Origin of the sequence: Bacillus cereus group sp. BfR-BA-01453 (assembly GCF_022662915.1) — a bacterium.
GTDB lineage: Bacteria > Bacillota > Bacilli > Bacillales > Bacillaceae_G > Bacillus_A > Bacillus_A paranthracis.
Genome location: NZ_JAKUEN010000022.1, coordinates 1 through 54,740, shown reverse-complemented (window position 1 = coordinate 54,740; position 54,740 = coordinate 1). Strand labels below are relative to the sequence as shown.

The window sequence follows — 54,740 nt, the reverse complement described above, 5'->3', positions numbered from 1 at the left end:
TGCCAACAATAACCTCAGCTACCGCTTTAGCTGCCTTGTAGAAGTTATCACGGTATTTTTGCATATCTGTTTCATTATCGATAAAGCAAATTTCAGGGAGTAATCCAGTCTTAGTCTTATTAATCCATCCTAAATCTGTTGTTAATTTAATACCTCGGTCTCTCAATCCAAATGCATCAGCCATTGCCTTTGAAATCTTTGCTGCTAATTCTCTATTTCCGTATGAAGGGTGCAACCAAACTTCACAGCCTGTACCACCTGGAGAAGCATTTAAATGAAACTGTAAATCTACATCACTGTCTTTCACTCTCAAATGATTATTTGCTGCATTGCTCCAAACTGCGGTTTGTGTCGTTCCAACTTCATCAGAACAATTCACATACTTCCATCCAGCTGCTTGTACATATTTAGCAACCGCGTCAAGAAACTTTCTATCCTCCACATGTTCTTTTCCATAAATGCTATTTGCACCTTGTACGATACTATTGTGACCACCTGATCCTGCGAAACAAGCCATTATTCAACATCTCCTTTTTTTATTTCTTGTTTTTGTTTACCACCTAAAACTTCAATTGCATTCATAAATACTGAAGGTAGCTTGATACCCATTGAACCTGCATTTTCTAATAGTGATAACAACTCATTACCGATAAATAAAAATAGTGTCGCTTCACGAACTGAATTTTTAGTTCCCATAACAATATCTACTTGTGTAGCTGCTGCTACCAAAAGAAAAAGCATTACCTTTTTGGCAATGCCTTTGAATCCTATTTTGCTTTTTAATGTACCGTTAACACCTGCAGCAAGTACTCCTGTTAGATAGTCAATTACTGTCATGATTACTAAGACTTTCAATGTTGCATCCCATCCTCCCAAAAAGTACCCGCAAAAAGCTCCGAAGGTAGCTATAAATGTTTTCATTAATACATCAATACGATCCATCTTTTCACTCCTTTTCTAAAAATAAAAAAGCCTGCTATAAGCACGCTTTGGTTTGTTGTAAAAGCCGTATTTTGTTCAAAATAAAAAGACCAGTTAATTAAACCTGCTCTTTGTTTTCTAAATCAGCTATTCTATTATTTAAATCAACAATTTGTTCTCCCAAATTCGGAATGACTTGCTTTATTTTATTAATTTCGTGTTCATAATCTGGTGTATCTTGTATAGGTGCTGCGAATGCTATTGGCACTTCTGTTTCATCAATAGTTGGTGGCTTCTGATTTTTGATATCTTCGAGTTCTTTCTGAATATCAGCTAATTGCTGTTTGATTTTTTCTAACTCTGAAGGTTCTTCAGGCTTGGGTTCTTCGGGTTTCGGTTCGACTGTTTTTATCCATTTATCGTCTTTAAATACTGGATAGTAAATACCATCAGGTGGAATATCTAAAGTGCAATTTGTAGGAATGTCCGGTTCATAACCTATAACAACATCTTCTTCGTATGGTACTTTAATAGTTTCATACTCTATATGCTCCATTACACAATCAGGGCATTCTTCCTTACTAATCGGTTCTTCCACATTCTCTTGATCCGGCTCATAAGTACCGTCCACAATTGATTGATGAAGCTCACAAAGCTTTTCTTCCGTTACAACTTCTTTTGTTTCTTCTCGGTAAAATGTTTTCTTCTCATAGATCGCTTTTTCTTCTAAAGGAATCATCTCAGTAAATTTACCTTCCTCGTCATAGCAATAACCGTAATATTTAGCCATGTGGTTACCTCCTTAATCGACTACATAAGAGATAGTTACATAATAATCCTTACCTTGTGCGTTGTTTGACCCAACATTCTGGATAGAAAATTCACCGTTAGTCTGTATAGTTATCAAACATGGTGTTCCATCCGTTGATATTGTGTTCTGTTGAACTGTTAATAGTGGTCTCATATCTACAGGTAAAGTAAAAATAGCATTCGTATGCGGAATACCTACTTTTCTTCTTACCCCTGCTCTCAGTGTTACAGTATTACCTCTTCTGTCCGCGATAACGCCGTTGCCAGATATTAATTCTCCATCTGCTGTGATTGATATATTAGCACGGCCGTCTTTCTTTGTACCGAGTGAGGGGACAGTTACCTTTCCAGTATTTAAATCCATAGCAAACTCGTTAGCCCATACTGGGTTTCCGTCCATCTTAGGTGCAACAGACCATTTATTAACTGAAGAGTTGACTACCATATTTACACCTTTTAATCCGTCAGCTGTTTCTTGGTTGATGTTATGCCTGAAAATCATGTGACCTGTGGCTGTGTCTCCTGTTTTCTTCATGAGGTTAGTGTTAGGTGCGACCATATTAAAAGACTTTTGGTCAGAGTTGTATTCCCAAATGAAAACACCTGAAGTTTGGTCTGATAATACTAGTTTATTTTGATTCGCTTGTCCTCGTAGAACATACTTATTAGCTGTTGAACCTCCAGAATTAAACAATAGGGCTTTACCTATATCCAACTCGGTATCACCTGTAAATACCCCACCTTTAGAGTCTATCATTTTCTCCCAAGCGTTCCAAACAGAGCCTGTCTTCCGTCGCACCCAAACACTTCCAGTACTTCCAACCAAGGTAGTAGCTCTTTGCATCGTATAGTTTGCATCTGCGTATCGGATAACTTCAACGTATAGATAATCCTGAGTAGGTGCATTAACAAGCTTTGGTCCTGCGAATAAGCCTGTATCTAAAAAGTTATTAAGGTCGTCTCCTTCTCGTAACTGGAATGTTCTACCGTTAGGTTGTGCATAAGTGTAAAACGCTTCAGATTTCTTTAGAAGGTTAGTATTTTGAGCATGTAAAGTAAAGACATTATCCTTCCAAGACCATATATCCATCCCTAAACGGTAATCTCTTAGAGAAAACGTGTTGGTAGCTAGTACGTTTCTCATAGCGATTAAGTCACTGGCTCCTGTGCCCACTTTAAATGACAAAGCTCTCTCGCCTGTAGAACCATCTAAAGTTAGATTACCTGTCATCGTACCGCCTGTTTTTGGTAATGCTCCCTTTGCTAATTCACCTGCTGCAATAATCCCGTCAATATCTACACCTTCAAGCTTCTTACCTGCTTCAATGGCTTTTTGGATTACTGGAAATTCATTTGTAGATTTCATTGCATCATCAGACATTATTGATTCATCTACTGTAAATGCGAATTTACAAGTTTCAATTACTTTGTTATTCGGGAAAGTGAACCTCAATTGTGCAATGACATTACCATAGGCAATCAGAGTTTGTGTACTTAAAACAACGTAGTACTTACCCTGCATTTGATTCACATTCTGTACATCTTGGAATACTCGTTTACAATCTGGCTTTAAAAATGCAATTTGCACGCTTGTCGCTGATGAAAAATCTGTTACTACTTTGTCGTGAGTAACATTGATTAATAGTTTGGCAGAGTTTAAATCATTCTGATAAAACCGGATGAGTTTTAGTTCCTCTTCTTTTGTATTGAAATCCTTGTGTTGCATAGTATCAATTGTTATTTCTCTTATTTTAAGTATTTCTGCCAATTGATTTCACCTCTTTTATTGTTGCGATACTTGTGCTGCTTGTTGCTGCAAGTTAGTTAAACAATCAGAGCACACATTTAACGTTCCTAACTTATGCAAATGAGCATTCTTTTTGCACATATCACAAAATGTATCTGTTTTACGTAAATATACAAAATCAAAATCTGCAAATACTTCAATTTTATCCCCTGGCTTCACACCCACACCTTCATACATATCTAACGGTATTTGTACTGAACCATCTTCTTGAATTTCTATTAATCTTCCTAAGTATCTTGAACCTTCCATTTTTGTTTCACTCCTTTTGTTATTAAGTAGTCCAGTTAAATACAACCCAACGTCCATCACCAATGTTCCCATAATAGTTCCAACCTTTATAACCATTCATGTATTTTATTGTTCCGGAACTATCAGGTAGGAATCCACCTACGTTCACTCCACTTGTACTCACTTGAGAATTAAATAATACGTAACCCTTTGTATTGAATTCTATTGCATTCGTTGCCCTTATAAATAAACGATCTCCAGACAGAATATCCATATTAGCGGAAGCATCTAAACGGATAAGGTTTGCAAAAGTACTTGCTTGTCGAAATGAACGAAAATCTATTCCCATTTCACCTGTAATTGTTGTTTTGTTGTCTCCATATAGAAGGGTATCTCCATTTGAATAAAGATTTATTTTGCTTGGATAGTACGGGTCATCCGTAGATGTTACTCCTTTAACTACCCCCATACTTGCCGCATATGAAGTTCCTAGATTTTGTTGCGAAATTGCAAATGTTCCATCAGAAAATCTACTAGTATTAACATTCTCATGAAGCAGAATTGTAGGTTGCATTCTTCCATCTTTATTCCAGTAGTACCCGAAATACATTCGTGTTAAATTCGATTCCATCAAGCGGATGAATTGTTTTTCTATGTGAACATAGTTAGAACCACTATCAGTGCGTAGTGTAGAACCTTTAATTTCTCCTGCTAATATACGCTCCGCAACAATTCCTCGGCCAGTGATTGCGTTCCTAAAGGTCATTCCTCCGTCAGTACTTACACCTAATCCGGCACTATTCAAGACTACAACATAATTGGGATTATTCTTATCCTTCGCAATTAACCCTTGTGGTGTGATATCTAATTCACTAGTTACACCTAAAATCATGCTCGTGACATTCGCAACTTCCGCTGCCATCGCATTGATTGGGAGCTTTTCTCGCCCCTCTATCAAATCATTAATTGTTTTAGCGGCATGATCTAAATTAGACTGATACCTTTTGGTAATGTCTTGATTCCCAAAGGTCAATTGAACATCCAGTATATTCCCGCGCCAATCACGTAATACACTCCGATTTACAACACGTACTTCTGCATCCAATCCAATTCTTTCATCAATAAGAAATACCCGATCACCAAGTCCACTCTGAGCAATCGGGTATTTCTGTTTCGTTAAATCATGTATATCAGCAGTAACACTAATTTTTAAACTTTCATTAACAATCTTTTTTAAACCGCTATCCATTGTGGCAGATAATTTTATGCGGCCGTCTTTTAAAGGTGGAGCGTGACGCACTCCGATTCCAGGAATACTTGCAAGTGGTGATGTAAATTCACGAATCAATTTAGCACCTTGCCATCCATCTTCTTCAGTGAAATCGCCATAACCTTTAGCGTATGTCCAAAATCCTGACGCATCAACTTCTTGAACTATATTAGAAGCATTCAATCTATGGCGGTACATGACGTTTAAGTCAGATCCAATTTGAGGTTCAATCGTTACAACCTTTCCCAGAATCCTGAACTCTGCTCCATAACGATTCAATGCATCTTTAAACATTTCAAGTCGGGTAGATCCACCACCGAATCCTTCCCATTGTAACGAGTTGTAACTACCATTCAATTGATAAACATAGCCACTCCCATTAAAAATGGTTGCAAAACAAGCATTCGCAGTAAAGGATTGATTATATTCTTCATACACGCGGCCACTATCGAAGTCATCATAAAATTTTGGTACTGCTTTAATCTCTGCAGTTAATGTTTTCCCTTCACCCTGTTTTTTCAGATAAACGACTTTGTATTCCGTTTCATTATCATCGACTAAAGTCCACATTTCTGAGAGTCTATTAAGAAATGTTAAATTCACTTTATTGGGAGGTATCTTTGCAGAAAACACACAATTTCCATTTAATTCTTCTTCAATTAAATAAGTTGTTTGTGTGACATACTCTATATTTTCTAAATCACGTACATACATATCAATTCACCTCACTTGTAGTAAAACCTAAAATCAAATTCTATTGTTGCTGAGGTGCAATTAAACACTTCTAAGGTATTCCACCCTGGTACAAGTTCGATGAAATCCTTCTTTGTATTCCTTAAAAAAGATAACCCGTTCCTACCTATATTTGGACCTGAGTAAATAATAGTGTCTGTAATATATAAAGGAGAAGTTATCGTCGCTGTGCTAAAATTGGTATAGTTTTTAAGCATAAAACCTGCCGTACTACCAGCTACGTCACTAATTGTTATTTTTAATTCTTGTTCAAATGGATGGACTGGAACATTACCAGGATTATAAATAAAAAATTGTTGTCCTGCTACGGCCTTGTGCTTATATATCTTTGAAGCAGGATCACTGATAATTCCCATACCAGCTCCCCATAATCCACTCCCTGGATTAACTCCATCACGTTGAATATCTGATGACTTACCAATCGATTCAGCAAATGGCAAGTCTGCTGTTTCAAATTCCAATTCACCAAATCCATATTTGAGTTGCTGATCTATATCGAATGTAGAGGACATATTTACTTTATAACGTTTGCCACTAACAATTAGATTATCTCCATTTTGATATTCTAATCGTCGTAATTCGCGAATATAGAAAGGTTCTGTACTTAATATCATTTCAAATAATTTATCTCTCGTTATCGCTACATCTAATAAATCCTGCGCTTTAAAATAAAAAGGTACGGTTATAGTCCGTACCCCATAAGTAGATCCTGTGCTAATTCTTCCGCTTGCTCCCTCTACATCTATAAAGGTAGGACGTATTTCAATCGATCCCACACGGAAGTCCTGTACCTGAACGTTTATGTCAGATAATTTCATAGTTTGTCCATTCATTCTTGTGATTTGCACGTCCATTAGAAATACCTCCTTACTGTGTTTTCGATTGCATTCCCTTCATTTACATGAGGTCGTACAATACGTCCTACTGTTTCGCCTTCCATAACAACTTGTAAATTATCTAATTTGTCACCTAGATTTTTAACTGCAGCTGCCACTAATCTATTATCATTTTGACTTGCAACATTAGCTGATTGAGAGTTAATCATCGCTTGTTGCCCGAAATCTGATGATGAGTTAACACCCGATGTGTAAGAAGGTGTAGTGTAGCTTCCTGATATTGCTCCTATACTAATGCCTGGAGTGAGAATATCCGGAACTTCCAATACAGATGCAAATACTCTTTTGACTGCACTTCTTGATTTTTTAATACTATCAGTGATTGGTCCTCCAAAATCTAAATGATCTAAATCAGATAATGGTCCTGTCTTTGCAGGAGAGAATGGAAGGAAATCACGAATTTGTTGAGCGAGCCAGCCCATAGTTCTTAAAACAGGATTAACCATAGACATAATCCCTTTGACAATCATTTCTACGAGACCAACTCCAGCTTTGTAGAATGTTGATCCCAAGTTAGTTATATATCGTACTATGTTAGTAAAAGTTAGCTGTATACCAAACACTAGATTATCAAGTTTCCTAGAAACCCCACCTATAACTGCATCCCAAATTCCAAGGAAGAAATTTTTGAACATGCCGCCCCAACTTTGCACTAGACGAGTTATGTTTTCTAATTTTGAACCAAAGAATACATATAAATCAGCGAGGGCGTCATTCCAAACTTTTTTAATGTCTCCCCAATATTTCACAAACGGCCTTATTAAATCATCAGCAAATTTACCAAGCCACTTCAGAATTTTTCCTGCACCCCATAATTGTAAATAACCCCAAATCGCTTGAAGTGCTCCGAACCAAATTTCCTTAACTCCTTCCCAAACACCAGCCCAATCGCCAGTAAAGAGAGAAGAGAAAACTTTTACAATTCCAAGTATAACTTTTAGGATTCCTTGTATAAAATCACGTATCGCTTCTAGCGTCCCAATCACGATTTCCTTAATGATAGGCCACGCAAATTGGAAAACAGCAACTATAATTGGCATCACTGTCTTTATGATTTCAACTATCAGACCCCATGCATTAGAAAATGCCTGCTTTATCTGATCACCGTTTTCTAGCCAAAATTGAGCTATTTGAGAGCCGATTTCTGTCATGAATGCCCAAATTCCAGTTAAAAATTCACTTATTGTCTGCTTGATAGTTGCCACTGTATTAACAATTGTTGTTATTGTTTTAGAATTCATTCCTAAAGATTTCAACAATGCTGTTCCGTTTTCTTCGTCGCCCGCAAACAACGCAAAAATACCTTGCATGAATACTGCAAAGTCAGAAAAAATTTGTTTAATTGAACCTATGACACCTCGAACGGTTTCACCAAATGAAATAATTGCTCTTACGTTTTCAGGAGACATACCTAGAGAAGTTAGCATACTCGCCGCTCCGCCACTATTCCCTTGTATAACTTGCCAAAACGCCTTAAAAACAGTTATTACATTATCAACTGCGTTTCGGAATGGTTCTATACGTTCATAAGCCAATTTAAAACCTAATACAAGGGCAGTTATAGCTGCCGCCAACCCAAGGGCAACTGGCATAGTTAATGCCATCCCTTCCATAAGCGGCCCAATTACCATCCATACCGCAAATGCAGCTGCTCGATATCCTTTAAATAAACCTATGCCTACTGCGAGCGGTGTTAATATGACAGCTAGTGCAGTAGCTAAATATAAAATCATCCCTATTACTTTCGTTATATTAGGGTTTATTTCATTTATCTTTTGGATAAACTCGCCCACTTTAGTAAGTGCATTGACGAATCCCGCTGCGAACTCTCCCCAAATTTCAACGAATGGTTTTAAAGCTTCAGCCCAAACTTCCTTGAACTTCTCAATTGCTATCCCAAGAGGTTTAAGTGAATCCTGCAACTCTTTTATCTTTTGTTCGGCTGCTTTTCTAGTTCGAGTTAACTCATCAGCTACCGCTTCATTAGTTAAACTTATCTTTTCTCTCCAAAGAGCAACGTATTGATCTAATTCGGGTTTTGACATTTGAGCTAAGGCTCTAATTTGTCCAGCAGCTTCAGGTCCCATTTTATACAATTCTTCCCTCAAGTCTTCTGGGATTCTTCCACTTAACGATTTCATATCTTTAACCCAATCTCGCATTAATGCTACTTGTCCAGCTAGGTTCTTTGCCAATTCTTTACCACTAAAAGTTTCCCTAGTGACCTTATCAAATAATCCAGCAAAATTATAAACTTCATCAATTCGTTTTTGATACGCTTTGATATATTCCGCTGTTATAGCATCCTGTTGTTTTCGTATATCAGAAGGATCGGGTCCTTTTGCCGCGTTCCACATTGCTGCTGTAAATATCCCGAATGTCGCAACAGTAGCCATGGATGTCATTTGTAAACGCATAAGACCCATATTAATAATTCTTATCTGATCATTTAACTGTTTCATCGATGCATTAGGACCAACAAATTCTAACGCTAACCTAGCCGCATTACCTGAGTTGGCAAATCTGTTAAAAGCACCTACTGCAGTTAGTGCGCCACGAGACAAGTTATAAAATGGATTACCCATAGCGGTTAAATTACCTTTCAATCTATCCGCCATAAGGGTCATATTCTGCATATAACCAATTGTTTGAAGAATTGATGCCATTTTCATCCGATTAAGATTTATCATTGCATCATTAGCCTTTTTCTCCGCCGCTCCTAATGCTGTAACTTCACGAATTAAATCTTTCGTTGAACCTTGATAGTTACCCAAGCTCATACCTAATTCTGTATAAGCTAGTTTTGTACGCTTTAACTCTTCTATATGAGGAGCCATAGCGGCTCTTTGTTCAGCTTTCATTTGTCTTAATCTACGACTATACTCACTGTTAGCATTCCCCATATTTTCGATACTTCGGCGATATTCCCGAGAACTTCGACTTGTTGTTGTTACAAAGTCATCCATTTGTCGGCGCATTTGTTGTATTTCGCGCCGCATTTGGTCAGTTTCAGCCCTAAACTGAACTATTAATTCTTCTGTTGTTGCCAAAATCTCACCTACCTTTCCTTAATTTAAGTCGAGATTTTGCAATAACTTCATGTCATCTTCTGCTTTTTTAAGTTTTTCTTCTATTGATAATTCTTTGTTGTTTGTATCATTTAACTTGTCACGGTTAAATAAATCAGTTGGTTTTAATTTCTTTTTAGGGTCGTGGTGATAAGCGACACGCATCATAATGGTATAAATACTATACATCTGCAGTTGGTCAAGGTATTGTTCATTACGACCGATCATCATATTTTGGTACTCACGCGGGGATAGGTTCATAGCTTTATCGGCTGTTAAACCTAAATATCTGAACCCATCCTGCTGCACCTTATCAAAATCTTCTTGCGTGTATTCTTTTACGCTAGAAGATCCTCCATCATTTCCTTGCTGTCCGGATTCTCCTTCTCTACTTTCTGCAACATTTTCGCCTTCATCTTCTGAGCTGTCGCTTGGTAGAAAAAATGATCTGTAATTACTTCTTGGATAACCTTTTTAATGTATTCTTGAGTAAGTACTTGCTTCTCCATTAACTTTTCTAATGCGTCCTGAATCTTTTCACGTGTAAAACCTTGTTCTGTATGAAGTAAACCGTAATAAATTGCATCTTCAAAGATTTCTAGGTCGCCTAGCATTGCGACAGATACAATCTCTTGCGCTCCACCTTTATACTTCTTGTTAATTTCAGAAATAGCCTTATAAGTTAACTTTAGTTCGTATTCTTTTCCTTCGATTTCAAAAAACATATATATCAATCTCCTTTTAATTGGATGTTATTTTCAAATTTAAAAGAGTAGGTATAAAACCTACTCTTAAGATCCTGATGGCGGTGTAGTAACTGTTCCTCCAGCGCCAGGTGGCAATGTAGTTAATGTTTCCTTAGTTGTTGTACCAGAAAGTTTCGCTTCTGCTGACCAAGTTGATGTTTCCCCTTGTGAAGCTGTTTGTTCAAAAGAAGATAACATATAAGTTCCTTTCTCAGCTTCTAATGTGCGTTTATTAATTTTATAAATCTCGATATACTCTTTATTACGAATTTTATTAATAGCTGCATCTATAAACGGATCACCTTGGGATAAAATACCCTCAAAAGAAATACTTTCAGTTACTTTTCCATAATCAGAAACAGTTCGGTCCTTTGACTCAGCCTCAATTTCATCTGCTTCAATGCTGTGAGACAAATCGGTTTGATCAAAAGGTCTTACAAGAATTTCTTGATTAGTTTGGTCTTTAATTTTAACCGCAACAAGAAACTCGTCTCCGCGATACATCTTGTTTTTTACTTCAGCCATATATTTCACGCTCCTTAATTTACATAAGCTTGTTGGTATTCGAAAATCATTGTTAACTGTGCAGAACCAACTCCACTTGGAGCGGTTGTTACTCTTCGAAAATAAACTGTGTCAATCGATTCACTTCCATCTTCATTCCGAAGATGTACTGTGTAACCGTTACTTCTGATTTTATTAGCAACCTTTTCTGCTGCTTGCATTGCCTTATCTGTCGTTGCATTAAAAAACCTTACTACCATTGTGTATAGTAAGGTGTAATGATCTTTTGAAGTTTTATCATCATTTATAGATAAAATCGGATAATATACCGATGGAATAACTAATTCTTCTGGAACTTGATCATGATAAGCAAATGTATTAGCAGATAAACTGTCGTATACAAAAGCTTTCATGGAACCATGTATTTGCTCATACATAATTATCTCGCTCCATTCTGTACCCATTGCTTAAATTGGCGGTCAAATGAACGTTGAAACATGCGCTCATAAATGGCAACTGCATTATCCCAATACGGACGGCCCTCTATGAATTTTGCAGTTAGCATCATTCCAGTAGGTGCATGTGGATCATACTCAAAATTATGACCTTCCCATCTACCAGGAACGAATCTTCTTACCTGCTGCCATCCGTCATTTTGAAGTTTAGCGTATTCTACATTTGTACCAACTTCCAAAACTAAACCACCATCAGAGGAGCGCCATACGTTTCCAACTCCGCCTTTATCAAACGAATTGAGCAGCCTTCTCGTATCGACAACTGCTAGTGAAATGATTTGGTTCTGAACTTCCTCTAAAAATTGAAATCCACTAGCTTCAAGCCATAAGGTAACATTCTGATCTAATCCGTTTGCCATACGGTTCAACTTAGCGCTGAACTCGCGGAATCCTCTAGTCGTTATTTCGCTAGCCACGGCTCACTCTTCCTCTCTGCTATGGCTTTTATATGATTAACCTCACCAGTAAGTGGGTGCACTACTGGAAAAGGATTACGTATATAATAAGTGACATTTGTATTCTTCTTAATCACTTTGTCATTGTGTCTCACATCTGTACCAGGCATGAATAACACTTTCATTTGCTCCATATTTAATTGGTTTGGTGACGACTGTATCGTATCAGGAGCAGCAGTTGCTACATTCTCGGCAAAATAGCAACTTTGTTCTGCTATATCAGGAGTTTCATTGTAAGAATATACGGTCTCTCCTGGTTGCCCATACTTACCTGGTTGCTCTTTCTTCTGCAAATGGTAAATATCACATTCATGGATAAACATTCCTTGCAGAGACATTAAATCGCCCTCATTTTGAACGTAACTTTATTCTTACCTTTATGATCCATAAACTTCTGCAAGAGATATAACACTGAAGGTTTTGTTACACTCGCACTATCCTTTGTATAGGAATAATCACCGCCACCAATACTTTCAGACTTAATCCCCTTCATAGCAGTTGTATCAGCATTTGTATACGCATAATACTGAGCTAACTTTTTGCAAGCTAACTTCACTTCTGCTGGAACCTCAGGATATTTCGTATTATCACCAAAATCTATTTTTGATAGATTATAAATCTCTGTTTCTGCCTCAAGTATGTCCTGCTCCAATAGGGGAACAGGACGATTCTTTACTTCAGGCAGTACAGTGTAATCTATTAATTCTTGAGTAGTAATAAGCGCCATACTTATCACTTCCTTATTTAGTTGTAGTAATTGTAGAGTTAACTGTCGAGTTAGGAGCAGCTGCATCTACAACAGTAGCAACACGATGTTTACCATCGTTAATATGCTGGTTGTATTTCGCTTTTAAATCATCTGCTTGTTTTTTTACAGAATTCAAATCATCTACAATAGAATTGAGCAGGACCGCTAAATCAGTATTTAAATGTGCGCCACCTTTTCCAATATCCTTAGGAATCTTAGGCATTTACATCACCTTTTTCTGAGTTCTTTGTTTTAGAAGATTCCTTTACTTCTTCTAGATCTTCATAAACTTCTAATAACTCATCTCGTTCTTTTACTGTCACCTTTTGTGGTTCTCCTGCATGAAAAAAGCGCCCTTCACCAATATGAAGAACGCCTGTTTTTTGTTTATATTGAACTAAGGGCATTATAACGCTCCTTTCTTACAGTTTTTCACCTGTCATCCAAGCTACAGCATCAACTTCACGAATAACCGCATCTAAGTAAGCGAATAAGATATGGTATGTTGCATCTTTTGCAGCTGCAGTTGCACCTTGAGCAGTACGGTTATAGCGTAAATCACGAGTAAATACAGGTTTTAAGTTTTCACGCGGCGTTAACATAGCAAAACCTGATTGCATTTCTTGTACAACCTCAACTTCATAACCTGCTAATTTTGTAACTTTACCATCAACTAATACAGCATCACCTAAATTAGTTTGACGAGTAGTTAATAAGGACATTAACTTATCATGTGTTTTCTGCGTGATAAACCAAGCAATATCTTTGCGAGTTTTAAATCGTTCAGGCAGAAGTGCTACATGGTCCACAAACGCTTGAATAGTTAGTTCGTTTGTAGCTAAATCTGTTTTGTTTGTAGAAACTTTAGCCTTTTTAACAAATCCGTCGATGATTTTAACGAATGGATCAGCAGAAGTAGTGTCACCGTTGAAGATTAAATCTTGTAAATCAGTACCAAATTGGTCTTGAATCATACTAATGATTACATCTTCAACATTTTGACCACGTGCTGCCAATGCATACCATACATCATCATTTTGAATCCATTCATCCCATTTTACTTTCTTAACAGCGTAAGGGATTTGTCCAGGTGCGATAGAACCAACACCAGTTGGAGTATCGTTTTTAGAAGCTTCACGTAATTTACGCTTACCTACGCTTAATGTATCAATATTCCCAGCAGGAGCTTTCTTGTAGTATGGGTTTAACTTAGGTAATACTGTAGCTTTATTGATTGTATCGCGTAAAAACGCTTCTGCTGCTGCCTGTGGTAATGGTACATTTACATCCTTTAAAACGATATCTGTAGAACCACCTGCAATAATTTGTCCGTTATTCATATATGTGTTTCCTCCTTAGTTACCAAAGTATCCAGCGTAACCGCCAGCAGATTTTTGTACGTTTGTATGCCCATCTGTATCTTGTTGGTTGCTGATACCTTGGGATTTTTTTAGTTCTTCTAACTCTTTGATGATTGGAGCAGTAGCTGCTTCAACCGCTTTAGCGACTGCAAGTTCCTCAGGTGTCTTTTCTGGTTCTATATTTAGATGTTTCTTAACTGTTTCTAGCTCCTTTTTAATCGGTGCTACTACAGCTTCTAACGCTTTTGTTAATTGTTCTTGATTCATATCATCTTCCTCACTTCCTGCGCCTTCCGGTGAAGGTGTGACGCGTGTTTTTAGATTTGTTAATGATTCAATGGCCGCATCAATATCAGCCATGTTTACATTACTAATTTTCTTACCTGCTTTTTCTACTTCTTCAGCAAGAGAGGTAGCTGGTTTGTTTTCCCATGCCTTTACAACCGCTTCTGTACCCTTCAACTCATTGATAATCTCAACGAATTCGAGTGCAGCCGCTTCTATACGATCTAAGTCGATTGCATCAGCAGTAGGGGCGTTCCATAATGATTGATAGAAAGTATCTTCTAAAGCAGAGAAAGAGGCATTAACGTCACGGCGATGTTTGTTTTGGTTAAACTTATCCCTAACCTCGCCTTTTTCAACTTTTTCCCCACTAAAAAAGCCCTTCATCAATTGGAAGAAGGACTTAAATTGTTTCTCTTCAGTTTTCGTTACTTCTTCCTCAATCACTTCTGTTTCAGCGACTCCTGCAAGGGAATACCCTTGGAATTCACCTTTCTTAACAGCTTCCCATGTGTCTTCATCTGCTTTTGTAGTAAGGATCCATGTACCTTTCTTTACAGGTTCACCATTAAGCTCCATATCAGCAGGTGCAATATATGATTCAACAACTTCTCCTACACCTGCTACAAAGTCATGATTTTTATCGATTTGGCGGTACTTAAGCATAAACTCATGCGCTGCCTTTTCGATAGTCTCAGCATCCGTAAAATCGCCATGAGCATCTAATGTGTCAGGCTCGTATACAACACCATATACAAGACGTTTCTCTTCATCATCAGATTTAATAACTTTTACAGCCTTCTCGAAGTTCGGTTGTTCTTCTGATTTCGTCAAAAAGAACTTGCGTTGGTTTGCTCCATTCTCTACAAAAGAAACGTGTGAAACCTGTAAGTTCTTCAGCTTACGTTTTTTCATTTATTCACCTCCTTTCAAATACGATACAATTTCTTATGAGTAGCTTCCATCACTTACTCAACTCCTTCAAAGTCTCTTCCCTAATCTTCTGTTTCTCTTCTTCAGATAGACCTAATATATTGTTATCTACTGCAGGAGACATAACACAATGACACTCGACTCTCTCTTTAGCTGATAAAGAACTATCACGAGGAAACATGCAACGTTCCCCAGAATCGGGGAGTTCAAACTCTTCTTCGACTGGTACAACAGTTCCATCGTATTCAACGTGATTTTCTCTAGGTGTTATGCCTTTACTACCACTATGACGCCACTTCTTACCAGTAACAGCAGGACTCTGCCTATATGACTCGAGTTGGCTCGCGCTACAGGCCGCAAGTGTTTCTGTTTGCGCAGTTCTTCTTGCTCTTTTTCGGTCAAATTCAGGGAGCTTTTGCAATTCCCTAGTAATCTCACGAATACCTTTCCCTTTCTCCAAACCTTCATTTAACACACGCTTTACCGCTTTATGTGAGTTAATCTGCATCAGCTTACCTAATTCATCAGACCAACTATCAATCCACTTTGTAGTGCGTTTTGAAAAGATATTAAACTGGATATCCGGGTCGATTGCATTCATAAAAGCAGTAGTCATATCCTTCATCGAATAATCGAGAAATTTCCTCGCTGCTTTGCTCAAACTTTTAGCAAATGTATCTGCTCCAAATAGGCTTCCAGTAACGAAATTAACTATGTCTCGTATTTTAAATGCCTTTTCGATTGCATCCTTTTTCGTGTAGTTCTTAATACCATTTACAAAGTATCTCCGTTGCTTCCGGAGTAGTTTAGCGATTTCCTTTTCGAAATCCTCAACATATCCTGGTAGCATGTCCAGTACTTCTAAATCAGCAGGTAATGAGTCTGTGAAATCGTCTGTATCAGCTTTTTCAATCCACTCATTCAATGAAATTAGCAGTTTATCAATCTTCTGCATCTTGCATCGACTCCAATAAGTCCCTTAAATCCTTCATAATCATGACTAGATCAGTAGGAGTATCGGATTTTTGAACTGATTCTGTTGTTTTCTGTTCGGAAGCCTTCTTGATCGCTTGTAATACCAGCGCAATAGGCTGACCTGCTTCTTCTGTTTCAAACGGTTCTAAGTCTTTATTAAGCACTTTCGCTGCTACTTCGCGCAGATCATCGAATGTTGTACCACCGTATTTACTTAGCACATCTAACATCTTAACTAAGTCTTCGGTATTACTTATTTCAGGCTTACGTAGGTTCACATATACATGTTTTAACTCATATGGAAGCAGAAGAATGTTATTTATGATGAACTCAAGTGAGTTTCTTTCTGGTTCAAATACTTGTTCTTCTGTAATTTCTCTTGCTGCATCAGCAGTAGCACGGTTAAAATCTCTGCTATACCCTACGTAAATGTCTGGTAAACGGAATGCTGACTGTACCTTTTGACGTGATTTATCATCGTATTTAAGGAATAGAGCATCGTTTTGCAGGATATCTGCTAATGATTTAAGTTCAATATCTACATTAGGTCTAGGCTCACCAACCACTTCTTCTTCAGTACTTTCAATTTCAAGGACTAAATATTTATGTTGATTTTCCTCCCCTTCTACAGTAGATACATAATCAGAAAGTGCATCTTCACTTTCTTCTGAAAGAACGCCATTCTTTAATAGAATAGCCATCGGTATATGTCTACCTTGTTTGAAATAACGTAGGTTTAGCTCTTCTGCCTTTCTAGCACCAACCATATGAACTACATGTGATACCCAACGTGGAATGCCATAAGGACCATTTCCTATTTTCAAATGAATTACCTCAGTTGCGTCTTTAGGACCAAGTGATTTATCGCTAAATTCACCAGTTTCTTTATTCAAGAACCGCGGATCGCCAAATTCTTTAAAATAAGTAACGCTTGCCCCGACCTGCTGGACATAACGACGGAATATTTTTTTTCGTTTAATAGTTTTTCCATTTATGAAATAGGTTACTTCTTGCGGTTTATCATCTTTACGTGTCACCCTCATGTATTGTGGTAACATATTGATTAATTCAACAGGTTTACCCTCTAAATTACGAATCACTTCAATATATCCATTTCCGGTTGTTTCCCTATCATCAATTCCAGTTTCAAGAATTTCTTTGAATGGCTTTTCAAAACTAAAAAAAGGAATGACTTCTGTATCTACATACGCCCATTCCGATTTCATTTCGTCCGTTTCTTCAATATCATTCTGTTTGTACTGCATTTCATGACCAAACCCAGCAATATTTCTCTTATAAGCATCAATACACTGACCTAGAATTGTACTATTTTCTCTAATCTGCTGTAGGTCTTCTATTCTATAAGGTGGTGTAATGATGCCATTAACCGCATTCTTTTCTTTTTCATCTTCTTGTTGGCGTGACAACACTTGAGTACTTGTTCCAGATGCTTTGATTACTCTGGCACTAACTTGTCTTTTCTTCGTCATTAAGCTTCTTCACCTCTTCTCTTTTTCTTCTTTTTACGCAATCCAAATACGATTGTATTAATGAAGTATCTTGTTTCGTCCATGTGATGGTCATTTTCTTTTAGAGGTTTATCCTCACCACGTTGTATTGCTTTTTCATCCCATATATAAGAAGCAAACTCTTTGAAAGTCTCAACACAACAATCATTAAAGTATGCTCTGCCAGTATTCAGTGCTATACCAACGTTACCTATGCCTTCTTTTACGTTGTTACGTGCTTTGTATACTTTCCGCTTGTTACGAACTAACACAGCGATAAATGAAGCAGCAGAGGGATCAACTACAGTTCCTTTGATTGGTAAATCACCAACGAATTCCTCATAGTCTTCATAATACTCTTGGTCTGTTTTCTGCTTCTCTGTATCACGACCGCTATAATGGTACTCCTTGATTTTGTACCATACTTCTTTGTCACCGTCTTCAATGCATTTACCCCATAATCCATACGCCATAGCGTTCTGCGTACCGTAGTCACATGACACATAATACTCAACATAATTACGTTCAATAGACTCGACTTTGTGTACTTTCTCATCAAACATATCAAAGATAAGTCCAGAAGCAGCTGCCCATTCGCCTTTGATATATCTGCGATAGAAAACGCCACTATACATACGGTGATATCTTCTTTTTGTCTTCTCATCTAATGACAAATTGTCATCCATAGAGAATTTAAGGTGTAAAAGATTCTTTTCTTTCTTTTGATCCAACCACTTCTCTTTAAACCAGTGATACGGTCCTGCTGGATTACAATTAAACCACATTTTTGAACCGGTAACGGATAAACGACCTGTTGCTTGGTTAACAAAACTTTGTACCATAAGTGCCACTTCATCAAAAAACATGCCAGCGGCAGTAATTCCTTGAATCAAATCCTGCGACGCTTCATCTTTCCCACCAAAGATATAAAAGAAGTTTGTCACGCCATCTTTAGTAATCGTAAGCATATTCTCACTTCTATGATCCTTAACCTTATAACCACGAGACTTCAGCATCTTTTTAAGTGGCGTTATAACGTTACGACGGTGTGAACCAATCGTTTTACCACACATACCAAAGTTCTCGCCCTCAAATGATTCCATTGCCCACATTACATAGGAAAGCGCCATCGAAACTGTTTTACCTGCACGAATAGAACCATCGCAAATAATCCCGTCATAATCTTTAACGGGACTGTTAGGCTTCCACCAGGTTAATACTTTCAGCTGCTTCTTGGAAAATGGCTTAAATTTAAATGGAGCAGGTTTCTTTTTACGCTTCGGAATCGTCGTCATGGTCATCCCACACTTCCTCTACCTTACCTTCTAGCGCCTCTTTGAAACCGTCATCTTCGTACTCATCACCATCTTCACCTTTAATACGAGCTGTATCGGCTTTTGTTTTTTCAATGTTAGCTTTCATCTGCTCTAGCTTCAATCTTCTTTCATCATCAGCATTTGCTAACTTATCAAATCGTTCAATCATAGAGGATAACGCTGTCATAGCGCGCGAATAAGCTGTAAGTAAATTGGCTTGTTTATCCCATGCAAACTGCACTGTATACGCGTCTCCATTCAGTGATTCACTAATCATCTCTTTTGACATATCGTTTTGAGTACGAACATGCATAATACGTTGTGAATTAAGGATGTTGAAGTATTGCAGTTGAATAGAATGGAATAGCATATCTAATTCAGTATGGTTTTGTATTTCATCCAGCAATTCCATTGCACGCGGATCGTCACTCGGGATTATCTTCCTAAATAATCCATGCGTCATAGCGTTATGGTTACCTTTTGGCGGGCCATGCCCTACAGCATTCTTGTTCCCCCATTTAGGGTTCTTGTTTCCCGAATTACCAACTGCATTCTTATTACCAATGGGTGCACCTGTTTTCTTTTGTGTGCGCACTTTTTCATCTTTTGTATGCACACTTTTTCTATCCCATTTATATCTGGTCTTCCATGACTTTACGGTATTTACACTGACCTCATATTTCTCAGCCAGTTCCTTATACTTCATACCTTGCATGTAATCTTCTTGAGCTAACTCGTGTTTTTGTTTCACTTCATATCACCCACCACCCTCTATATTAATAGGAAGAAACTTGTTCATTTCTCCCTTCGAATAAGTTTTTTACAAAGAAAAAAGACCTTGTAAATATTACAAAGTCTTTTTTCTTCTATATAAACTTACAACTTTCATATTAGAATTAGTTAAATCCCTCCACCAGGCTCTGTGTTAGCAGGTGCTCCTCCATAATCTCCATGTGATTCTAACTTTGGTGCAGGGTAATGTCCATGAGTATAAGATGGTGCTCCTGTATTTCCATGTGCGAAACTCGGAGACCATGTATCTCCCTTATTGTAAGCAGGCGCCCCTCCTGTATGCCCATGTGCATAACTTGGAGACCATCCCTCTCCATGTGTATAAGATGGCGCTCCTCCATGGTCTCCATCAGCTTCTAACTTAGGCGCCGGAGTATCTCCTCCATTAAAAGAAGGTGTTGGATAGTCTCCATATCCATAAACTGGTGCTCCCGTATGCCCATGAGTATAGGACGGTGCTCCACCATGATTTCCATGTGCATATACTGGCGCTCCTCCATGATCTCCTACAGAGTTAGCTTTAACAATTCCTCCGCCATTTCCATAAGTAACACCAAAAATTCCAAATCCTAAAACAGATAAACTTACAACTGCTGTGCTAATTTTCCTTTTCATAATCGCTCTCCTCTATGTGTATTTCATGTAAATTGAAATGAACATATTCTGGATATCCGTCATGATGAAAATTCGACTTATTTCATTACCATATATTTATACTTCTATGTATTTTTTTGTAAAACCTTCTTGTAATCTGAAAGAAATAGTTATTTTTTGTAAACTTTTAAATATGGTAACAAATTGTCTGTTTCACGATCTGGGCTTCGTTGCCTAGCCATATTCACCACCTCGCGGTAATCCCTAATTTAATCTTGAAATTCTCTAAAACTCGTATTATTATATTTTTGTGTTTTTCTCAGTTCCCAAACGGAGAATACATCATCACTTGTAAAAAGAACCCAAACTCCAGCGGGTTCTTTTTATTTACTTGAACTCATTTTCGAATTATTGTATTATATTTTCGGGTCTTGCTCCATAAATCATTATCAGGAGAATCTGCAAGTTTGCAGGTTCTCTTTATCAAATAAAAACATCCATTATATGAACACTTCATGTTATTATGGTAAAGCTGTATTAATTCAGATTGATATGTAGGTGAGACTAATGGAAAAGAAAGAACCTGAACAAAAGTACGATCTAAGCAAGATATATACATACACAGAGCATCCTGACAAAATCAGTGGTCGCTGTGATAATTGCGGAAATACCGCATTCAAAAGTTCCGTTAAAAATTTCATCTATATAAGAGAATGCCGTAAATGCAGCATGAAGAAAAGTATCTAGCCCCATATGGGCTTTTTTCTTTATAAAATAAAAAAGCAGCTGTTAGGCTACTTAAAGTTTGGTTTATCACCAAATAAAATGATATATATATTCTCCCATTATACTTTCATCAACTCCTGCAACTCGAGCAAATCTCACTATATCCGCTCCCTGAACAAAATACATCGTTAGCATGACTGGCACCCGTGACCACATAAACCGATAAAGCTCATCTACTCTTTGCTTAGTCGTAACAATTAAATCATTCGCAGGTCCATTTATCCACGCAGTAGTCCGAACTGAAGTAAACGGAAGATCTTTCCCATTAACCACTATTCTCGCCATAGCATATGTTATATCCACATCGATCCCCTCATTCCAAGAATCAAATCTGCTTCCCATATTTACATAAGTATTCTTAGTTATAAGAAATGTTTATGGCGAGTTTCTATTTTATTTATATGAACTCCCACAAAACCATCTCAAAAGAATCATATTTTAAAAAATCCATAACGAAAACTAATTTATGCAGGGAAATGAATAATATACACAAAATGACTGCCGATAACTTGCATTATGTTAATAAGGTAAACGGGAAATACCTTGGTATCAGCGTTTTCTTAATTTCCGATGAATAAGAGGTATTCATAATTTTATACATCGGCTTAAAAACGCCATTTTTAGCACCTAATCACCGTTATTTCCTGCATAAACTTCACCTTGTTAACTATCCACATTTTTGTTCAATTAGGTCATGGGATAGCTACTTTATATATGAGACTATTTTAAAGGAGAGGTTACTATGAAAATAGAAATCAAAAATAAACTAAGCATTACTGTTTCGCCTGAATTCATAGCATCTACTGGCGAATTAATCACAGCTATCAGTCGATTAATCGCCGCGCTCCACCTAGCAGGAATCATTTGATTCTTGCTTTTCTTTTTCTTTCGTTGTGTTCGTTTGTTTTGTTACTTATTATTGAATACAACCGAGACTACATACTTAGCGTTTAACATCGCCATAATATTCCCATCGTCATCTTTGATGTCTAAAATAATATCTGTTGTAAATAACTTATTACCATGTTTCTTATACAAAGCTAACAATGCTGGTCCATTCATAATATGAACATCACCGTTAACGCTTTTTAAAATAGCTTTTTTCATTCCTTCTCACCCCTAACAAGTAGTCCTAGCTCTAATAAGCATCAGTTTACGATTCAATACCTGCGATTTCATTGATGAAACGACCTCTTCAAAGATTGGACGCAATATAAACTCAACATATATCAACATTCCTTCACCCCTTCTCACTAAATGCAACACGTTTGCGCTTATCTTTCCTTAACAACAAACAAGACGCCACCCAAATCACGGCAGCGCCTACGATAATTGCTATTGGTTTAATCATTAACAAGTATATCTGGCCCTTTCTTCAACATGTACGCGAAACCCGAAATGAATACGACACTAAATATAATAATAGAAGACCACATATTAAAATGATATTCTTTACCTGCAACTAAATTATATATGTTATGAACCAAGAAATTAGCACCTATGATAATTCCACCTAAAAATGCACTAATTAAGATGCTCATTAAATAAAATTTAACCTTCTGAAACATTTTTCCTCTACCCCTTTTCTAAAATAAACTTAATTTGAACTTCTTAGAAAATTATACCATTTATTTTTTAGGTATTATTAAATCCATAGTTAAATTAAGGTTATTTTAAGGATGATAGTTTTCTATTTAAATGTCCATTTTGTTCAAATCTACGTTTAATGTGTAATTTCTATATAACAAAGAAAAAAGCACCCGTTATGGATGCTTAATCTTAAATATTCGTATTCAACCACCTGGTTTAATTGTCATCATATTAAACCCCTCCCAATTATTATCTATTCGACAGAATCTAAACAAATCCTATAATAGATAAAAAGCCATCACCGAAGTGACAGCTTTCAAGGGGATGGGAGAAAAGAGAGAAAACAAATGGCAAAGTTTCTCTTAGATCAAGGCTGATTACTCTCAACCTTCTCCAAGCCACCGCATCAACTGTTTTGGCTACACGCCCTGTATTCGGTGACTGGGAAAAGAGCAAGAATTCCATAACCTCTTTCAACCGACGACGTTCAGTAGGCGCTCCATGCGTAAGAGCTGTCATCGGTTCAAAGAGAGCTAGGTACTCTCTTATAAAGGGTTTTTAATTTATATCAAGACGTATGTGTTTCTTCCGACGCCTTGTTTTAACCAATACACTAGAGGGACAGAAGGGGAATGTTTCCGCTGTATTGGCTTAAACAAAGAGCGGAAGCTCCTTGCACAGCGAGAATTCGTGAGTAATCGCTATATGTCCTATTCAAATTGATGAAGAAGCCTATTTTAATATTTGTTTTCTTTCCATAAACGCGATGTTCATTTAATCATAAATAAACCACCCCATTCCATTTCCAGAAACAAATAACAGAGAGTAATAGACTTATATTCACTATCAACCCAGAGGACGCATCTGAGCTGAATGGTAAATATAATAGAAACAGTATGACGAATGCGAGTTATCTCACACCCGCCACACTGGAATATGTCATTGTTATACATTCATTGGTCTTTTCGTCTTTTGCGGGTTCTTACCGCCTTGCCCGCCCTACTATGCGGTATACGTTACCGTGACATTCTCGCATAAGAACGTTTCACTGATAGGTGTACTAATCCTCTTCGATATGCGGTTTTCAAAGAGCTTGTAAGATAATGATAATTTGAATCGCGCATCTACTTATCCGCTCCTTTATCGTGAATTTATCCGCATTTTATCCGTATTTTTAAATAATAAGCAAAGCTTCAGCAAGTGCCATAATCGCATGTCTCTTTTGGGTATAGAACCAGTTATTCTCCATCATCATTTGTGCCTTCACTGCTTTATCGCTCATCAATCCATTGTTAAGATACTTCCTTTCAATGATCTCCCTCTGCTCTGGATCTAGCGCGTGTTCTAACGCTCTCTTCATTTGAATGTACTTGATATCCTTTATTTTCTTCGTATTACGTATTTCCACAAAAGGACTACTAATATTCTCTGCTGCACACTCTTCCTGATTAATCATACGAACCTTTAAAGCTCTATAGTTGAATAATGCCTTTGCTACTTCCTTCTGTATCCTTTTGTACTCCTCATTCGTAATTTCCGGAAAGAATGCTAATTGCTCCATCTGTAATCCCCCTATTTCTGAATTTATCTTTTACATTCACATAAGGTACGTGAAATTTTACTATCTCTTTGTTGAATAAGGGAAACATGCATAGCGAGCAGCCCCACCATCCACTCTGCATGGTTCCGTTATCCATTAAGCCTTTAATAATTTACGTTTCTTGTTGATCATCTTCTCTTTCGCTTCTTCAATGTTATTTGCTACTTTCTTATGGTCCTGATCAAATTGAATCATGCCATCAAACATAACTGGTGCTACTACTTCATCAACGTACTGCAAGTAATCAATCGGTGTTCGTTCTGTCTGTTCTACTAAGTATCCATAAATATCAAAGTCTGCTCTTGGTATAGACTTCTTACCCTTTGGTTGCTGCGACATCCTTACATAAGATTGAATGACCGATAGCGGTACCACGAATACTGATTTATCCTTACTAAATTCAATTAGGAAGAAACATATCGCCCCCATTTTCTCTGCTTTCTCCAGGTAATCCAGCTGATGATGCGCAATGTTCTTTAAATCAAAGCGTGTAGCATTCTCTGTAGATTTCGCTTCGAATGCTATAGCTCGTCCCTTATACACGCCGTCATAGTCTACTGTACTTTTAGCTTCATAAAATCCATTTAGCACACGGCCACCTTTACTTTTCAACACCTTCACAGGAGTCGGCCGCTTGTTTATAAGCGCCACTCCCCCTCTTTGATACATTTCATTAGCTAGATTGATAAGCATTTCAAATGCCATCCCACGGTTCCCTAGTCCCATTGTTATTCCTCGCTTCCTACTTGTAAATTTCTACTTCAATTAAAAATGCAATATTTCATATTTTATTATCGTAATATCCTTTTATTAATCATCATTTTCTATCCTATCATTTATATTCATTGATAAATCAACATTTGTAATTTAATTCCTGATGTTTAATTTCGCTGAAATACATTAATTTCGTATATTAAAATAATTATATTGGAATTTCTTGTTCTACAAATCTATACGTATTTTGTGTATTATATAGCGGAAGAGTAAGGTAAGAGTTACTCTTTGCCATTTTAGGAAAGGTCCTGTTGGAGACAACGGGGCCTTTTTTCGTAAAAGGATTATTTTGTTGAGTTTTTTCATTACATACAATTAAAAATCTCCATGATATAATATTTTAAGATTACATAAATTTTCCATTATTAAAAGGAGGTAGCTATTATGAATAAATGGATTATCGCTATCATATATTGCTCACTTTTAACAACATTTTGCTATTTATCCATTAAAACTGTACTTTTATCTGCTACAAATCATACTTCATTTCCAAACTCTCAGTTTTTTGTTGGGATAGTTGGTTTAACATTTGGCGTTTGGATCCTAGCATTTGGAATACGAAAATATATTTCGTTTGCTACCGAGAATGAACAAGAACGCCGAAAACTTAAAACCATGTTTTCTATCATTTCAGTTTTATCTTGCTACGCCGCAACTATGTTGTTTTTCATCTAATTCAATCTACAGTTTGTACATATACTATTTCTGTCTCCCTGAATAAAACTAAATATTCCGTCAATAATGTAGATGACACAGTAATCTTTTCTCCTTTCCCCCTTGGAGAACCGAACAGTTAGCTTTTGCTAGCTGTTCTTTTATTAGTAACCATTCCAAACAATATTTCGTATTATAAACTAGTCCTTTCTTATAATTTGAGCTCGTCACTTTAATTATAAAAATAGGCTTAAGTCCTATAACTTTTTCTAATATCATTCATAATTTATATTTGAAAAAGTTGCTCTGTGTTATAAAAAGGTGGTTGCGGAAACAACCGCCTTTTTATTTATGACAAAATGAAATTTTTATTGTAATCTTCCTTTGTATATCTTCTTGATCTCAATTTCACTGAATCCCTCATACACCGTAAATATTTCTGGAAACTGACTCAAACACATGTCGATGATCTTGTCATCAGTTGTTCTAACGAAAAAGTATTTAACCTCACCTAAGTAATCATTGTGTAGGTAATAACTCCTAATCTCGCAATGGTAACCATTCGCTCCTAAGACTTCATACAGTTTAATTTTTGTTTCATCCATATCAAATATTGATAACTGGCCTTCGATCTCCACTGGTTCAATCATTTCCCCATGCCCCTTTACACTTACTTTTCTTCTATGTCGTAGTCAATTATTTCTACCATTGCTACTTCTGGGCCTAATTCATCTGTCTTATTAATCTCTAAACCAGCTATTTCTTTTTCCAATAGATGTACAACATCATCTGCACAATCTGAAAGGGCTTCTACACGAGCAATTATGATGTCCATTTCTTTTTCTGATATATGTTCCGGTAACGTAAATTCATATGATACTGAACTTACTAATCTTTCTTCGACCGTTATCTCTACTTTTCTCACCTTATGATCCACTCCTTTTTTGCCAAATAGCGTTTTCTTTGAAAATAATGCCCTCATGCATTTGGACACATTTACCAGTATTTCTACCAAAAAATTCATGATATGTTTAATTAGTCGAGTACGTCATTACTTGACACTTACCCTTAGAAGCCCCGTGGATAATCGGGGTTTCTTTTGATCAATATATAGTTGTCAAAATAATTATTTGAGTGTTAAAATACCATAGATTCTCCTTAGGGAGCTTTCATGTAATTAAACAAGAGTTTAAAAGTTCTCGAATCTTAGCCCCTTGGAGCGCCCTTCAAGGGGCTGAACCAATTAAAATAAAGATTTTGTTTGAATCCATTCACCAATTTCATACTTTTACATACTTTAATACTACCTTTCTGTATAATGTGAATGTGAGCTCTTCACTTTCATTATAATTAGGTATAAGGAGCGCTCTTGATTAGCGCTCTTTTTATATTTAAATTTTCTCAAATAAGAATTTTGTTTAGTTTATATGAATCTTTTCAAATACAATTTCTTCACCGATAATGCTCGATTCACAACCTTCATATCCGCAAGTTTCTTCCCATATTAGATAGTAAGCCCGCTTAATTAAGTTTTCTTTGTGAGGAACTTTCTCTATTTTCCATGGAGAGTTCCCATCAATATCTTCTGGTTCTGCTAATTCTTCACGATCTTGGATGACTGAACCTAATCGCTCATAAAACTCACTTTCAGCTTTCTTATAATCTAAAAAGTACATATCTCCATAGCTATATCCCATTACATCAAGAGTTGCTATTTTGTAAGCTTCCATTTTTCATTCCCCTCTCAAATAACTATTTTGTTTAAATTCACCTTAATTCTCATTAGGGTTTCTTAACATTCAAATTAATAACTGTATAATAAAATTAACCATTAATTAGGAGTGTTAAAAATGATAGAAACCATAGTAATTTGTCTATATATTATCTTTGGTATAGGCGCAATATTTGGCTTAATTAAAGAATTTCAAAAACCCGAGAAAAAATATTCTATGATTTTATTCGAATTTTTAATTCTAATGGCAGTTACAATCACTTTATATAGAATATTAATCTAAACTACATAACGCATATAATTTGAAGTCCACGGCAGCTAGGGAGTCCTAACTGCCTTTTGCTTTAAAATAACACTTTTGTTCAATTTAGTAATTTTCTGTATAATAAAAGTTAAATAATCCAGAAGGGACTGAATTATGCGCAGATATCAATATTTTTAATCTACCTATCACAACAACATAATGGAGGTAAAAGTATTGATTACAGAACTACACACACAAAGATTGCATTTAAGACAAATGAAAGAATCAGATTCATTAAGCTTATTTAGAATATGGTCTGATCCTGACGTTACAAAATTCATGAATATAAGTAATTTCACTGATGAAAACCAAGCGAAAGATATGATTCATTTCCTCAATGAACTGGCTCAAAATAATAAAGCTATGCGTTTTACTATTATTGAAAAAGAATCTAACCAAATCATCGGTTCATGCGGTTATAATTCCTTAGATTTCAAAAACTCAAAAACAGAAATTGGCTATGATATTTCGAAATCCTTTTGGGGCAAGGGATATGCCCCTGAAGCGATTTCTGCCCTATTAGATTATGCTTTTACACATTTGAAACTAAATCGTGTCGAAGCAAAAGTTGAACCTGAAAATGTGAACTCCATAAAAGTATTACAAAAATTACAATTCACTTTTGAAGGGACTCTAAGAAAAAGCGAAATCTCAGCTGGGAAGCTTATCGATTTAAATATCTATTCGAAATTAATAACAGATTAATTTTAGTCCCTCGGCCTATACTATATCGCAGTATAGGCTTCTTTAATTTTTATACAAAATTCAAATTTGGTCTTACTTTGTTCCTGTAGATCCAAACCCACCAACGCCGCGCTCACTATCCGATAGCTCGTCCACTTCTACAAAATGAGCTGTTACCACTGGCGCTATGACGCCTTGAGCAATACGTGTTCCTTTTTCAATCACATGAGCTTGCATATTTAAACTTATTGGTCTTTCAGTGTTATCAACCAGCACCCCAACCTCTCCACGGTAGCCACTATCCACCGTTCCAAGTACCACTCTTAACTTTGTATTACGCGTCATACCGCTACGCGGGCGCACTTGCAACTCGTATCCTGGCGGAATCTCGAAAGCTAATCCAGTTGGTACAACCTTCGTTTCGCCCGGCCATATAATTGTGTCCTCTGCTGCTACAAGATCAAAGCCACTATCACCCGGCTTCGCATATTTTGGCATTTCTACATCTTTCACTCGCTTAATTTTCACTCTTAACTTCATTCCTGATACACTCCTTTTATTAGATTCCACAGCTCTTGTTCAGTCATCTCATAAAGTTGTCGACCCGTCTTTTCCTCTTTATAAATTCCTTTTTGTAGTAAAACATCGATGTAGATTTGTTTCCTGTCCATGTTGCCTCCTAGCTTCTTTTCTTCTTGGATCTCCTTGTAGGTGTAGTCGCCGCCCTTTGTGGACTCCATCCCATTTTTAATACTCTTGTACTAAATGTGTGATATGAAATACCTTTCTCTTGAGCTAAATTGACCATATCTTCCATTGTTACTCTTAATTTATTTACAGGCTTTTTCGCTGCTTCCTCTGGTGACATCCCTTTATAAACACGAGTTAAAAATGTCTTCTTTTTAATTCCATTTTCTAACGCTACTTTTAACCACTTTTGTTCTCTAAATTGATATTTCCGAGGCGGTGTATTAATTGCCTTATCAATATCCCATCCCATTTGATACACCCTACGATATAACATACAGTAGCCAATGCCGTTCTTCTCGGCTGCTTGATAATCTTCCTTTTCTAGCCATCTATTTATCGTCATGACGCTATGCCTCCTAATCCAATTTCATAATCTCCTCTAAAGTTCTATCCGAAATATACGTAGTGATAATCTGTATCTTTCCGTATTTCTTTTTAGCCATTTCTATAGCTGCGCACTCGGACTTTGCTTCAAACCAACGAAGCTTCCACTTTTCGTTTTTATCGTAAAACTCTACTGAGTACGTCATAACGCTATTACGCTTCAAAAATTTGTCCGCTGTACTTGTTGCGTTATAATCAAAACTTCCAACTACATCCTCCAGTGTTAGTTGCTTCATGCCCCTAATCCCATTGGACGCGATTTGATTTTGTTCTTATCTGCCTGATCCATGATTAATGCAGCGATTTCTAATTGATGCCTTCCTAATTCTTTTGCTATTTCAAGGATATCTTTATCCTCATCCCACATTTTCCTTAATTGAATCACTTCGCTTTCATCAAACACTAAGTCCAACTCTTCTAAAGCGATATATAAATTACGACGCGATTTCTTCATGTACTTCCCCTGCTGCAACGCCATTGTGTAATTCTCCTTTTCCAAATCCGTTCCAAGTCTTGGCATCCCATTTCCCCTCCAGTTGTAATTTATGAATCTCTCTTAGCTCTGCCATAACGGCATGACGTTTTCTATCCACTTCCTCATGCGTTTGATTGGCTGCTTCGCAAATACATGGTCCAAATTGATACATACCCATTCCAATGTCGTTCTGAATGATTCCCGTTCCGTTACATGCACACATTTCAATTCCCCCCTTTTTAAAATGGCAATGCCTTTCTTCTATAATCCTTTGTTTCTTTGAAAGTGATTGTTCTGAAATTATTGAGAATCCGTGATACAATCCGCTCGTCGTATGCCTCATCTAAACGCTTCCCTGTGAGGTTTGTCGTAAAGATAGTAGATTTACCTTGCCTACCATCGAAAACATCGAATAGCACCCTATTAATGAAGTTTGTCGCTTTTGTATTTGCATCTAATGCACCTAGCTCTGCTCCTAAATCATCGACTATTAATACTTCCGCTCTTACTAATCCTCTTATAATTGCATCTTCAGTTAATGTAGAATCTTTACTGAATGTACTTTTAATCTTCCTAAGCAATTCGCCAACTGTGACGAAGACAACTGACTTCCCTGCTCCTGCAAGCTGATCCGCTATAGCATAAGCAAGATGCGTTTTCCCTGCTCCGCAATTCCCGGCCATAATTGTGTTAAACACCTTTCCATTGAGATAATCCGTAGCGATGACCTTTGCGAGTTCTAGGTTCTTCGCTCCTTCCTCGCTAGTAGGTTGGTAGTTTTCAAAGTTAGCTTTCTTAATGTTGCTATCGGCGATCATACTTTGTTGATGAAACATGAATTTCTTCTCGTTCGCCTTATCTGCATCGTATTTCGCTTGTTCTTGTTGCTGAAGTTTCTTACTTTCGTTTTCAAGGAAACAGCGAGGGCAAACAACTTGTCCACCAAACTTCATCTTATTCATGCCATGCTTATCACACACATCAGAATCCATAGTCATATTCACCTTTTTGGCTATATCGGTTGGTATTGCCAGTTCCGCTCTCTGCATTGTTCTTCGCTCCTTTTTTAGAATTCATTTGAATAGTTAGTTGATCGAACTTTTCACGTAGCTTTTTAGGAGATAAGATATTCCCTTGCCAAAATGGATCTGCTTGGCACCAATCAATAACATCTTTAATCTCTTGCGGTTCTCTGTTATCACGTTCTCGCATTAATCTAAATTCATTAGCCCATGAATCGAAGTTAGGCTCTTTTTGTTTAGGATTGTTACCCTTAATTTTTTCAAACAAATACTTAGCCTCGTTGGTGTCGCAAGTTTCAAACTTGTGACGAGAAGGTTTTATTTTCTTCTTCTTATCTTTTTCTTTATCTATATCTAATTCTTTATCTTCTTCTATATCTGTTGCGTGACTCTGCGTGATTGTCCCGTGACTGTCACGTGACGTCTCTAACCTGAGTTTTTCCCTTTGTTTTTGCTTACGTAATCGGTTTTGTTCACGTATTTTCTCTAGTCCATCAACGTTTTGATGTTTCTCCCAATTTGAAATACATATGTACTGATCGTCTGTGATGTCTATCATTCCAAACTGTTTGAACGTTTGTAGAGCAAGTCTTACTGTCGCTATCGGTCTATTAAAAAGTGTTGAAAGCATTTCTTCTGTGAAAGGAATGTTTTCACTTAAAAAGATGTAACCATTGGCATTTGTTCTGCCCGCTTGAGACAACAATTTAATCCAAATGATTAGTAGTGTGTCTGCATCTGGTAAACTTTCAATCAATCGAATTTTTTCATCTTCAAACATGCTAGTAGAGAGTTTTATCCATTTAACATCTGCCATTTAGTTCACCTTCTTCATCACAAACAAATACTCAACTGTATCTGTGTACCCGTTAAATTTATATCCACCATTACCAAAGTTACGACTCATATCGTAATCGAAACTTTTTCTTTGTTTATAAATCTTTTGATATGGTTTTACATGTTCATATCCGTCTTCTTCTAATTCCCTAACACGTTTAAGTAATTTAGTAAGGTTGTAACCTCTTACTGGAATTGGCTTGCTTGTATCTTGATTATGTTTATTCCATTGAAAACTCATCACATCACGTCCCTTTCGCATACCGCTATATCGCCTTGAATTTTGATGATTTTATATCCTGGGTAGCGATCGGGAGTAATGTACTCAATCGCCTTCGCTCTTACTTCCTTTTCGTTTCGTGCGCCCTTCCTCACCCACGCCGGAAGGACGACTTTCGATTGATTTTTATCTAACATAGGTTTTTCACTCCTTATCCCGCTTGGCTGTATTGTGTTTCCCAACCAGATAATACTTGTATTGCTTTAGATGCTAACTGTGAGCTTAAATCACTTAAATTATCAGCATTGATATTGCCTTTTAAAGTATCTTCAACTGTTTGTTTATCCGTTTGCGTTAATGTCGATACATGCGCTATTTTTGCGTGTATCATCTTCATTTGTTTCTCAGACGCCTTACCGTTACCGCCACTTCCTTGCGGTTTATTTGAGGCTTTTCCACTGTTACTTTTTTGATTAGGTTTGTTACCTTTCCCATAAGTAGCACTGTTACCATCATCATCTTCACCTGTATTCAAACTAAGGAATGCTGCTAATGAATATCGCCGAGCGTATGTGATGCAACTCCCTACCGCTTGTGGATCGTTCTTTACTGGCTTCATTGTTAATTCGTCTGACTCTAGCCATTCACCACTCTCGTGTAAGAGAAGCGTTTTTAATGTTACGTTTTGACCGTCACCACTTGGTATTTGCATGATGCTTAATCCGTGTTTAGAAAGGATTGGTCTAATTTCATCTATAATTGTGTCTAGCGTTGCGTAATTATTTTTAAAGAAAGGATTGTCTGCATCCTTCGCTATTTTGTTAACTTCTGAGTTGAACTTTACTAACGCTTTGGCTAATTCAGTGATAGTTTCGCTCTTATTCATCGGATCCGAACTCCTTCACTCTGACGTAATGTAATTCCATCCCACTGCATCCCATCTTTAACCGCTGCGAGTAATAACTTCTTATCAACTTTAGGCGGCTGAGGAATCATGTATTCTGGTGGCACAACCGCATCCTCCGCGATATCTAAGCTTGCTGGATTCTTTTGAATGCCTACTGTTACGATTGTTCCTTTAATGCGTTTTAAATCAGTTGCTACCATTTGTTGATACAAGTAATCTTTTAGTCCCTTACAATTGTTTTTTATTGCCTTTCTTCGTTCTGCTAGGCGCTTTTCTTCTGCTTTGATAGCATCTACATCAGCTTCAAGGTTACGGATTACTAAAGCTATGTTTTGCACTTTATCCTGGATACTTTCCTCAATCGCTTGTAGCGTATCGGCTAATGTTGATGGATCTACACCATCCTCGATCATCATTTGTAACTCTCTATAATTAGAAGTAAGTTCATATAATTTCATTTTCATATCCTCCTAGAACGGCATAGCGCCATGCGGTTTATTTGTTAAAACTGTAATTACATAGTCGATATCTAGCTTTCTTACGCTGTCTTGTTCCTTTTCAGACATTTGTTTTAAAGTTTCGATTGCACGTTCTTTTTGCTTGTCTAAAACATCTTTCATTTCCACATTCCTCCTTATTTACTTGGAAGAAACGACTGTGATATAATAGAGGTACAAATATTGCGTCGTTTCTTGAACCAGTCGATTAGGGGTAATCGGCTGGTTTTCTTTTGTTTTGATGCTTTCACGCATCGGAATATCCAGGAACCCATTTACTAGGTGGGGGATACCATTAGATTCCTGAATATTCCGACAAGCGAAGGCTTGTCTATGTTCGTAATTTCATAAAATCTTTATATAGAGTTTTAGTAAATTATATGTTAAGCTAATTACACCTCAAGATTTCTTTTTCCGAAATCTAAAACTACTATCTTTTTATCGCCCTGCATCTCAACATGTAGGGTTTTTATCATTTAGCTAGAGTTATAAACTCCTTATGCATTTCCTCAACCTTATCTGCGCTGTTATGTATCCCTTTAGCTCGTAACTCTCGTATCATTTTGATGATGTTTGCTTTCTCTTCTTTGTCCCGCTGCTGTCTATCCATCACTTTTCATCCTTCATAAACCTTTTGTCTATCCAATCCATCAGATGAATGAATCCTGCGGTTAAAATGACAATTACCAGTACCATTAAGTGTGAGAATGTGCTTTCTTCCATCATTTACATTGCTCCTTCCATCGGTCTTTCTGGCGGATACCATCCAGACACAAATTTCATAGCGTTCTGATAATATTTGCGTGGAATCTTATCGTATTTGGCCACTCCGAAGTGTTTCTTTAACGCTCCGTAAACCGCTTGATATGAAGCATTGCTGTAACCTTCTTCTTTTAGCTCGAATACACGACGCTTAACCTTTCGTTGTACAGCTTCTTTGTTTTGCTCAGTAAGCCAAACCTCGTTATCTAAAAGATGTTTCACTTTACTTAGTTCTTCATCTGTTTGTTGCTGATGCTCTTTGATTTGCTTTAATTCCTTCATGCTATGGATTACTGCATCTTCAATACTGATTGGCTGCTGTTGCATCTTTTGGATGTGTTCTTTCATTCGTTTGAACTCATTTAGAAATTTGATTTTCATCTTCATTGCTTCTGGTGTTATGTAGCTCATTGCGACGATTGCGAATGCATCCTCTGTTAAGTTGTATTTGTCATACCATTGTTTGTTTTGTGGGTGTTGGTATTGGGTCTCCCCAAAGTTGGTGATACCCCATTGTTGTTCTCCTGCTTCAAGTAACTTTTCGATTTGAATTTCGATATCTCTCATTACATGATTATGACGCTTACCAAACATTTGAGAGATTGTTAGGCTATCTGTAACAACTTTGTTTCCTTCCATAAAAACAAATTCACTTTCCGGATGTTGTACAACTTTTAATTGATTCATTTTCTTTCCTCCTGAAAGTTTACCTTAGGTAAACGTAACTTTAAAAAAATTTGACTACCTCTAGTTAACTTAATTCTAAAAGTTCATCTGTCGATACCTTGTATAATTTTGATAATCTCCCTAGTTTATCAAGGCTAGGCTGTCGATAACCAAGTTCCATTTGGCAGTAAGATCCTTTTGTGCATTCTAGGTGTTTAGCTACTTCTTCTTGACTATAACCTAGCTTCAAACGTATCTGTTTAGCCTTTTTCGTATTTAATTTCGCCATGTTAATCACCTTTATTCGTTTCGTTAATTTGATTATATAACAACGTTTACCTAAAGTAAACATAAAATTTTAAAAAAATCATAAAATAAAAATAAAAGTTGTCTTTGAGTAAACTTTTCTGTTACATTTTATATGAGGGAACTACTTTTAGTAGTCCAATTAAAGGGGAGTTTTTAAATGATGGAAAACATTATTGGTATTCGTGTTAAAGAAATCAGGAATAACTTAGCTATGAGTCAGCAAAGTTTCGCTGATGCTATTGAAGTAAGTAAAGGAATGGTATCCTTAATTGAATCGGGTAAGAAGAAACCTTCTAGAGAAACTGTATCTAAGATTTCAAACTTAGGTAATGTATCTGCAGACTATGTAATGGGGCTTTCTAATTATAAAAACCTAGATGAAAGTCAGTCGTCAGAAGTTAAAACAGAATTACACGACATGATCAGTAAGATAGAAAAACTTGATGAAGATAAACAAAAACTAATATTGAACATGATTAAAGGTGCAGTAAACAGTTTAGACGATTGATGGCGATATTCAGCTAACAATCGTCTATTTTTTATTTAAACTTCCTGTTGGAATTGATTTATTTGCTCCTTAATTACATTTAAAGCTGCAATCGCTTCTTGATCCCCACTCTTTGCCTTACTAATTAACACTTCTAATTCTGAATACTTTTCCATCCCCAACATCCTCCAGTATCTTCATAGTAGTTTGTGAATAAATTCACATTTATTGAACTTTAATATATTTTTAACTAAAAGTTCAATAACCCCAAAAATGACGAATGACGTCTTCTGCAAGAGAAGACGTCATTCTTATATATCTATAAAATTAAATCCCTGTTCCAGGATCCTCTGCATATAAAATTACATTTTGTGTTTCTTTAGCAACTTGTTTTGGTTGCTCTTTGTTATCAGCTGGTGCGAATAAGAAACCGCCAGCTAATGCTACGCTTGTGATTAGCGATAGTACTTTTTTCATTTAGCATCACCCGACTAAATTATAACATTTTTGGGATATTATTCCTAGGTTTTTCTTAACTAAATATGAATAAAAAATATCAGAAGATCGCTCGAATAAATCCAAGGCATCACTTAGTATCTGCGGATCATTCCCCTTTGCTATCCCCAGATAAGTTAAACCGAAAGCGCTAAGTTTCCCTTTATTTTCAATTACATCTTCTAGTATACTTATCGCCTTTTCACAATTACCCTTTTGTATTTCTAAATAGGCCTTTTCAACCTCATCCTTAGGGTTGATATTATCCAGCTCTACCTTCCAATGTATCTTCAAGAAATCAATCGTATTCAATATCATGTTTTTCCTCTTCATCATTTGATTACCAGGGCCATTCGTTATAATGCTTGCAGCAGCATTTAAATATCCTAATGATTTATAGTAATCCGTAAAGATATACGACTCTCCCAGCACACCGTACGCTGTTGCTTTAAAGATAGGAAATAACATATCTGAACTTTCATCATTTATTATTTCATGGCATACACTTCTTAATCTTGGAATCTCATTACATGTTAACAATCCGTAAATAGTAGCTTCTTGTATTTTAAATTTTAAAAATTCCTTAGCGTAGTTATCTTCCAACTCTTCAACCTTCTCATGTAATTCTTCAGAAAGTCGTATCATCGACTTATAGTTTTTCTGATCATATCTAATATGAAGAAGTACAATCCCCTTGAGAATCTCAAATTCAACATTTTTTGATTTAATACCCTCTACTTTTTCTTTATAAACCTTTAATAGTTCATCCCCAGATAGATCGCCTTTGTAACGTAGATATATTAATCTACATACCTTTTCCCAATCGTGCTTAATTATTGTTTCGTTTAACAGTTCCGCTACGGTATCTAATTCCCCGTGCGCTAACAAATAATATACAGCTATCTTTTTATTCCCTTGTCTCTTCAGGACGCTAGAATATTTACGGCAAAAACTCCTTCTCACATTAACATCATCAGGATACACTTCTTTTAAAATTACTCCATACTTATTAAAAACGAGTTGATGTTTTCCTTTTAAGAATCTTGATAATGTAGCACCATCTATGTCGATTCTTTTTACAAGTTGAGTTCTATTAATGTTTTTGCTATCCATATCATCTGATATCTTGCTTAACACTTTTTGCATGAAATTGCTCCCCTTTTTCGGAACAAAAGACACGTTATACCCAGTTTGTTACATTTAAGGAAAACGCGTCACTATATCTAAGATGTGTGTTATAATTATGTATGAGACTTATGACAAGTGTTTCCCTACTGCGGTTAGGGGACGGTGTAAGGGTGTTGGTAGCACCACTTGCACAGTCATGGGTCTTTTTTTTACGTCCGTTTATTTTGTTATTTTCATAATATCACATTTTTTCCAAAATTCAGTCGTGTGGTTATCAGAAAAATATTGAGAAAGTTTTAAAATCGCTATATATCAACATTTTTCGCATGGCATAAAAATAAAACTATATATCGAGAATGAAACGTATAAAGACCTCACATGCATATTTTACCACCAAACAAACATTCGTTCTATAGAAAAATATCTTTTCATGAAATTCTAACTTAATTACTTAAAAAGTTAGTATATCTAACTTTTGTGGTATGCAAATGTTGGAATAACTATACTCAAAGTATGAAAACTTTAGGACAAACTATTAAATTCTTTAGAAAAAAGACAGGTTTAACTCAAGAAGATTTTGCTGATAAATATGGCTTTAGTCATGGTCAAATGAAACATTGGGAAACAGATCGTCATCAACCGGATGTAGAAAGTATCAAAACCTTAGCATCTATTTTTCGCATATCTACAGACACACTTCTCGGGTTCGAGAACGAACAAGATGATGCATTACTATCATTATTGCAAAAAGACATCAAAAAAGCTTATGAAGAGCTTGACGGTCGTCAGAAAGGACGTTTTGCAAAACAAGTTTCGTTGTATGTAAAAATGCTACATGAAAACAAAGAAATACTATGATTTGTTTTCATTTTAGAAGAAATCATTTCCATTTTCTAGAGGTAAGATTTTACATAATTTTACCAATCCTACCAAGAGAGCCATTCGGTTCTCTTTTTTATTTTCATTCGACATAATATGACAAAATAGTTGTAACCATTTCTGTTATGATAATCTCGGAAATCTTACATTTTTCATAATTGGAGGAACTGAGATGTACAAAAAACTAGGTACAATTGCTTTAACTGGGGCACTTGCTCTTAGCTTGGCTGCATGTGGAGATACGGACGAATCAGCAAAGAAAGTCTCTACCAATGAAAAGAAAACGGAACAACCAAGTGAGAAGAAAGAAGAGAAAAAAGAATTTAAAGTTGGAGAAACAATTCAATTGGGTAATCACAAATTAACTGTTTCCAACATTGAAAAGTCTCAAGGTGGAGAGTTCGATAAACCTAAAGAGGGCCATGAATTTATAATAGCTAACTTAACTATTGAAAATGGTGGTAAAGAAGAAATTGGTTATAACCCCTTCGATTTCACTTTGCAAAATAGTGAAGGTAATATTGTGAACGAAACATTTACTACTGTAAATCAAAATACACAATTAAATGCCGGACAACTTGCTCCGAACGGGAAAGTTACAGGAAGTATTGCCTTTGAAGCGAAACAAGGCGATCCGAAACTTCAATTAATATTTAAACCTAACTTCTTATCTTCAAAAGAGATTAGAGTTAATCTTCAATAATTACATACGTAGGAGAATTTAAAATGAAACGAACAGCTGAATTTGTATTAGGACTTATTGGTGGTATTTTTGGAATTCTATGTGCATTTATCGCATTATTTATCGGTGGGCTTGGATCTGCTTTAGAGGCTGATGGCGCAAATACTGTTATTGGTTTAGGGTGGGGAGCTGTAGGCCTATCAATCTTAGGAATCGTTGGTTCTGTTATGGTGAGAAGTAAAGCTAAAGCTGGCGGTATCATGATGACTGTTGCTGCTATCGGCGGATTTATTTGTATTTCTGTAATTTACTTATTACCAGGAGTATTATTATTGATTGGTGGATTAATGGGAATCTTCCGTAAAGATAAAGCTGCTGTATCTGCTTAATCATACGTTATGTTAATCAAAATTAGAGGGCAAAGCTCTCTTTTTTTGTATATTCTAAATATCTTGTACTCAAATAATGGAAATTTTGATACTATCTTATTATTAAAATCTAATATATAAGGGGAGAAATACAGGTGGAAGTTGAAAAGAAATCAAAGGTTTGGGAATATATTGGATGGGGTAGCTTCATTTTAGTCGGTTCTTTCTTATTTTTTTGTGCATTGATATTAGTATTTGGTGATCCGAAGACTAAATACCAAGCTCAAGAAGTTACAGCCAAAGGTCATGAAGTTAAAGATGCTGAAAAAGATTCGAAGAAGGAATATTCGATTGGCGAGACTATTAAATTAGGTGATCACAGATTAACTGTAACCGAAGTTAAAAAATCTCCTGGTGGAGAATTCGATAAACCAAGACAGGGACATGAATACGTATTGGTAGCGGTAAACATCTATAATGGTGGTAAAGAAGATATCTCATACAATACGCTTGACTTCGAAATGAGAAATAGCCAAGGTAATATCACTAGACCGACCTTATCAATGATCAATCAAAATACCGCACTTAATTCTGGTCAATTAGCGCCCAAAGGACAAGTTGCAGGAACTCTTGTGTTTGAACAACCTATAGGTGAGAAATTAAAATTACAATTCACGCCTAATTTCTGGAGTAAGAAAAAGATCATCATTAATCTTTAAAATAAAAAAAGCACAGGGGAAGGAAATCCCATGCGCAATAATAACTTAGGTAATTACAGTATAACATAAAAATCAGGTTACATATTAGTTTTATTTTATACAAATAAACAAATATTACTTAACACGAACAATAATATTTGGATTGGCGTCCAATACATATTATTAAAGTGGTTCAAGTCGGAGGAAGGCACCTTAGGGTGTCTTTTCTTATGATTTTACACAGATAAAAAGCCCCTTTATAAGAGGCTTTTTATTATAAATAGATTTTATTAATTAATACCAGCCTTCAAAATGTCCTGTCCATGTGCCATCATCTTCTTGAGTTGCTTTTTTTAAATACCACTTAATACCATATAATACAGTCACATTTGGCACATCATCTATAGTTGCATAGCCTCCTATCTTAATATATTTCTTTTCCGCTGCCATAGTAACCTTATCTGTCTTTGCACTATCAGTATTAGGTGTTGCAGCCATCGCTCCACCTGCACCAGATAACATAATACCAGTTGCTAATGTTCCAACTACTAATTTCTTGAACATAATAAATCCCCCTTAATATTTTTTATAACTCGCACCTTAAATGTATCACTTTTGTTATTTTTGTAAATATTTTGAATTTGTAGAAATATTTATTTAATTATTGTTAATATTAGTAATATTTACAACATAATTTATCAAATGGAAAATAGAGGTATTTCTGTTAGTATGTAATATTGCATGCTCATTCAAAAAAAGAATGTGATAAACTCTAACCACCTGTTCTATTTTTTCAGTTATCTTGGAAACCTTACTTCTTATTTACCCGAACACAAAAACCCGCTGTCATGAAAATACAGTGGGTTTTTCTTTTGCACATAAATAAGCCTCTCCACCCTATGAAAATGGATACCACTTTGCTATAGGATCGTTCAAGTCGGAGGAAAACTCCTTAGAATTTCTTTTTTCATTAAACTAACATGTAACCTGTAGCAAATCCTTTTATTTTTTATCATGTAAACCCCCATCTACAAATAAATCAGAGCAAAAATGACTACCTGTCCAAATTAGTTCCAAGGTAATATTTTACAATAATTACTATTATATCAAATTAAAAACTATTAAAATAGTCTATTAAATACAAATGTTTTATTTTACAATTTTGACAAATAATATTATTTTTAGGAGGTAATTTCCACATGAATAACAAACAAACAAAAAAAATTATTAGTGCAGTTTTAGCGGGTACATTTATGTTTGGCGTTGCAGCCCCATTAACCTTTAATGTACAAGAAGTGAAAGCCTCAGGATTTGAAACAGTTGATGAAAGATTAAGCCAAGAAGAAATTTTAGATTTACTAAAATTAGAAAAAGAATTGAAAGAAAATAATATTTCAATTGAAGATATTATGACAGGGATTGAACAAGAATTAGCTAAAGAAGTTCCTGGAGAAGCATTACCATTATCAATCAAAAATGTTGATGGTCCACAATACGGTCCTAAGTCTCAAGCGGCAAAGATAGCAGCAAAACAAATGTTAAAAAATCTAAATAGAATTGGGAGAGTTGCTTGGGATAGAAGTGTAAGACAATATGTTGATAAATTACCAATTTCATGGGACAGTAAAAAAGCATTAAAAGGATATTTGAGTTATACTGTAGTTGTTAAAACTCTTAATGTAGTCATTGGTTTTAGCGGAACTATTACAACAGCTATATCAAACCAGCTTAAAAAGATGGGCTGCCCTGCATGGTTAGCAGATATGACAGCAAGAGCAATTGTAACATTGTTATTATAAATTTGAATTTCCAAAGAAGGTGGATATTCTATGAAAAAACTATTGCAAATAGCTATTACCTTTTTCGCAATATACACAATTTTACACATTATAGTAGGTTTTGATTTTAATCCAATTATTAGCTTAGTAACTAGAATTATTCAAGCCTTATTGGCAGTTTGTTTATTAATTTATGTTATCAAATTTACAAGAAAAACAAATCGTTAAACTAAATCATATTGTTCAATTACGTACATTGTAACACTCGTAATTAGACATAGATATGTCGTACACCAAAGATACCCAAAAGTGCTCAATTCATTCATTAAAACATAAAGTAAGGTGAACCCGTTAAAATCCATAGAATGAACCCTAGTTTTACCCTCGGATCTAAAGGAGGAACTATTGTTATGGGATATGGTGGTACTTGCGGTGAAGGCTGCGGCTTTGCTGGAGGATTTGCTTTATTAGTTGTACTCTTTATACTATTAATCATTATCGGATGCAGTTGCTTCTGCTAAAAAAACTATCGGAAAAGGCACCTTATGGTGTCTTTTCTTCTGTACATTATATCCATTACGTGCTCATTGATTTTTTATGTACGTTTGATATAATTACTGTAATAGTATTACAGTAATACCTTGTGTATATAATAAAAAGAAGAGATGCGCTAACATCTCTTCAAGTAACTGCTACCGCAAGGTGGTCGGTTGCTTAAACTTATTTTTTGCGTTTAGAACCGCCCTTTCGCTTGCCGGCATTTGGGGCGGTTCTTTTATTTCGTTTACTGCTAATCTTCTTCGCCAGCTCATTCGCATAAGCTGTTGCAAATACTGTAAGGAATACCTTAGCAGCGTCATACAATAAATTAAATAAAGAATCCATTCGGTCACCTCCTTTCTCTCTAGAATCAGAGAAAGGATAGCAACCTCCCGCCCTCACAATATACAGTTACATACAGTCTATCATACAATTCTATTAGAAGAAATATCATTGGAATAATCTCAAATTACATCGAGCTAAAAATAGAATATAGATTTTGTTCACTTTTACGATACATTTATGAAACATTCATATGTTACGTTATATAAGTCCTTTTTTGAATCATTTTCATTCTGTCAAAAAGTCCTAGTCCCCTCTAGGGCTTTTTACGTTTAAATAAAAGATTATAGCCTCTTTCTCAATATATAAAATAATATTTGGGTGGGAGTCCAATACATCGCTTCTTCTAAATGGTACAATTAGGAGAAAGGGGTGGAAGAATATGTATGATTACAAATTTGTGAAAGTCGAAATTGATGGATGGAAAGGGCAACCCAAAGAAGATTATAAGCGTATTATTATCGAACATGCTGAGGATGGTTGGGAATTTGTTCAAGTCCTTACTCTCACAACCTCAGGATACACGACTTCTTTGGAGATTATCTTCAAACGAACCAAAGAACTTCTTTAAAAATGAAAGAGGTTTGCCTTAAATAACATACAAAAAGAACTGAAATATTTGGATGGGAGTCCAATACATATTATTAAAATTAAAGTGGTTCAAGTCGGAGAAAGGCACCTTTGGGTGTCTTTTTTTCTACCTATAACTGTTTAATTGTTATATAATAATAATATTGTATTTTAGGAGGAACATAAATGAACAAAAAACTAATCATTGGAATTATCGCAGTAATAGTTGTTGTCATTGCTGCTGTATCTATTTTTAAAGATTCCAAATCAGAAGATACGAAACCTAAGTATTCACAAAAAGATATGGATGAAATTACCGATAAACACTTTAAAGAACAGCAAGAATTAAAAACACAAATCAAAGAGTTGAAATCTAAAGTAGACTTCTATGAAAAAGAGCAAACTAGGTCACTTCAAAAAACTACACAACCGAGTCAAGAAACAACTGAACCAACTGAAAATGCGGATAAGGTTACATACAAAAACGAAATTAAGCCTACTATTGATGAAATGTTAAAGGACTATGATGAGATTTGGAATCAGGACTGGAAAGCTATTTGGGGAGAAGGAAGCAAGGACCCTGAATCTCTTGACAAGAACGCTTTAAAAGAAAAAATGGAGTCAGTTACAAATCGATATGATGCACTTTCCAAGAAAAATACAGAATTTAAAAGTGGCTCAAAGTTAACTGATCCGGTATTAAAAGAAAAGATTGAGAAATTCAGAGTAGAGTTTGGACTAGCAACTAACTATAGAAGTAATGCTGGAAAAGCTGTAACTCAAGGAGTAAAAGGAGTAGCTCCGTTGAATGAAAGAATGGAAGAAGCTCAAAAATCAATCAAGCTTTCCGATCAAAAACTAAAAAATGCTCTAGCTAGCTTAAATGAAATTGAAGCAAAATTGGATGTTAGCCGCAATTAAAACACATAACAAAATATAACATTGAAAAAATAATATTTGGATGGGAGACCAATACATATTATTAAAATTAAGATTGTTCAAGTCGGAGGAAGGCACCTTAGGGTGTCTTTTCTTTATGTATTATGACTTTTATAAGGTGCCACCAATAACTCACTTAGCGTATGTTTCTGCATTTTTTGTTGGTGGGAACCTACTATTAAGTTTCGACACCAGAATCAAAATATTTATACGTCATTCGATTTGATTTAGAAGAAATATTCTCAAACCCTAATTTGCGATAAAAGGAAACTAATTCATCTTGATTTAGCGCATTTCCTAGTTTGTATACAGTAGTACAAGCAGTCAAATATAGTTCTGAAAAATCCTGAGATCGCCCCCAAGCTATTACTTTTTTCATCATATATGTAGCAAATCCTTGATTTCTGTATTCCTCATTTACCGTAAGCTTTTTTATCTCTGCCTTGCCTTCAGCAATTGAACCGAATTCTAATTTTCCAATGAGTGTAGCAAAACTTTCACGTTCATTTTCAAGATTAGATCCTAAATCAAACATCCATTGTTCAGCAGGGCGATCTAACTTATAAATATAAATTGCAGTAACATGACTGTCATCCAATAAATCAATGATTATATAATTATTAGTGTCTTTTAACAAAATATGAGGATATTCTTTACAACGTATATTACTTCTTCTTTGTTGTACATCTCTTTCTTTATAAAAAGAAAGTTCTCTCTTTAACTCATCTAATTCTCTCTTTAACTCATTTAATTTAGTTTTACGAAAAAACATCAATGTTCTCTCCCTTTTAAAAATTAAAATTCAAGTTAAATTTCACGTACTATATCTGTTGTGTAAAACCTAATTTAGCAATAAGGCCTATTCTACCATCCGCCCCCTTATCCTCTATCCAAGTAAGTAAAAATTCCTTATTTATTCCTCTATCTTAGTAAATCATTCCCCCTAGGTCTTAAACAATCTCAAGTTTTTCATCTTTTCTTCGCAATTATGCTTGACTGAAGGTTTTGAGGGTTTTTATCATGTGGGAACGATTATGGAACACGGCTGGAAGGCAGATTTATCCCCTACTTTGAAAGACTACAAAAAAAGTAATCGATCAAAATAGATGGATAAGCGTCTTGTTTTCGCCATGCGGTCACTTATAAGGTATCCGTATGTATAGACCCTGTTCACTCAGCGATTTTCACCGCATACACCCTTTTTCTATGGCTTGTCCTTGTAATATCGTCCCTACACGACAAACTGAATGTACTCCCTAGCACCGTAATGCTAACGATAACCACCCGAACCTTTTAGAGAATCGTCCCTGGGCAAGTTCTCGCCCTCCCTCACCAGAAGAACAGGATTCCAATGAGGGGTGCTGTTTTTGTAGGCGCATACTCTGTACCCCCTGCACGACCAACAGCTAGCCACGCACGTAACACGTTCCTCCTATATGTATAGCAGCACGGAATTACGGCTTATCAGTTTTTATTTACGTGGTTTCAGGCAATTCCACGCGAACCAAAACAAAAAGGCATCCCAAATTCCTAAATGGCCTGTACATTCACAAGACTTCTAGGTTTAGAGATGCCCGTTATATATCTCTTGGACTATAAATTAATCAAAACTAGTATTTACTAGTTGATATTTATCCAAACAATAGATAAAATGGGTATATCAAAGAAGCCTCGTGAAAAGGCATAGTTGTTTAAGGTTAGTGGTGGTACACTACTTAAACGTTAACACTGTGGGTAAATACAGTTTTTTCTAGTCAAGTGGTGGTACACTTGCTAGAGTAAGTCATTCCCGCTAAAGGTTGGTAGCCGTTAGCATATGGGAGTGGCTTTTTGTTTTGTGTTCATATTCAGTTGTTTTTAATTTATCTCATAAGATCTTCATGATCTTCGTTTATGTAAAATATCAAATTCTGTTTTGTTTTGTAGAATGTTGCTTGTTGTTTATTACGTTACAACAAGCTTTTTTGTTTGTAAACAGCGAATTTGCGCACTTTTTGAATAATATCCCTATATCCCTATTTCCCTTTTTCTATTTATAGATATAGGGATATTTCCCCTTTTCCCTATATCTATATTTCCCTATTTTTATTATTTTTGTACCTTCTATCTTCCTTGCAAAATTATATATTTCTTTCTTACTAATCTCTGTTTTAATTGTCTAAAGAATCTTTTGATATCAACGTTTTTGTTATTAATTACAAAGTCTATGATTCTATTGCATAACCCAAATATCATTGTTATAATTTCTTTAAAGATATAGAAATATCCCTATTTCTATAGTTAGAAATATCCCTAATTCCCTATTTCTATTTTTCCCTATTTCTATAAAGGGATATAGGGAAATTTCAAAAAATATAATTGGAGTGTTAAAAATGGCCATTACAATTACGGTAGGTAATTACAAAGGTGGAGTCGGTAAAACCACAAATGCTGTATTGAACTCTTATGAATTTGCTAAAAAAGGAAAACGCACGTTAGTTGTTGACCTTGATCCACAAAGTAACGCAACAAAATCTCTAATGTTGACTAAATCCATTCTTAACCCTGATGAAATCGTTACTGTTGAAAAAACATTGATGAAAGGAATACAAGAGGGGAACTTAGATGGCCTTGAGGTAGAGATTACGGATAACTTATATTTATTACCTTCTTATGTTGATTTTCAAGACTTCGCAAAATTCCTTTATAAAAATTGTTCTTCAGAAGCTGAAGAAGATCATTACTTTAAAGGATTACTTGAAAAGATAAAGCATAAATACGATTACATATTTATTGATGTTCCTCCAATGTCGCTAGAGGTTACAAAGAACGCCGTTGTAGCTTCCGATTACGTTCTAATTGCTTTGCAAACGCAAGAACGTTCTCTAACTGGTGCTGAGAATTATGTTAATGAACTTATCAAGTTAAAAGAACAATATGATCTTGATATTGAAGTAGTCGGTATTCTTCCAGTTCTATTAAAAAACAACGGTAAGGTTGACGAATATATCATGGAAAATGCACGTGAAATTTTCGGTGAAGAAAACCTATTCAAAAACATCGTTCCTCAAATGGAACGTATTAAACGATTTGATGTTAATGGTATTACTGAAAAAGATAGACATGATATGAATGTAATTGAACTATACGAAAAAATTAGTGATGAATTATTATCTCGTATTGATATGTTTGAAAAAATGAAGGTTGGTGTGTAAAATGGCGAGAACTCCTGGTTTACTAGGCAGAAAGAAAAGTAACTTTGAACCTACTGAGCCTTATGTACCAGAGCAAGGACAAGCTGTAGAGGAAACTAATGAAGTACTAGCTGCTCCTTCTCAACCTAAAACAGAAGAAAAACAAGTAACTCGAAAAGAAAAAAGAAACGAAAAAAATGAACCAAAAAAGAAATTTAAAAATCAGCAAGGCAGCATTAAAATTTCTAATCAATCAAAAGAAGAACTAGAAGTATTAATGAAACTTACAAATACAAAATTCGCTTATGAAATCATTGATTTACTTATAGATCGCTATGTAGAGAATGAGCTAACGCCTGAACAGAAAAGGAAATTCAAGCTGTTGACAGAAATTTAAAAATATAGAAATATCCCTATTTCCATAAAGGGATATTTCTATATTTTCGTCTTCCCCCCTCTATATAACAAGCAAAATAGTTTTATCAGTTTAAGATTAAAAAACTAAATAGGAGTGGTACCTTTGGAAAATAAAAGTAAATCTTTTGTAGTAACTGTAACACCTATTACCGAGGCTTCAGATTTAACTGACCAACTTAATCCTGTTAACACGGAAAAGGAAATACAGACACCAGAGCAACCAGATCAACGTTTAGTTCCATCTAAAACAGCTAAAATTTCACCTGCTGTTTTGTTAAAGCTCAATACCCTTAAACCATTCATTAAAGAACAAGAGGGTATGGAGAAAACATCAATTAACAATATCATTGATATGCTTGTTGAAAGTTTTGTAGACACCCATCTAGCTAATCGTCATTCTGAAGCATATAAAGATATGTACAAGCGTCTTTATGAAACATTAGGGAGTAAATAAGAAGTGGAATAAATATTCAAATGTGAGGGACGTACAGAAATGACACGTAATATTAAAACAACTGAAGAAATACTGTTAGCTGAATCGATTGGTCGTAATATTAGATTCATAATGAAAGCTAGGGGATTACGCCAAACAGATCTATCTGAACTTACTGAAATAGCACGTTCTACAGTTTCAGATTATGTTAATGGATGCACAGTTCAGCCTTTACAAGCTTTATATCGTATATCTAAGGTTTTAAATGTAAAATTAGCAGATTTAGTTAATTTAGAAAATGAACATAATGATTTCTCTGAATCAGATGTATTTGAAATATCTTCAAGCTATCAATTAGAGAATGACCTGAAGCAAGCCCGCGAACGTAATAAAGAACTTGAAGATAAACTCAAACAAATTACAGAAATATTAGTAGGAAAATAAATGTAATGCCGGGTATCACAGTTAAAGTAGGGACGTATAATCATATACTTCCCTACTTTAGATTTTGTGATATTACCAAAACCTCCACCACGGCTTTTTCTTTTCTTTCGCAGCAGCAACCTCATCTCGAAACTCCTGCATCATTCTCTTCGTTTCCTGCATCTCACGTAGTGTCTTCATAAGCGTCTCATCCCGCGCTTCCAATCGTTTTTCCACTCGCTCGTTATGCGCTTCTACACTCGCTTTAATTTCCTCATTACTCTGCTTTGCCTGCTCACTCAATCGCTTTTCTATCGCTAACATGCTTTGATTCATTTCTTGCGCCATAACGCTATACTGTTCCTGTAATTGCTGCTTAATGTGGAATGGCACTAAATCCGTTTCCTCAGCCTCTTCTTGAATCAGATCCGGATTAACTTTCTCTATTTGCTGCGCAATCATCTTCGCTGCCTTTTCTAGCGTCATACCGTCATGCTTACTCAGTTCAATTAATTTTTCAATCACCATAATGTCACTGTCTGTGTACTGGCGTCTGCCGCGATTATCTTTCTTTACAGCGAATCCCTCGCGCGACAATACTTCCATGTACTTTCTAAGGGTGCTATCACTTATTCCTAGTCGTTTGTATACTTCACTAGCAGAATAAACAATTTCGTCCGTCATAACGTCACAACACCTCCTAGTGACAGTATTCCATGATAGTTAAGGAATTCCTGCAAATAAAAAAAATCCCCATTTAGGGATTCTTAGTCACATCGTAAATATTTCCTGTTATTTAATTAAATAAGAATTCACTTTTCCATTCAGGATCCTTTCTATTCTCTTCATTATAATCAAGAAGACACTTTTTCATTATTTTTGTATCTATCGGTAACCTTTCTTCTAACTTTGACCATCCTTCGAAGATCATTTTGTTTGGCAAAGGAAACACAAATCCTGTAATACAATCCCAAAAAGCATCCCAATTTTCTCCATAAAAATCAGGAAACTCAAGCTTCTCTTTAAGAAGTAAGTGCAATTCTTTTACACTATAAATGTTGCTTACATCTATGACCATAATTGACTCCCGTTCATTACTCAATTTATACACCTCATTAACACATTAAGCTTATATTTCATCACTATTTTACAATATATCACTTATTTTTAGGCGTCTATATACTTCACTAGCGGAATAAACAATCTCGTCCGTCATAACGTCACGACACCTCCTAGTGAGAATATTCCATGATGATTAGGATTTTCCTGCAAATAAAAAAGCTCTGATTATACAGAGCTTCTAACTTAAGTATGCTATTCAGTCACTAGAATTGACTTTCCTTTTCCATCTACTACTATACCACCCGTGCCTGGATTTAAACCTTTAACATAATATTTTCCGTTTTCTATCGTTAATTTAAAAACACTTCCGTCTCCAAATTCAGAATAAGCCCAACTTCCAGAAACTCTTTTTTTCTCCCCTACCTTAAGTTCAATGTCATATCTAGCTATTTCGTTCTTTACTTTACTATCAGCTAATGAATTTGATTCAAATGTAGTTGCCGAAGCTCCAATTCCTCCAGTTAATACAATACCAGTTACTAATGTTCCTATTACTAACTTTTTTAACATAAAAGATCCCCCTTTTTTATATTTTATAGCTTGCCATTTAATCATATTTTCAAAAGCATAAACTGTAAATATATAGAACTTTTAGAAATATAAAACAATTAATTTTGAATGTTTAGTTAAGATATGTTGTTTGTTAATAACGATAAACAGTTATTTTTATATAAAGAACAATACTTGTTAGAGACAACAAAATAACTTTAGCAATTTCAATAAGTAATCGCATATGCACCACTATATAACCAATCCCTGCGCGGCTTATTAGGGAAAATCTCCATTTCTGGCTACCAACCATAAGAATAGGCCGCCGCATAACGCTACAACGGATATGATGGAATCAGCAGTTAAGAAATTCTTGCAAATAAAAAAAGAAGCTGTCCCATAAGCAGTGAAACCGACTTATGGGCAGCTCCTTTTAAATGCCCTATGCAAAGGGACCATTTAAAACATCTATAAGTAACTTTTACTATTTTCGTTTTCCAAGAAGAACGTTTATATGATAGCCATCCCTATAAATTTCAACATTGCGCCCATCTAATTCTATTGTTCGAGAGCTTGCAGTAGGATTTTGCATTATATTGTACAGATAATCTCCTTTAGTTGGTAAGAGGTTTTTTAGGATTTTCTTCACAGGCTCGTTTAATACAGGATCATCACTAGAAATAAACATTTTATATGCTGTGTCATCGTCAGAAGAAAATTCAAAAGTCATAAGGTTATTATATGCTTTACCATCTTTATCATATCGGTAGTTATATTTGGTTTTTTCAAACCCAGAATCAATCAATATATTATGAATTTCTTTATAATTATGCTCATCCCCATCTTTCTGAGGAATAGACTCAGGAACGAAGTTAGGGTTTACAAAAATTGCATTATACATAAATTTTGCAAATTGTTCCCTTGTTACATTCATTTCTCCGCCATATTGATAGTCTCCAATTCCGTTTGTGATGCCATTACTATACAATGAACGAACAGAGTCTTTTGCCCAATGATTATTTGAAACATCATGGAAAAGGTCGTTTGTTTTTACAGCTAAATGAAAAGCATTTTGTAAGATAACAGCCATTTCGTATCGAGTTAATGTATCATCGGGTCTAAATTTGTCAGTATTGTCCCCTTTCATGATTCCTGCTTGAACAACTGCTTTAATACTGTTTTCAAACATATGGCCACGGATATCAGAGAAATTTTTGATTGTAGATCCATTGTTTTCTAATTTTAGGTATCTTGAAATAATCGCAGATACTTGTCCACGAGTTACATTGTCTCCAAAACCAAATCTTCCGTTTCCATAACCACTAATTACCTTTTTATCGGCTAAGTAGTTAATAGAACTTTCAGACCAATGCCCACTTGGTACATCAGTGAAAGCTGCAGTTTGTGCATGAGTATTCGTTGTGCCGAATAGCGTAGCGGTAATTAATCCTGTTACAAGTACATGTTTAAAATTCATTATAATTCCTCCTAAGTATATAAAACAACGGATATAACTCTTTTTCATTATATTAATATATATAATTATATAAAAGACGTCAACGACTTTCGTACTACAACGGGCTATCCGTTAGGAACTGCTTTAATTAAGAAAATAACTAGCGTAAAACCACTTCCTTGTATTCTGTTTTATTTTTTTGAAAAAAACCTCTTCATAAAAGAACATACATTCGTATATAATAAGAACTAACGTTCTGTTATTTAGGGGGAATAACGGTGTATGACTATTCAATATTGCCAAATCGAATTGTTTTATGTGTAGATCTTCGTAGCTTTTATGCTTCAGTCAGCTGCATCAAAATGGGATTAGACCCACTTCATACTAAATTGGCTGTAGTTGGTGATGTGAATAGGAGTGGTTCAATTGTTTTGGCCGCAACTCCACCATTAAAAGCATTAGGCGTTAAGAAAATGGCGAGATTATATGAAATACCACGTTGTAAAGATATCCTTGTGGTAAATCCAATTATGAGTACTTACATAAAATGTTCTAATTTCATTACTAAGTTGGCTCTACAATACGTGCCTATTGAGGATTTCCATCAATACTCCATCGATGAGTTCTTTATGGACATTACGGATAGCATTCATTTGTTTGCTAACGATCCATATGAATTCGCACTGAAATTCAAGCGTGAAATATATGCAAAGACAAGAATTGAATGCACGATAGGAATTGGACCTAACCCTTTAATGAGCAAGGTTGCTTTAGATGTAGAAGCGAAGAAAACGAAAGATTGCATAGCATACTGGAAGTACGAAGATGTACCCATAAAATTATGGCCAATACGACCGCTTAGTAAGTTTTGGGGGATTTCAGGTAAAACAGAAGCAAAGTTAAACCGAAAAGGAATTCATTCAATCGGAGACTTAGCGCAATACCCACTCAAATATTTAAAACAAAGCTTCGGGGTCATTGGCGAAGAACTACACTTACATAGCAACGGCATTGATTTTAGCCGTATATCAGAAAAATACGTTCCAGCAACAACTTCTATTGGTAAGAGTCAAATACTTATGCGTGATTACACCATAGAAGAATTCCCGATTATTCTACTGGAACATATTGAGGAAGTTTGTTATCGAATGCGAAGGCAAAACAAACTAGCTCAAACTATCCATTTTTCTATTGGTTATAGTAAAAATTACGCTGGTGGTTTCAGAAAAACTCACACTATGAACCGACCAACTAATTTAACAATGGATATTTATAAGATTTGTACATACTTTTTACATGAGTTTTATACTGGGGAACCCATTAGAACCATAAATGTTTCTTTAACTAACTTAATCAATGAAGGCGAAGAACAAATCTCACTATTCGATAATGTAATACAACGAGAAAAAGAAATGAAACTAACTAAAGTAATGGACGAAATACGCACTAAATTTGGTAAGAACAGCATATTACGAGGAATTTCGTATACAAATAGTGCAACAGCAAGATACAGAAATACACTAATAGGAGGCCACAAATCGTGAACAATGCTAATATGCCAAAAGGAAGAAAAATGGTAAAATGGACTCCATTCGCAGCGATGCCGGAGCAATTCGCTGGTATCCGTGAAATAGTTAAAGAAAAAACGAAGGTAGAACGACCTACATTAACTCAGGATGAACAAGAACTTATTGAGAACATGCTATTATGTTCATTGTTATCTGAGGAAGAAATACTGATTACATATTACGAAGGTGGTTTTTTGCTTACTAACTATATGACCGTTGTTGACATTGATCCGCTGAATAAATCTATAATTTGTACGGATGCATTTTACAATAATATGACGTTGAAATTTATTGATATTATTGATGCAAAATAAAAAGCTAACCTAGTAAGGGAGATTTTATTTATTTCATATACAAATCACCTTTATTTACAATTAAGCAGATTTTATTTTACATAAATATTATTATACTAATCTAAAGTTTCTGTATTTACATTTTTTTCTTTTTATCTCATAATTTTAATTGGGGAAAGGGAGGAAAAAAATGGTTCAAATCAAAGTAACACCTGAAATGCTAGAAGACGTCGCTAATCGTGCGAATAATACCAGAATCGCATTAGAATCTATACATAATAATTTATGTAATGAAATAGATCGTTTATGTTTTCAATGGATTGGTGCCTCTAATCAACAATTCATTCAAATGTTCAATGATGCGAGACCAAAAGCTTTTACAGCTATCAATTCAATTATACAAGTGGAAGAGGATTTGAAACGAATTGCCGAAAAATTCCGTACCACAGATGCTTCATATGACGGAAATCTTGAAGAAGGAGCAATGTGTGGTAAGTTAAATAGTGAGAAAAATGATGGATCTTTACGTGACAAGGTTTGGCATGGTCTCAAGGAAACTTATGAAGATCTTAGTAAAGTAAAAAATTCCGATGAGTCTTTATATGATAAATTTAAACATGGTATCGATGTAGCTTATAAAGATGTGAATAAAATAAAAGACACTATAGATGATGAAATCGAATCTGCTTTTGAAAAATCTGGATTAGGTGTCCCCTATCACTTAAAAAAGGGAATGGGCGACGCTATAGGTGATGAATTATTAGGACTTGCAGATGCAGTTATCCATCCAATTGACACATTTAATAATACGATTGAAGTCGTTTCTCACCCAGTCGAGACGTTCAATGCGATAAAACAAACAATTTCTGATTCTTGGAATCGTGATGTTACCAATGGTAACTCGTATAGTGGTGCAGAATGGTATGGAAGCGCGGCTGGTCATACTATATTGGCTGTTGGACAACTATTCGTAGGAACAAAAGGCGTGGATAAAATTGCAATGTTGAACCCTGGCACAAAAT

At 35.6% G+C, this 54,740-nt stretch carries 80 protein-coding genes and 1 pseudogene (1 of these 81 running past the window's edge); 22 read left to right on the top strand and 59 right to left on the bottom strand.

Annotation, left to right across the window (positions count from 1 at the left end; translation table 11 throughout):
- The 24 genes from MR070_RS25310 to MR070_RS25195 all read right to left on the bottom strand — a co-directional run.
- On the bottom strand, nt 1–517 hold the 5' portion of the coding sequence (locus tag MR070_RS25310; RefSeq protein ID WP_242262216.1) for an N-acetylmuramoyl-L-alanine amidase. The gene continues 269 nt to the left of window position 1, outside the view; only the first 517 of its 786 coding nucleotides appear in the window; it begins with the start codon at nt 515–517; the stop codon falls past the left edge of the window.
- Complete coding sequence (locus tag MR070_RS25305; RefSeq protein WP_242262215.1) at nt 517–942, bottom strand: phage holin family protein; 426 nt, start codon at nt 940–942, stop codon at nt 517–519. The genes MR070_RS25310 and MR070_RS25305 overlap by 1 nt, the downstream gene beginning before the upstream one ends.
- Before the next feature lie 97 nt (nt 943–1,039).
- On the bottom strand, nt 1,040–1,711 hold the full coding sequence (locus MR070_RS25300) for a hypothetical protein (RefSeq protein ID WP_242262214.1): 672 nt from the start codon (nt 1,709–1,711) through the stop codon (nt 1,040–1,042).
- 12 nt (nt 1,712–1,723) lie between these two features.
- Nucleotides 1,724–3,499, bottom strand: a complete 1,776-nt coding sequence (locus MR070_RS25295; RefSeq protein ID WP_313933838.1) for a BppU family phage baseplate upper protein — start codon at nt 3,497–3,499, stop codon at nt 1,724–1,726.
- Between the two features lie 15 nt (nt 3,500–3,514).
- On the bottom strand, nt 3,515–3,787 hold the full coding sequence (locus MR070_RS25290) for a transcriptional regulator (protein ID WP_242262213.1): 273 nt from the start codon (nt 3,785–3,787) through the stop codon (nt 3,515–3,517).
- 22 nt (nt 3,788–3,809) lie between these two features.
- Nucleotides 3,810–5,750 (bottom strand): phage tail protein, encoded by a 1,941-nt coding sequence (locus MR070_RS25285; protein WP_472927051.1) that lies wholly within the window; start codon nt 5,748–5,750, stop codon nt 3,810–3,812.
- Between the two features lie 11 nt (nt 5,751–5,761).
- A complete protein-coding gene (locus tag MR070_RS25280; protein WP_242262211.1) occupies nt 5,762–6,643 on the bottom strand; it encodes a phage tail domain-containing protein in 882 nt (293 codons plus the stop codon).
- Complete coding sequence (locus MR070_RS25275; protein ID WP_242262210.1) at nt 6,643–9,684, bottom strand: phage tail protein; 3,042 nt, start codon at nt 9,682–9,684, stop codon at nt 6,643–6,645. The genes MR070_RS25280 and MR070_RS25275 overlap by 1 nt, the downstream gene beginning before the upstream one ends.
- A gap of 69 nt (nt 9,685–9,753) precedes the next feature.
- Nucleotides 9,754–10,062: a hypothetical protein gene (locus MR070_RS25270; RefSeq protein WP_242262209.1), complete on the bottom strand. Its 309-nt coding sequence runs from the start codon at nt 10,060–10,062 to the stop codon at nt 9,754–9,756.
- 29 nt (nt 10,063–10,091) lie between these two features.
- A complete protein-coding gene (locus MR070_RS25265) occupies nt 10,092–10,478 on the bottom strand; it encodes a tail assembly chaperone (RefSeq protein ID WP_242262208.1) in 387 nt (128 codons plus the stop codon).
- A 66-nt stretch (nt 10,479–10,544) separates the two neighbouring features.
- Nucleotides 10,545–11,024, bottom strand: a complete 480-nt coding sequence (locus tag MR070_RS25260; RefSeq protein ID WP_242262207.1) for a phage major tail protein, TP901-1 family — start codon at nt 11,022–11,024, stop codon at nt 10,545–10,547.
- Nucleotides 11,025–11,038: 14 nt separating this feature from the next.
- Entirely contained in the window at nt 11,039–11,440 is a 402-nt protein-coding gene (locus tag MR070_RS25255) for a phage tail terminator family protein (RefSeq protein ID WP_242262206.1), read from the bottom strand.
- A 2-nt stretch (nt 11,441–11,442) separates the two neighbouring features.
- Nucleotides 11,443–11,934, bottom strand: a complete 492-nt coding sequence (locus MR070_RS25250) for an HK97 gp10 family phage protein (protein WP_313933837.1) — start codon at nt 11,932–11,934, stop codon at nt 11,443–11,445.
- A complete protein-coding gene (locus MR070_RS25245) occupies nt 11,919–12,311 on the bottom strand; it encodes a DUF3599 family protein (protein ID WP_242262205.1) in 393 nt (130 codons plus the stop codon). Before MR070_RS25245 ends, MR070_RS25250 begins: the two co-directional genes overlap by 16 nt.
- Nucleotides 12,311–12,700 carry a protein YqbG gene (yqbG, locus tag MR070_RS25240; RefSeq protein WP_242262204.1) on the bottom strand — a complete coding sequence of 130 codons (390 nt, stop codon included), beginning with the start codon at nt 12,698–12,700 and terminating at the stop codon, nt 12,311–12,313. The genes MR070_RS25245 and yqbG overlap by 1 nt, the downstream gene beginning before the upstream one ends.
- A 13-nt stretch (nt 12,701–12,713) precedes the next feature.
- Nucleotides 12,714–12,944, bottom strand: a complete 231-nt coding sequence (locus MR070_RS25235) for a hypothetical protein (protein ID WP_242262202.1) — start codon at nt 12,942–12,944, stop codon at nt 12,714–12,716.
- Nucleotides 12,937–13,128: a hypothetical protein gene (locus tag MR070_RS25230; RefSeq protein WP_242262201.1), complete on the bottom strand. Its 192-nt coding sequence runs from the start codon at nt 13,126–13,128 to the stop codon at nt 12,937–12,939. The genes MR070_RS25235 and MR070_RS25230 overlap by 8 nt, the downstream gene beginning before the upstream one ends.
- A gap of 15 nt (nt 13,129–13,143) precedes the next feature.
- Nucleotides 13,144–14,061, bottom strand: coding sequence for a phage major capsid protein (locus MR070_RS25225; protein WP_242262200.1), 918 nt, complete (start codon nt 14,059–14,061; stop codon nt 13,144–13,146).
- 15 nt (nt 14,062–14,076) lie between these two features.
- Nucleotides 14,077–15,282, bottom strand: coding sequence for an XkdF-like putative serine protease domain-containing protein (locus MR070_RS25220; protein ID WP_242262199.1), 1,206 nt, complete (start codon nt 15,280–15,282; stop codon nt 14,077–14,079).
- 49 nt (nt 15,283–15,331) lie between these two features.
- Complete coding sequence (locus MR070_RS25215) at nt 15,332–16,255, bottom strand: phage minor head protein (protein WP_242262198.1); 924 nt, start codon at nt 16,253–16,255, stop codon at nt 15,332–15,334.
- The gene (locus MR070_RS25210; protein ID WP_242262197.1) at nt 16,242–17,765 is read right to left on the bottom strand and encodes a phage portal protein; all 1,524 of its coding nucleotides are present in this window, start codon (nt 17,763–17,765) and stop codon (nt 16,242–16,244) included. Before MR070_RS25210 ends, MR070_RS25215 begins: the two co-directional genes overlap by 14 nt.
- Complete coding sequence (locus MR070_RS25205) at nt 17,765–19,084, bottom strand: PBSX family phage terminase large subunit (RefSeq protein WP_242262196.1); 1,320 nt, start codon at nt 19,082–19,084, stop codon at nt 17,765–17,767. Before MR070_RS25205 ends, MR070_RS25210 begins: the two co-directional genes overlap by 1 nt.
- Nucleotides 19,056–19,850 carry a phage terminase small subunit gene (terS, locus tag MR070_RS25200; RefSeq protein WP_242262195.1) on the bottom strand — a complete coding sequence of 265 codons (795 nt, stop codon included), beginning with the start codon at nt 19,848–19,850 and terminating at the stop codon, nt 19,056–19,058. Before terS ends, MR070_RS25205 begins: the two co-directional genes overlap by 29 nt.
- 149 nt (nt 19,851–19,999) lie before the next feature.
- On the bottom strand, nt 20,000–20,506 hold the full coding sequence (locus MR070_RS25195) for a hypothetical protein (protein WP_242262194.1): 507 nt from the start codon (nt 20,504–20,506) through the stop codon (nt 20,000–20,002).
- Nucleotides 20,507–21,052: 546 nt separating this feature from the next.
- Between MR070_RS25195 and MR070_RS25190 the strand changes: the two genes are divergently transcribed.
- A complete protein-coding gene (locus tag MR070_RS25190; RefSeq protein ID WP_242262193.1) occupies nt 21,053–21,232 on the top strand; it encodes a DUF8096 family protein in 180 nt (59 codons plus the stop codon).
- 66 nt (nt 21,233–21,298) lie between these two features.
- Here MR070_RS25190 and MR070_RS25185 read toward each other — a convergent pair whose 3' ends face one another.
- Entirely contained in the window at nt 21,299–21,613 is a 315-nt protein-coding gene (locus MR070_RS25185) for a hypothetical protein (RefSeq protein ID WP_242262192.1), read from the bottom strand.
- Nucleotides 21,614–22,013: 400 nt separating this feature from the next.
- Between MR070_RS25185 and MR070_RS27095 the strand changes: the two genes are divergently transcribed.
- Nucleotides 22,014–22,139: a hypothetical protein gene (locus MR070_RS27095; RefSeq protein ID WP_277931339.1), complete on the top strand. Its 126-nt coding sequence runs from the start codon at nt 22,014–22,016 to the stop codon at nt 22,137–22,139.
- A 41-nt stretch (nt 22,140–22,180) separates the two neighbouring features.
- Here MR070_RS27095 and MR070_RS25180 read toward each other — a convergent pair whose 3' ends face one another.
- From MR070_RS25180 to MR070_RS25165, 4 genes are all read right to left on the bottom strand, one after another.
- Complete coding sequence (locus MR070_RS25180; protein WP_242262191.1) at nt 22,181–22,378, bottom strand: hypothetical protein; 198 nt, start codon at nt 22,376–22,378, stop codon at nt 22,181–22,183.
- A gap of 236 nt (nt 22,379–22,614) precedes the next feature.
- Complete coding sequence (locus tag MR070_RS25175; RefSeq protein ID WP_098906870.1) at nt 22,615–22,839, bottom strand: hypothetical protein; 225 nt, start codon at nt 22,837–22,839, stop codon at nt 22,615–22,617.
- A gap of 1,196 nt (nt 22,840–24,035) precedes the next feature.
- Entirely contained in the window at nt 24,036–24,422 is a 387-nt protein-coding gene (locus MR070_RS25170) for an ArpU family phage packaging/lysis transcriptional regulator (protein ID WP_242262190.1), read from the bottom strand.
- 135 nt (nt 24,423–24,557) lie between these two features.
- Complete coding sequence (locus MR070_RS25165; RefSeq protein ID WP_242262189.1) at nt 24,558–25,187, bottom strand: Holliday junction resolvase RecU; 630 nt, start codon at nt 25,185–25,187, stop codon at nt 24,558–24,560.
- A 432-nt stretch (nt 25,188–25,619) separates the two neighbouring features.
- Here MR070_RS25165 and MR070_RS25160 point away from each other — a divergent pair, with 432 nt between their 5' ends.
- Nucleotides 25,620–25,910, top strand: coding sequence for a hypothetical protein (locus MR070_RS25160; RefSeq protein ID WP_242262188.1), 291 nt, complete (start codon nt 25,620–25,622; stop codon nt 25,908–25,910).
- A gap of 347 nt (nt 25,911–26,257) precedes the next feature.
- Here the strand turns inward: MR070_RS25160 and MR070_RS25155 are convergent, their stop codons facing one another.
- From MR070_RS25155 to MR070_RS25145, 3 genes are all read right to left on the bottom strand, one after another.
- Entirely contained in the window at nt 26,258–26,539 is a 282-nt protein-coding gene (locus MR070_RS25155; RefSeq protein ID WP_242262187.1) for a hypothetical protein, read from the bottom strand.
- Between the two features lie 20 nt (nt 26,540–26,559).
- Nucleotides 26,560–26,814, bottom strand: a complete 255-nt coding sequence (locus tag MR070_RS25150; RefSeq protein ID WP_242262186.1) for a hypothetical protein — start codon at nt 26,812–26,814, stop codon at nt 26,560–26,562.
- 493 nt (nt 26,815–27,307) lie between these two features.
- Nucleotides 27,308–27,619 (bottom strand): hypothetical protein, encoded by a 312-nt coding sequence (locus tag MR070_RS25145; RefSeq protein ID WP_242262185.1) that lies wholly within the window; start codon nt 27,617–27,619, stop codon nt 27,308–27,310.
- 120 nt (nt 27,620–27,739) lie between these two features.
- Between MR070_RS25145 and MR070_RS25140 the strand changes: the two genes are divergently transcribed.
- On the top strand, nt 27,740–27,904 hold the full coding sequence (locus MR070_RS25140) for a hypothetical protein (RefSeq protein WP_071735820.1): 165 nt from the start codon (nt 27,740–27,742) through the stop codon (nt 27,902–27,904).
- A gap of 195 nt (nt 27,905–28,099) precedes the next feature.
- Nucleotides 28,100–28,630, top strand: coding sequence for a GNAT family N-acetyltransferase (locus tag MR070_RS25135; protein ID WP_242262184.1), 531 nt, complete (start codon nt 28,100–28,102; stop codon nt 28,628–28,630).
- 72 nt (nt 28,631–28,702) lie between these two features.
- Here the strand turns inward: MR070_RS25135 and dut are convergent, their stop codons facing one another.
- From dut to MR070_RS25055, 16 genes are all read right to left on the bottom strand, one after another.
- Nucleotides 28,703–29,149 (bottom strand): dUTP diphosphatase, encoded by a 447-nt coding sequence (dut, locus tag MR070_RS25130; protein WP_242262183.1) that lies wholly within the window; start codon nt 29,147–29,149, stop codon nt 28,703–28,705.
- Nucleotides 29,146–29,280, bottom strand: a complete 135-nt coding sequence (locus MR070_RS25125) for a Fur-regulated basic protein FbpA (RefSeq protein ID WP_000375383.1) — start codon at nt 29,278–29,280, stop codon at nt 29,146–29,148. Before MR070_RS25125 ends, dut begins: the two co-directional genes overlap by 4 nt.
- A gap of 8 nt (nt 29,281–29,288) precedes the next feature.
- On the bottom strand, nt 29,289–29,702 hold the full coding sequence (locus tag MR070_RS25120) for a hypothetical protein (RefSeq protein ID WP_242262182.1): 414 nt from the start codon (nt 29,700–29,702) through the stop codon (nt 29,289–29,291).
- 13 nt (nt 29,703–29,715) lie between these two features.
- Nucleotides 29,716–29,979, bottom strand: a complete 264-nt coding sequence (locus MR070_RS25115; RefSeq protein ID WP_242262181.1) for a hypothetical protein — start codon at nt 29,977–29,979, stop codon at nt 29,716–29,718.
- Entirely contained in the window at nt 29,976–30,263 is a 288-nt protein-coding gene (locus MR070_RS25110; RefSeq protein ID WP_242262180.1) for a helix-turn-helix domain-containing protein, read from the bottom strand. The genes MR070_RS25115 and MR070_RS25110 overlap by 4 nt, the downstream gene beginning before the upstream one ends.
- Complete coding sequence (locus tag MR070_RS25105; protein WP_242262179.1) at nt 30,178–30,441, bottom strand: hypothetical protein; 264 nt, start codon at nt 30,439–30,441, stop codon at nt 30,178–30,180. The genes MR070_RS25110 and MR070_RS25105 overlap by 86 nt, the downstream gene beginning before the upstream one ends.
- 16 nt (nt 30,442–30,457) lie before the next feature.
- A complete protein-coding gene (locus tag MR070_RS25100; RefSeq protein ID WP_242262217.1) occupies nt 30,458–31,216 on the bottom strand; it encodes an ATP-binding protein in 759 nt (252 codons plus the stop codon).
- Nucleotides 31,200–32,057 (bottom strand): phage replisome organizer N-terminal domain-containing protein, encoded by an 858-nt coding sequence (locus MR070_RS25095; RefSeq protein ID WP_242262178.1) that lies wholly within the window; start codon nt 32,055–32,057, stop codon nt 31,200–31,202. The genes MR070_RS25100 and MR070_RS25095 overlap by 17 nt, the downstream gene beginning before the upstream one ends.
- On the bottom strand, nt 32,058–32,318 hold the full coding sequence (locus MR070_RS25090; protein WP_242262177.1) for a hypothetical protein: 261 nt from the start codon (nt 32,316–32,318) through the stop codon (nt 32,058–32,060).
- Complete coding sequence (locus tag MR070_RS25085) at nt 32,318–32,494, bottom strand: hypothetical protein (RefSeq protein ID WP_242262176.1); 177 nt, start codon at nt 32,492–32,494, stop codon at nt 32,318–32,320. The genes MR070_RS25090 and MR070_RS25085 overlap by 1 nt, the downstream gene beginning before the upstream one ends.
- Nucleotides 32,495–32,508: 14 nt before the next feature.
- Nucleotides 32,509–33,183 (bottom strand): ERF family protein, encoded by a 675-nt coding sequence (locus MR070_RS25080; protein WP_242262175.1) that lies wholly within the window; start codon nt 33,181–33,183, stop codon nt 32,509–32,511.
- Nucleotides 33,180–33,662: a siphovirus Gp157 family protein gene (locus MR070_RS25075; protein ID WP_242262174.1), complete on the bottom strand. Its 483-nt coding sequence runs from the start codon at nt 33,660–33,662 to the stop codon at nt 33,180–33,182. The genes MR070_RS25080 and MR070_RS25075 overlap by 4 nt, the downstream gene beginning before the upstream one ends.
- A 12-nt stretch (nt 33,663–33,674) precedes the next feature.
- A complete protein-coding gene (locus tag MR070_RS25070) occupies nt 33,675–33,824 on the bottom strand; it encodes a hypothetical protein (protein WP_000655888.1) in 150 nt (49 codons plus the stop codon).
- Nucleotides 33,825–34,173: 349 nt separating this feature from the next.
- Nucleotides 34,174–34,311 (bottom strand): hypothetical protein, encoded by a 138-nt coding sequence (locus MR070_RS25065; RefSeq protein WP_242262173.1) that lies wholly within the window; start codon nt 34,309–34,311, stop codon nt 34,174–34,176.
- A 116-nt stretch (nt 34,312–34,427) separates the two neighbouring features.
- Entirely contained in the window at nt 34,428–35,150 is a 723-nt protein-coding gene (locus tag MR070_RS25060; protein WP_242262172.1) for a Rha family transcriptional regulator, read from the bottom strand.
- A gap of 64 nt (nt 35,151–35,214) precedes the next feature.
- Nucleotides 35,215–35,418, bottom strand: a complete 204-nt coding sequence (locus MR070_RS25055; RefSeq protein WP_242262171.1) for a helix-turn-helix domain-containing protein — start codon at nt 35,416–35,418, stop codon at nt 35,215–35,217.
- Between the two features lie 177 nt (nt 35,419–35,595).
- Between MR070_RS25055 and MR070_RS25050 the strand changes: the two genes are divergently transcribed.
- On the top strand, nt 35,596–35,946 hold the full coding sequence (locus MR070_RS25050; RefSeq protein ID WP_242262170.1) for a helix-turn-helix domain-containing protein: 351 nt from the start codon (nt 35,596–35,598) through the stop codon (nt 35,944–35,946).
- Nucleotides 35,947–35,981: 35 nt separating this feature from the next.
- Here the strand turns inward: MR070_RS25050 and MR070_RS25045 are convergent, their stop codons facing one another.
- The 3 genes from MR070_RS25045 to MR070_RS25035 all read right to left on the bottom strand — a co-directional run bounded on the left by MR070_RS25045 (nt 35,982) and on the right by MR070_RS25035 (nt 37,566).
- A complete protein-coding gene (locus MR070_RS25045; protein WP_242262169.1) occupies nt 35,982–36,101 on the bottom strand; it encodes a DNA polymerase III subunit delta' in 120 nt (39 codons plus the stop codon).
- 151 nt (nt 36,102–36,252) lie between these two features.
- Nucleotides 36,253–36,402, bottom strand: coding sequence for a hypothetical protein (locus MR070_RS25040; protein ID WP_000757192.1), 150 nt, complete (start codon nt 36,400–36,402; stop codon nt 36,253–36,255).
- 6 nt (nt 36,403–36,408) lie between these two features.
- The gene (locus tag MR070_RS25035; RefSeq protein ID WP_242262168.1) at nt 36,409–37,566 is read right to left on the bottom strand and encodes an AimR family lysis-lysogeny pheromone receptor; all 1,158 of its coding nucleotides are present in this window, start codon (nt 37,564–37,566) and stop codon (nt 36,409–36,411) included.
- Between the two features lie 495 nt (nt 37,567–38,061).
- Here MR070_RS25035 and MR070_RS25030 point away from each other — a divergent pair, with 495 nt between their 5' ends.
- From MR070_RS25030 to MR070_RS25015, 4 genes are all read left to right on the top strand, one after another.
- Entirely contained in the window at nt 38,062–38,406 is a 345-nt protein-coding gene (locus MR070_RS25030; RefSeq protein WP_242262167.1) for a helix-turn-helix domain-containing protein, read from the top strand.
- A gap of 193 nt (nt 38,407–38,599) precedes the next feature.
- A complete protein-coding gene (locus tag MR070_RS25025) occupies nt 38,600–39,130 on the top strand; it encodes a DUF4352 domain-containing protein (RefSeq protein ID WP_242262166.1) in 531 nt (176 codons plus the stop codon).
- A 23-nt stretch (nt 39,131–39,153) separates the two neighbouring features.
- Nucleotides 39,154–39,498: a DUF4064 domain-containing protein gene (locus MR070_RS25020; protein ID WP_242262165.1), complete on the top strand. Its 345-nt coding sequence runs from the start codon at nt 39,154–39,156 to the stop codon at nt 39,496–39,498.
- A gap of 134 nt (nt 39,499–39,632) precedes the next feature.
- A complete protein-coding gene (locus tag MR070_RS25015) occupies nt 39,633–40,196 on the top strand; it encodes a DUF4352 domain-containing protein (RefSeq protein WP_242262164.1) in 564 nt (187 codons plus the stop codon).
- A gap of 273 nt (nt 40,197–40,469) precedes the next feature.
- Here the strand turns inward: MR070_RS25015 and MR070_RS25010 are convergent, their stop codons facing one another.
- The gene (locus tag MR070_RS25010) at nt 40,470–40,739 is read right to left on the bottom strand and encodes an LCI fold-containing protein (protein WP_242262163.1); all 270 of its coding nucleotides are present in this window, start codon (nt 40,737–40,739) and stop codon (nt 40,470–40,472) included.
- Between the two features lie 635 nt (nt 40,740–41,374).
- Between MR070_RS25010 and MR070_RS25005 the strand changes: the two genes are divergently transcribed.
- The 3 genes from MR070_RS25005 (at nt 41,375) to MR070_RS24995 (ending at nt 42,474) form a co-directional block, all read left to right on the top strand.
- A complete protein-coding gene (locus tag MR070_RS25005) occupies nt 41,375–41,974 on the top strand; it encodes a hypothetical protein (RefSeq protein WP_001060801.1) in 600 nt (199 codons plus the stop codon).
- Between the two features lie 30 nt (nt 41,975–42,004).
- Nucleotides 42,005–42,181 (top strand): hypothetical protein, encoded by a 177-nt coding sequence (locus MR070_RS25000; protein WP_242262162.1) that lies wholly within the window; start codon nt 42,005–42,007, stop codon nt 42,179–42,181.
- A 182-nt stretch (nt 42,182–42,363) separates the two neighbouring features.
- The gene (locus MR070_RS24995; RefSeq protein ID WP_002109682.1) at nt 42,364–42,474 is read left to right on the top strand and encodes a YjcZ family sporulation protein; all 111 of its coding nucleotides are present in this window, start codon (nt 42,364–42,366) and stop codon (nt 42,472–42,474) included.
- Nucleotides 42,475–42,673: 199 nt separating this feature from the next.
- Here the strand turns inward: MR070_RS24995 and MR070_RS24990 are convergent, their stop codons facing one another.
- A complete protein-coding gene (locus MR070_RS24990) occupies nt 42,674–42,838 on the bottom strand; it encodes a hypothetical protein (protein ID WP_000377658.1) in 165 nt (54 codons plus the stop codon).
- A gap of 379 nt (nt 42,839–43,217) precedes the next feature.
- Between MR070_RS24990 and MR070_RS24985 the strand changes: the two genes are divergently transcribed.
- Nucleotides 43,218–43,406, top strand: coding sequence for a DUF4177 domain-containing protein (locus MR070_RS24985; RefSeq protein ID WP_074603356.1), 189 nt, complete (start codon nt 43,218–43,220; stop codon nt 43,404–43,406).
- A 185-nt stretch (nt 43,407–43,591) separates the two neighbouring features.
- Nucleotides 43,592–44,326 carry a DUF3450 domain-containing protein gene (locus MR070_RS24980; protein ID WP_242262161.1) on the top strand — a complete coding sequence of 245 codons (735 nt, stop codon included), beginning with the start codon at nt 43,592–43,594 and terminating at the stop codon, nt 44,324–44,326.
- Between the two features lie 196 nt (nt 44,327–44,522).
- Here MR070_RS24980 and MR070_RS24975 read toward each other — a convergent pair whose 3' ends face one another.
- On the bottom strand, nt 44,523–45,116 hold the full coding sequence (locus MR070_RS24975) for a GNAT family N-acetyltransferase (protein WP_242262160.1): 594 nt from the start codon (nt 45,114–45,116) through the stop codon (nt 44,523–44,525).
- A 1,600-nt stretch (nt 45,117–46,716) separates the two neighbouring features.
- On the opposite strand from MR070_RS24975, the gene MR070_RS24970 reads away from it, so the two are divergent.
- From MR070_RS24970 to MR070_RS24955, 4 genes are all read left to right on the top strand, one after another.
- Nucleotides 46,717–47,538, top strand: coding sequence for a ParA family protein (locus tag MR070_RS24970; protein ID WP_242262159.1), 822 nt, complete (start codon nt 46,717–46,719; stop codon nt 47,536–47,538).
- 1 nt (nt 47,539) lies between these two features.
- Complete coding sequence (locus MR070_RS24965; RefSeq protein WP_242262158.1) at nt 47,540–47,914, top strand: hypothetical protein; 375 nt, start codon at nt 47,540–47,542, stop codon at nt 47,912–47,914.
- Nucleotides 47,915–48,037: 123 nt separating this feature from the next.
- The gene (locus MR070_RS24960; protein WP_242262157.1) at nt 48,038–48,388 is read left to right on the top strand and encodes a hypothetical protein; all 351 of its coding nucleotides are present in this window, start codon (nt 48,038–48,040) and stop codon (nt 48,386–48,388) included.
- A 39-nt stretch (nt 48,389–48,427) separates the two neighbouring features.
- A complete protein-coding gene (locus MR070_RS24955; RefSeq protein ID WP_242262156.1) occupies nt 48,428–48,811 on the top strand; it encodes a helix-turn-helix domain-containing protein in 384 nt (127 codons plus the stop codon).
- Between the two features lie 72 nt (nt 48,812–48,883).
- On the opposite strand, the gene MR070_RS24950 is transcribed toward MR070_RS24955, so the two are convergent.
- The 5 genes and pseudogenes from MR070_RS24950 to MR070_RS24935 form a co-directional block, all read right to left on the bottom strand.
- Nucleotides 48,884–49,474, bottom strand: coding sequence for a DUF3967 domain-containing protein (locus MR070_RS24950; RefSeq protein ID WP_242262155.1), 591 nt, complete (start codon nt 49,472–49,474; stop codon nt 48,884–48,886).
- 112 nt (nt 49,475–49,586) lie between these two features.
- Nucleotides 49,587–49,892 carry a barstar family protein gene (locus tag MR070_RS24945; RefSeq protein WP_061403136.1) on the bottom strand — a complete coding sequence of 102 codons (306 nt, stop codon included), beginning with the start codon at nt 49,890–49,892 and terminating at the stop codon, nt 49,587–49,589.
- Between the two features lie 212 nt (nt 49,893–50,104).
- A complete protein-coding gene (locus tag MR070_RS24940; protein ID WP_242262154.1) occupies nt 50,105–50,422 on the bottom strand; it encodes a hypothetical protein in 318 nt (105 codons plus the stop codon).
- Nucleotides 50,423–50,555: 133 nt separating this feature from the next.
- A pseudogene (locus tag MR070_RS27175) lies at nt 50,556–50,752 on the bottom strand (hypothetical protein); the annotation flags it as partial.
- 133 nt (nt 50,753–50,885) lie between these two features.
- Nucleotides 50,886–51,878, bottom strand: a complete 993-nt coding sequence (locus MR070_RS24935; protein WP_242262153.1) for an S-layer homology domain-containing protein — start codon at nt 51,876–51,878, stop codon at nt 50,886–50,888.
- Nucleotides 51,879–52,135: 257 nt separating this feature from the next.
- Here MR070_RS24935 and MR070_RS24930 point away from each other — a divergent pair, with 257 nt between their 5' ends.
- From MR070_RS24930 to MR070_RS24920, 3 genes are all read left to right on the top strand, one after another.
- Nucleotides 52,136–53,401 (top strand): Y-family DNA polymerase, encoded by a 1,266-nt coding sequence (locus MR070_RS24930; protein ID WP_242262152.1) that lies wholly within the window; start codon nt 52,136–52,138, stop codon nt 53,399–53,401.
- Complete coding sequence (locus MR070_RS24925; protein ID WP_242262151.1) at nt 53,398–53,739, top strand: YolD-like family protein; 342 nt, start codon at nt 53,398–53,400, stop codon at nt 53,737–53,739. The genes MR070_RS24930 and MR070_RS24925 overlap by 4 nt, the downstream gene beginning before the upstream one ends.
- Nucleotides 53,740–53,908: 169 nt before the next feature.
- Nucleotides 53,909–54,740: WXG100 family type VII secretion target (locus MR070_RS24920; protein ID WP_242262150.1), on the top strand; the 832-nt coding region annotated here is incomplete at its 3' end.

Coding starts and splice junctions, on each gene's coding strand:
- MR070_RS25305 (WP_242262215.1), bottom strand. CDS start 942: ATGGATCGTATTGATGTATTAATGAAAACATTTATAGCTACCTTCGGA.
- MR070_RS25300 (WP_242262214.1), bottom strand. CDS start 1,711: ATGGCTAAATATTACGGTTATTGCTATGACGAGGAAGGTAAATTTACT.
- MR070_RS25290 (WP_242262213.1), bottom strand. CDS start 3,787: ATGGAAGGTTCAAGATACTTAGGAAGATTAATAGAAATTCAAGAAGAT.
- MR070_RS25285 (WP_472927051.1), bottom strand. CDS start 5,750: ATGTATGTACGTGATTTAGAAAATATAGAGTATGTCACACAAACAACT.
- MR070_RS25280 (WP_242262211.1), bottom strand. CDS start 6,643: ATGGACGTGCAAATCACAAGAATGAATGGACAAACTATGAAATTATCT.
- MR070_RS25275 (WP_242262210.1), bottom strand. CDS start 9,684: ATGCGGCGCGAAATACAACAAATGCGCCGACAAATGGATGACTTTGTA.
- MR070_RS25265 (WP_242262208.1), bottom strand. CDS start 10,478: ATGTTTTTTGAAATCGAAGGAAAAGAATACGAACTAAAGTTAACTTAT.
- MR070_RS25260 (WP_242262207.1), bottom strand. CDS start 11,024: ATGGCTGAAGTAAAAAACAAGATGTATCGCGGAGACGAGTTTCTTGTT.
- MR070_RS25255 (WP_242262206.1), bottom strand. CDS start 11,440: ATGTATGAGCAAATACATGGTTCCATGAAAGCTTTTGTATACGACAGT.
- MR070_RS25245 (WP_242262205.1), bottom strand. CDS start 12,311: ATGTCTCTGCAAGGAATGTTTATCCATGAATGTGATATTTACCATTTG.
- yqbG (WP_242262204.1), bottom strand. CDS start 12,700: ATGGCGCTTATTACTACTCAAGAATTAATAGATTACACTGTACTGCCT.
- MR070_RS25235 (WP_242262202.1), bottom strand. CDS start 12,944: ATGCCTAAGATTCCTAAGGATATTGGAAAAGGTGGCGCACATTTAAAT.
- MR070_RS25230 (WP_242262201.1), bottom strand. CDS start 13,128: ATGCCCTTAGTTCAATATAAACAAAAAACAGGCGTTCTTCATATTGGT.
- MR070_RS25225 (WP_242262200.1), bottom strand. CDS start 14,061: ATGAATAACGGACAAATTATTGCAGGTGGTTCTACAGATATCGTTTTA.
- MR070_RS25220 (WP_242262199.1), bottom strand. CDS start 15,282: ATGAAAAAACGTAAGCTGAAGAACTTACAGGTTTCACACGTTTCTTTT.
- MR070_RS25215 (WP_242262198.1), bottom strand. CDS start 16,255: ATGCAGAAGATTGATAAACTGCTAATTTCATTGAATGAGTGGATTGAA.
- MR070_RS25210 (WP_242262197.1), bottom strand. CDS start 17,765: ATGACGAAGAAAAGACAAGTTAGTGCCAGAGTAATCAAAGCATCTGGA.
- MR070_RS25205 (WP_242262196.1), bottom strand. CDS start 19,084: ATGACCATGACGACGATTCCGAAGCGTAAAAAGAAACCTGCTCCATTT.
- MR070_RS25195 (WP_242262194.1), bottom strand. CDS start 20,506: ATGAAAAGGAAAATTAGCACAGCAGTTGTAAGTTTATCTGTTTTAGGA.
- MR070_RS25190 (WP_242262193.1), top strand. CDS start 21,053: ATGGAAAAGAAAGAACCTGAACAAAAGTACGATCTAAGCAAGATATAT.
- MR070_RS25185 (WP_242262192.1), bottom strand. CDS start 21,613: ATGGGAAGCAGATTTGATTCTTGGAATGAGGGGATCGATGTGGATATA.
- MR070_RS27095 (WP_277931339.1), top strand. CDS start 22,014: ATGAAAATAGAAATCAAAAATAAACTAAGCATTACTGTTTCGCCTGAA.
- MR070_RS25180 (WP_242262191.1), bottom strand. CDS start 22,378: ATGAAAAAAGCTATTTTAAAAAGCGTTAACGGTGATGTTCATATTATG.
- MR070_RS25175 (WP_098906870.1), bottom strand. CDS start 22,839: ATGTTTCAGAAGGTTAAATTTTATTTAATGAGCATCTTAATTAGTGCA.
- MR070_RS25170 (WP_242262190.1), bottom strand. CDS start 24,422: ATGGAGCAATTAGCATTCTTTCCGGAAATTACGAATGAGGAGTACAAA.
- MR070_RS25165 (WP_242262189.1), bottom strand. CDS start 25,187: ATGGGACTAGGGAACCGTGGGATGGCATTTGAAATGCTTATCAATCTA.
- MR070_RS25160 (WP_242262188.1), top strand. CDS start 25,620: ATGAATAAATGGATTATCGCTATCATATATTGCTCACTTTTAACAACA.
- MR070_RS25155 (WP_242262187.1), bottom strand. CDS start 26,539: ATGATTGAACCAGTGGAGATCGAAGGCCAGTTATCAATATTTGATATG.
- MR070_RS25145 (WP_242262185.1), bottom strand. CDS start 27,619: ATGGAAGCTTACAAAATAGCAACTCTTGATGTAATGGGATATAGCTAT.
- MR070_RS25140 (WP_071735820.1), top strand. CDS start 27,740: ATGATAGAAACCATAGTAATTTGTCTATATATTATCTTTGGTATAGGC.
- dut (WP_242262183.1), bottom strand. CDS start 29,149: ATGAAGTTAAGAGTGAAAATTAAGCGAGTGAAAGATGTAGAAATGCCA.
- MR070_RS25125 (WP_000375383.1), bottom strand. CDS start 29,280: ATGGACAGGAAACAAATCTACATCGATGTTTTACTACAAAAAGGAATT.
- MR070_RS25120 (WP_242262182.1), bottom strand. CDS start 29,702: ATGACGATAAATAGATGGCTAGAAAAGGAAGATTATCAAGCAGCCGAG.
- MR070_RS25115 (WP_242262181.1), bottom strand. CDS start 29,979: ATGAAGCAACTAACACTGGAGGATGTAGTTGGAAGTTTTGATTATAAC.
- MR070_RS25110 (WP_242262180.1), bottom strand. CDS start 30,263: ATGCCAAGACTTGGAACGGATTTGGAAAAGGAGAATTACACAATGGCG.
- MR070_RS25105 (WP_242262179.1), bottom strand. CDS start 30,441: ATGTGTGCATGTAACGGAACGGGAATCATTCAGAACGACATTGGAATG.
- MR070_RS25100 (WP_242262217.1), bottom strand. CDS start 31,216: ATGACTATGGATTCTGATGTGTGTGATAAGCATGGCATGAATAAGATG.
- MR070_RS25095 (WP_242262178.1), bottom strand. CDS start 32,057: ATGGCAGATGTTAAATGGATAAAACTCTCTACTAGCATGTTTGAAGAT.
- MR070_RS25090 (WP_242262177.1), bottom strand. CDS start 32,318: ATGAGTTTTCAATGGAATAAACATAATCAAGATACAAGCAAGCCAATT.
- MR070_RS25085 (WP_242262176.1), bottom strand. CDS start 32,494: ATGTTAGATAAAAATCAATCGAAAGTCGTCCTTCCGGCGTGGGTGAGG.
- MR070_RS25080 (WP_242262175.1), bottom strand. CDS start 33,183: ATGAATAAGAGCGAAACTATCACTGAATTAGCCAAAGCGTTAGTAAAG.
- MR070_RS25075 (WP_242262174.1), bottom strand. CDS start 33,662: ATGAAATTATATGAACTTACTTCTAATTATAGAGAGTTACAAATGATG.
- MR070_RS25070 (WP_000655888.1), bottom strand. CDS start 33,824: ATGAAAGATGTTTTAGACAAGCAAAAAGAACGTGCAATCGAAACTTTA.
- MR070_RS25065 (WP_242262173.1), bottom strand. CDS start 34,311: ATGGATAGACAGCAGCGGGACAAAGAAGAGAAAGCAAACATCATCAAA.
- MR070_RS25060 (WP_242262172.1), bottom strand. CDS start 35,150: ATGAATCAATTAAAAGTTGTACAACATCCGGAAAGTGAATTTGTTTTT.
- MR070_RS25055 (WP_242262171.1), bottom strand. CDS start 35,418: ATGGCGAAATTAAATACGAAAAAGGCTAAACAGATACGTTTGAAGCTA.
- MR070_RS25050 (WP_242262170.1), top strand. CDS start 35,596: ATGATGGAAAACATTATTGGTATTCGTGTTAAAGAAATCAGGAATAAC.
- MR070_RS25045 (WP_242262169.1), bottom strand. CDS start 36,101: ATGGAAAAGTATTCAGAATTAGAAGTGTTAATTAGTAAGGCAAAGAGT.
- MR070_RS25040 (WP_000757192.1), bottom strand. CDS start 36,402: ATGAAAAAAGTACTATCGCTAATCACAAGCGTAGCATTAGCTGGCGGT.
- MR070_RS25035 (WP_242262168.1), bottom strand. CDS start 37,566: ATGCAAAAAGTGTTAAGCAAGATATCAGATGATATGGATAGCAAAAAC.
- MR070_RS25030 (WP_242262167.1), top strand. CDS start 38,062: ATGAAAACTTTAGGACAAACTATTAAATTCTTTAGAAAAAAGACAGGT.
- MR070_RS25025 (WP_242262166.1), top strand. CDS start 38,600: ATGTACAAAAAACTAGGTACAATTGCTTTAACTGGGGCACTTGCTCTT.
- MR070_RS25020 (WP_242262165.1), top strand. CDS start 39,154: ATGAAACGAACAGCTGAATTTGTATTAGGACTTATTGGTGGTATTTTT.
- MR070_RS25010 (WP_242262163.1), bottom strand. CDS start 40,739: ATGTTCAAGAAATTAGTAGTTGGAACATTAGCAACTGGTATTATGTTA.
- MR070_RS25005 (WP_001060801.1), top strand. CDS start 41,375: ATGAATAACAAACAAACAAAAAAAATTATTAGTGCAGTTTTAGCGGGT.
- MR070_RS25000 (WP_242262162.1), top strand. CDS start 42,005: ATGAAAAAACTATTGCAAATAGCTATTACCTTTTTCGCAATATACACA.
- MR070_RS24995 (WP_002109682.1), top strand. CDS start 42,364: ATGGGATATGGTGGTACTTGCGGTGAAGGCTGCGGCTTTGCTGGAGGA.
- MR070_RS24990 (WP_000377658.1), bottom strand. CDS start 42,838: ATGGATTCTTTATTTAATTTATTGTATGACGCTGCTAAGGTATTCCTT.
- MR070_RS24985 (WP_074603356.1), top strand. CDS start 43,218: ATGTATGATTACAAATTTGTGAAAGTCGAAATTGATGGATGGAAAGGG.
- MR070_RS24980 (WP_242262161.1), top strand. CDS start 43,592: ATGAACAAAAAACTAATCATTGGAATTATCGCAGTAATAGTTGTTGTC.
- MR070_RS24975 (WP_242262160.1), bottom strand. CDS start 45,116: ATGTTTTTTCGTAAAACTAAATTAAATGAGTTAAAGAGAGAATTAGAT.
- MR070_RS24970 (WP_242262159.1), top strand. CDS start 46,717: ATGGCCATTACAATTACGGTAGGTAATTACAAAGGTGGAGTCGGTAAA.
- MR070_RS24965 (WP_242262158.1), top strand. CDS start 47,540: ATGGCGAGAACTCCTGGTTTACTAGGCAGAAAGAAAAGTAACTTTGAA.
- MR070_RS24955 (WP_242262156.1), top strand. CDS start 48,428: ATGACACGTAATATTAAAACAACTGAAGAAATACTGTTAGCTGAATCG.
- MR070_RS24950 (WP_242262155.1), bottom strand. CDS start 49,474: ATGACGGACGAAATTGTTTATTCTGCTAGTGAAGTATACAAACGACTA.
- MR070_RS24940 (WP_242262154.1), bottom strand. CDS start 50,422: ATGTTAAAAAAGTTAGTAATAGGAACATTAGTAACTGGTATTGTATTA.
- MR070_RS24935 (WP_242262153.1), bottom strand. CDS start 51,878: ATGAATTTTAAACATGTACTTGTAACAGGATTAATTACCGCTACGCTA.